General features: G+C 29.9%; 48 protein-coding genes, 1 tRNA gene and 1 other annotated feature (1 of these 50 only partly in view). Of the genes, 5 read left to right on the plus strand and 44 right to left on the minus strand.

Features of this window, described 5'->3' with window-relative positions:
* Nucleotides 1–92: 92 nt before the first annotated feature.
* The 10 genes from IC214_RS02160 to IC214_RS02205 all read right to left on the minus strand — a co-directional run bounded on the left by IC214_RS02160 (nt 93) and on the right by IC214_RS02205 (nt 12,250).
* Nucleotides 93–815 carry an amino acid ABC transporter ATP-binding protein gene (locus IC214_RS02160; RefSeq protein WP_227433420.1) on the minus strand — a complete coding sequence of 241 codons (723 nt, stop codon included), beginning with the start codon at nt 813–815 and terminating at the stop codon, nt 93–95.
* Nucleotides 816–873: 58 nt separating this feature from the next.
* On the minus strand, nt 874–1,551 hold the full coding sequence (locus tag IC214_RS02165; RefSeq protein WP_227433421.1) for an amino acid ABC transporter permease: 678 nt from the start codon (nt 1,549–1,551) through the stop codon (nt 874–876).
* A gap of 27 nt (nt 1,552–1,578) precedes the next feature.
* Nucleotides 1,579–2,394 (minus strand): transporter substrate-binding domain-containing protein, encoded by an 816-nt coding sequence (locus IC214_RS02170; protein ID WP_227831276.1) that lies wholly within the window; start codon nt 2,392–2,394, stop codon nt 1,579–1,581.
* A gap of 228 nt (nt 2,395–2,622) precedes the next feature.
* Nucleotides 2,623–2,837 (minus strand) — a binding site (T-box leader).
* A gap of 344 nt (nt 2,838–3,181) precedes the next feature.
* Nucleotides 3,182–5,248: an ATP-dependent helicase gene (locus IC214_RS02175; RefSeq protein WP_227824733.1), complete on the minus strand. Its 2,067-nt coding sequence runs from the start codon at nt 5,246–5,248 to the stop codon at nt 3,182–3,184.
* Nucleotides 5,249–5,326: 78 nt separating this feature from the next.
* On the minus strand, nt 5,327–8,356 hold the full coding sequence (locus IC214_RS02180) for an EAL domain-containing protein (RefSeq protein ID WP_227824732.1): 3,030 nt from the start codon (nt 8,354–8,356) through the stop codon (nt 5,327–5,329).
* Between the two features lie 50 nt (nt 8,357–8,406).
* Nucleotides 8,407–9,867 (minus strand): extracellular solute-binding protein, encoded by a 1,461-nt coding sequence (locus IC214_RS02185; RefSeq protein ID WP_227866170.1) that lies wholly within the window; start codon nt 9,865–9,867, stop codon nt 8,407–8,409.
* A 92-nt stretch (nt 9,868–9,959) separates the two neighbouring features.
* The gene (locus IC214_RS02190) at nt 9,960–10,334 is read right to left on the minus strand and encodes a hypothetical protein (protein ID WP_227433426.1); all 375 of its coding nucleotides are present in this window, start codon (nt 10,332–10,334) and stop codon (nt 9,960–9,962) included.
* Between the two features lie 180 nt (nt 10,335–10,514).
* Nucleotides 10,515–11,255, minus strand: a complete 741-nt coding sequence (locus tag IC214_RS02195; protein ID WP_227433427.1) for a flagellar motor protein MotB — start codon at nt 11,253–11,255, stop codon at nt 10,515–10,517.
* A gap of 20 nt (nt 11,256–11,275) precedes the next feature.
* Nucleotides 11,276–12,064, minus strand: a complete 789-nt coding sequence (locus tag IC214_RS02200) for a flagellar motor protein (RefSeq protein WP_227433428.1) — start codon at nt 12,062–12,064, stop codon at nt 11,276–11,278.
* Nucleotides 12,065–12,159: 95 nt separating this feature from the next.
* Nucleotides 12,160–12,250, minus strand: a tRNA-Ser gene (locus IC214_RS02205).
* Between the two features lie 259 nt (nt 12,251–12,509).
* Here IC214_RS02205 and IC214_RS02210 point away from each other — a divergent pair.
* Nucleotides 12,510–13,274 (plus strand): DeoR/GlpR family DNA-binding transcription regulator, encoded by a 765-nt coding sequence (locus tag IC214_RS02210; protein WP_227433429.1) that lies wholly within the window; start codon nt 12,510–12,512, stop codon nt 13,272–13,274.
* Nucleotides 13,275–13,474: 200 nt separating this feature from the next.
* On the opposite strand, the gene IC214_RS02215 is transcribed toward IC214_RS02210, so the two are convergent.
* Both IC214_RS02215 and glpK read right to left on the minus strand, forming a co-directional pair.
* The gene (locus tag IC214_RS02215; RefSeq protein ID WP_227433430.1) at nt 13,475–14,590 is read right to left on the minus strand and encodes an ethanolamine utilization protein EutH; all 1,116 of its coding nucleotides are present in this window, start codon (nt 14,588–14,590) and stop codon (nt 13,475–13,477) included.
* A gap of 39 nt (nt 14,591–14,629) precedes the next feature.
* Complete coding sequence (gene glpK, locus IC214_RS02220; RefSeq protein WP_227433431.1) at nt 14,630–16,156, minus strand: glycerol kinase GlpK; 1,527 nt, start codon at nt 16,154–16,156, stop codon at nt 14,630–14,632.
* Nucleotides 16,157–16,448: 292 nt separating this feature from the next.
* Here glpK and IC214_RS02225 point away from each other — a divergent pair, with 292 nt between their 5' ends.
* Entirely contained in the window at nt 16,449–17,546 is a 1,098-nt protein-coding gene (locus IC214_RS02225; RefSeq protein WP_227433432.1) for a pyridoxal-phosphate-dependent aminotransferase family protein, read from the plus strand.
* A 358-nt stretch (nt 17,547–17,904) separates the two neighbouring features.
* Here the strand turns inward: IC214_RS02225 and IC214_RS02230 are convergent, their stop codons facing one another.
* Nucleotides 17,905–18,417 carry a hypothetical protein gene (locus tag IC214_RS02230; RefSeq protein WP_227433433.1) on the minus strand — a complete coding sequence of 171 codons (513 nt, stop codon included), beginning with the start codon at nt 18,415–18,417 and terminating at the stop codon, nt 17,905–17,907.
* Between the two features lie 551 nt (nt 18,418–18,968).
* On the opposite strand from IC214_RS02230, the gene IC214_RS02235 reads away from it, so the two are divergent.
* A complete protein-coding gene (locus tag IC214_RS02235) occupies nt 18,969–19,847 on the plus strand; it encodes a DUF4300 family protein (protein ID WP_227433434.1) in 879 nt (292 codons plus the stop codon).
* Between the two features lie 233 nt (nt 19,848–20,080).
* Here the strand turns inward: IC214_RS02235 and hisJ are convergent, their stop codons facing one another.
* The 25 genes from hisJ to IC214_RS02360 all read right to left on the minus strand — a co-directional run bounded on the left by hisJ (nt 20,081) and on the right by IC214_RS02360 (nt 48,106).
* The gene (hisJ, locus tag IC214_RS02240; RefSeq protein ID WP_227831283.1) at nt 20,081–20,860 is read right to left on the minus strand and encodes a histidinol-phosphatase HisJ; all 780 of its coding nucleotides are present in this window, start codon (nt 20,858–20,860) and stop codon (nt 20,081–20,083) included.
* A gap of 212 nt (nt 20,861–21,072) precedes the next feature.
* Entirely contained in the window at nt 21,073–21,426 is a 354-nt protein-coding gene (locus IC214_RS02245) for a zinc transporter (RefSeq protein WP_227433436.1), read from the minus strand.
* Nucleotides 21,427–21,441: 15 nt separating this feature from the next.
* Nucleotides 21,442–21,858, minus strand: a complete 417-nt coding sequence (locus tag IC214_RS02250) for a DUF3842 family protein (RefSeq protein WP_227433437.1) — start codon at nt 21,856–21,858, stop codon at nt 21,442–21,444.
* Between the two features lie 18 nt (nt 21,859–21,876).
* Nucleotides 21,877–22,068, minus strand: coding sequence for a CooT family nickel-binding protein (locus IC214_RS02255; RefSeq protein ID WP_227433438.1), 192 nt, complete (start codon nt 22,066–22,068; stop codon nt 21,877–21,879).
* A 150-nt stretch (nt 22,069–22,218) separates the two neighbouring features.
* Nucleotides 22,219–23,034, minus strand: a complete 816-nt coding sequence (locus IC214_RS02260; RefSeq protein ID WP_227433439.1) for a biotin/lipoate A/B protein ligase family protein — start codon at nt 23,032–23,034, stop codon at nt 22,219–22,221.
* 46 nt (nt 23,035–23,080) lie between these two features.
* Complete coding sequence (locus IC214_RS02265; RefSeq protein WP_227433440.1) at nt 23,081–24,019, minus strand: radical SAM protein; 939 nt, start codon at nt 24,017–24,019, stop codon at nt 23,081–23,083.
* Entirely contained in the window at nt 24,016–24,888 is an 873-nt protein-coding gene (locus IC214_RS02270) for a radical SAM protein (RefSeq protein ID WP_227433441.1), read from the minus strand. The genes IC214_RS02265 and IC214_RS02270 overlap by 4 nt, the downstream gene beginning before the upstream one ends.
* Before the next feature lie 59 nt (nt 24,889–24,947).
* A complete protein-coding gene (gene acsV, locus IC214_RS02275; RefSeq protein WP_227433442.1) occupies nt 24,948–26,876 on the minus strand; it encodes a corrinoid activation/regeneration protein AcsV in 1,929 nt (642 codons plus the stop codon).
* Nucleotides 26,877–26,988: 112 nt separating this feature from the next.
* Nucleotides 26,989–27,366 carry a glycine cleavage system protein GcvH gene (gcvH, locus tag IC214_RS02280; RefSeq protein WP_003418363.1) on the minus strand — a complete coding sequence of 126 codons (378 nt, stop codon included), beginning with the start codon at nt 27,364–27,366 and terminating at the stop codon, nt 26,989–26,991.
* Nucleotides 27,367–27,452: 86 nt separating this feature from the next.
* Nucleotides 27,453–29,579, minus strand: coding sequence for an acetyl-CoA decarbonylase/synthase complex subunit alpha/beta (gene acsB / locus IC214_RS02285; RefSeq protein ID WP_227433443.1), 2,127 nt, complete (start codon nt 29,577–29,579; stop codon nt 27,453–27,455).
* Between the two features lie 56 nt (nt 29,580–29,635).
* Nucleotides 29,636–30,442, minus strand: coding sequence for a carbon monoxide dehydrogenase/acetyl-CoA synthase methytransferase subunit (acsE, locus tag IC214_RS02290; protein ID WP_227433444.1), 807 nt, complete (start codon nt 30,440–30,442; stop codon nt 29,636–29,638).
* A gap of 49 nt (nt 30,443–30,491) precedes the next feature.
* Nucleotides 30,492–31,859: an acetyl-CoA decarbonylase/synthase complex subunit gamma gene (acsC, locus tag IC214_RS02295; RefSeq protein WP_227433445.1), complete on the minus strand. Its 1,368-nt coding sequence runs from the start codon at nt 31,857–31,859 to the stop codon at nt 30,492–30,494.
* Between the two features lie 30 nt (nt 31,860–31,889).
* A complete protein-coding gene (acsD, locus tag IC214_RS02300) occupies nt 31,890–32,834 on the minus strand; it encodes an acetyl-CoA decarbonylase/synthase complex subunit delta (RefSeq protein WP_227433446.1) in 945 nt (314 codons plus the stop codon).
* Between the two features lie 19 nt (nt 32,835–32,853).
* Complete coding sequence (locus IC214_RS02305) at nt 32,854–33,624, minus strand: carbon monoxide dehydrogenase accessory protein CooC (RefSeq protein ID WP_021383511.1); 771 nt, start codon at nt 33,622–33,624, stop codon at nt 32,854–32,856.
* Nucleotides 33,625–33,679: 55 nt separating this feature from the next.
* Nucleotides 33,680–35,065, minus strand: a complete 1,386-nt coding sequence (gene lpdA / locus IC214_RS02310; protein WP_227433447.1) for a dihydrolipoyl dehydrogenase — start codon at nt 35,063–35,065, stop codon at nt 33,680–33,682.
* A 41-nt stretch (nt 35,066–35,106) separates the two neighbouring features.
* On the minus strand, nt 35,107–35,988 hold the full coding sequence (locus tag IC214_RS02315) for a methylenetetrahydrofolate reductase (protein ID WP_003432262.1): 882 nt from the start codon (nt 35,986–35,988) through the stop codon (nt 35,107–35,109).
* 35 nt (nt 35,989–36,023) lie between these two features.
* Nucleotides 36,024–36,698 (minus strand): methylenetetrahydrofolate reductase C-terminal domain-containing protein, encoded by a 675-nt coding sequence (locus IC214_RS02320; RefSeq protein ID WP_227433448.1) that lies wholly within the window; start codon nt 36,696–36,698, stop codon nt 36,024–36,026.
* Between the two features lie 35 nt (nt 36,699–36,733).
* Nucleotides 36,734–37,606 (minus strand): tetrahydrofolate dehydrogenase/cyclohydrolase catalytic domain-containing protein, encoded by an 873-nt coding sequence (locus IC214_RS02325; RefSeq protein ID WP_227831286.1) that lies wholly within the window; start codon nt 37,604–37,606, stop codon nt 36,734–36,736.
* 91 nt (nt 37,607–37,697) lie between these two features.
* The gene (locus tag IC214_RS02330) at nt 37,698–38,330 is read right to left on the minus strand and encodes a cyclodeaminase/cyclohydrolase family protein (protein WP_227433450.1); all 633 of its coding nucleotides are present in this window, start codon (nt 38,328–38,330) and stop codon (nt 37,698–37,700) included.
* Nucleotides 38,331–38,414: 84 nt separating this feature from the next.
* Entirely contained in the window at nt 38,415–40,091 is a 1,677-nt protein-coding gene (locus tag IC214_RS02335; protein WP_227433451.1) for a formate--tetrahydrofolate ligase, read from the minus strand.
* Nucleotides 40,092–40,332: 241 nt separating this feature from the next.
* Entirely contained in the window at nt 40,333–41,112 is a 780-nt protein-coding gene (locus tag IC214_RS02340; RefSeq protein ID WP_227433452.1) for an AAA family ATPase, read from the minus strand.
* A 300-nt stretch (nt 41,113–41,412) separates the two neighbouring features.
* Nucleotides 41,413–43,332 carry an anaerobic carbon-monoxide dehydrogenase catalytic subunit gene (gene cooS, locus IC214_RS02345; protein ID WP_227433453.1) on the minus strand — a complete coding sequence of 640 codons (1,920 nt, stop codon included), beginning with the start codon at nt 43,330–43,332 and terminating at the stop codon, nt 41,413–41,415.
* 611 nt (nt 43,333–43,943) lie between these two features.
* Nucleotides 43,944–44,855, minus strand: coding sequence for a bifunctional enoyl-CoA hydratase/phosphate acetyltransferase (locus tag IC214_RS02350; protein WP_227433454.1), 912 nt, complete (start codon nt 44,853–44,855; stop codon nt 43,944–43,946).
* A 336-nt stretch (nt 44,856–45,191) separates the two neighbouring features.
* The gene (locus tag IC214_RS02355; RefSeq protein ID WP_227483005.1) at nt 45,192–46,334 is read right to left on the minus strand and encodes a tetratricopeptide repeat protein; all 1,143 of its coding nucleotides are present in this window, start codon (nt 46,332–46,334) and stop codon (nt 45,192–45,194) included.
* 17 nt (nt 46,335–46,351) lie between these two features.
* Nucleotides 46,352–48,106 carry a B12-binding domain-containing radical SAM protein gene (locus tag IC214_RS02360; RefSeq protein ID WP_227866171.1) on the minus strand — a complete coding sequence of 585 codons (1,755 nt, stop codon included), beginning with the start codon at nt 48,104–48,106 and terminating at the stop codon, nt 46,352–46,354.
* Between the two features lie 134 nt (nt 48,107–48,240).
* Between IC214_RS02360 and IC214_RS02365 the strand changes: the two genes are divergently transcribed.
* The gene (locus IC214_RS02365; RefSeq protein WP_227433457.1) at nt 48,241–48,447 is read left to right on the plus strand and encodes a hypothetical protein; all 207 of its coding nucleotides are present in this window, start codon (nt 48,241–48,243) and stop codon (nt 48,445–48,447) included.
* Between the two features lie 4 nt (nt 48,448–48,451).
* On the opposite strand, the gene IC214_RS02370 is transcribed toward IC214_RS02365, so the two are convergent.
* The 5 genes from IC214_RS02370 to IC214_RS20770 form a co-directional block, all read right to left on the minus strand.
* On the minus strand, nt 48,452–49,375 hold the full coding sequence (locus IC214_RS02370) for a hypothetical protein (RefSeq protein WP_227860773.1): 924 nt from the start codon (nt 49,373–49,375) through the stop codon (nt 48,452–48,454).
* 252 nt (nt 49,376–49,627) lie between these two features.
* Nucleotides 49,628–51,328, minus strand: coding sequence for an arginine--tRNA ligase (gene argS, locus IC214_RS02375; RefSeq protein ID WP_227433459.1), 1,701 nt, complete (start codon nt 51,326–51,328; stop codon nt 49,628–49,630).
* Between the two features lie 177 nt (nt 51,329–51,505).
* On the minus strand, nt 51,506–51,922 hold the full coding sequence (locus tag IC214_RS02380) for a DUF523 domain-containing protein (protein ID WP_227433460.1): 417 nt from the start codon (nt 51,920–51,922) through the stop codon (nt 51,506–51,508).
* Between the two features lie 21 nt (nt 51,923–51,943).
* Complete coding sequence (locus tag IC214_RS02385; protein ID WP_227483008.1) at nt 51,944–54,322, minus strand: endonuclease MutS2; 2,379 nt, start codon at nt 54,320–54,322, stop codon at nt 51,944–51,946.
* 27 nt (nt 54,323–54,349) lie between these two features.
* Nucleotides 54,350–54,475: a hypothetical protein gene (locus tag IC214_RS20770; protein WP_255613105.1), complete on the minus strand. Its 126-nt coding sequence runs from the start codon at nt 54,473–54,475 to the stop codon at nt 54,350–54,352.
* A gap of 169 nt (nt 54,476–54,644) precedes the next feature.
* On the opposite strand from IC214_RS20770, the gene IC214_RS02390 reads away from it, so the two are divergent.
* Complete coding sequence (locus IC214_RS02390; RefSeq protein ID WP_227824723.1) at nt 54,645–56,096, plus strand: aminoacyl-histidine dipeptidase; 1,452 nt, start codon at nt 54,645–54,647, stop codon at nt 56,094–56,096.
* Between the two features lie 316 nt (nt 56,097–56,412).
* Here IC214_RS02390 and IC214_RS02395 read toward each other — a convergent pair whose 3' ends face one another.
* Nucleotides 56,413–57,671, minus strand: the 3' portion of a protein-coding gene (locus IC214_RS02395) for a diguanylate cyclase domain-containing protein (protein ID WP_227433463.1). It continues 1,210 nt past the right edge of the window; the window shows 1,259 of its 2,469 coding nt (coding positions 1,211–2,469); the start codon falls outside the window, past its right edge; its stop codon occupies nt 56,413–56,415.

Here is a 57,671-nt window from a genome sequence, read left to right on the forward strand (position 1 = left end):
GTCAGTATAATTTTAATTTTAAAAATCATATTAATTAGCACTAAAAAAGGATGTATTGAATTTCTAATATCAATACATCCTTTTTTTATATATTATAACACTTTTGCTAAGAATGATTTTGTTCTATCGTGTTTTGGATTTCCAAAGACTTCTTCTGGAGAATCCTCCTCAAGAATACTTCCTCCATCTATAAAGATAACTCTATCTGCAACTTCTTTAGCAAATCCCATTTCATGAGTTACAATTGCCATTGTCATTCCTTCTTTAGCAAGTTCTTTTATAACATCCAAAACTTCATTTACCATTTCTGGGTCAAGAGCAGATGTTGGCTCATCAAATAACATCATATCTGGTTCCATAGCAAGAGCTCGCGCTATTGCTATTCTTTGCTTTTGCCCTCCAGATAATTGTGATGGATATGAATCTTTTTTATCTAAAAGACCAACTCTACTTAATAAAACTTCTGCTTTTTTTTCTGCTTCTTCCTTAGTCATTTTTTTTAATTTAATTGGTGCCAATGTTATATTATCTAAAATAGTCTTATGTGGGAATAAATTAAAGTTCTGAAACACCATACCTATATTTTGTCTAACTTCATCAATATTAGTTTTTTTATCAACTAAATTTTTTCCTTCAAATATTATCTCTCCACCTGTAGGTATTTCTAATAAATTCATACATCTAAGAAGTGTACTTTTACCAGAGCCACTTGGACCTACTATAACCATTATTTCGCCTTTAGCGATTTCTAAGTCTATATTTTTTAATACATTTAAATCTCCAAAAGATTTACTTAAATTTTTTATTGTAATCATATTATCACTTTCCTTTTTACTATTCTATGTTTTCCCTAAATGCTAAACATGTTCTCATCTAGTTAGACACAGATAGTTTCTTTTCTAATAATCCAACTAATCTTGATAGAGTAAATGTTATAACAAAATAAATTGCTGCTGCTACTATTAATGGCTCTAATGCTCTGAATGCTGCATTTTTTACTATATCAGCAGTACGCATTATCTCAACAACACCTATTACAGATATTATTGAAGATTCTTTTACAAGTGTAATAAACTCATTTGCTAATGAAGGTAGTATATTTTTTATAGCTTGAGGTATTATTATATATCTCATAGTTGACCAGTAATTTAATCCTAATGATCTACTTGCTTCCATTTGTCCATTATCAACTGATTGTATACCTGATCTAAGTATCTCTGCCACATATGCACCAGAGTTTACTGACAATGCAAATGCACTAGCTATAAATTCACTTGGTATACCAAATAACATAGGGAATCTTATTCCTAATTGAGGTAATCCAAACCATACTATATATATCTGTACTAATAATGGTGTTCCTCTTAAAATCTCAATATAGATTGATGATATTACTCTTAATACTTTACTCTTTGATATTTTTGCCATGCAGATAATTATACCTATTACAAATCCAAAGCATAATGCCACAAGAGAAATTCCTACTGTCACACCTGTTCCTTCCAAAAAAGAAGTCCCAAATCTACTTAAAAAACTAAAATCTAAACTCATAATTTCATCTCCCACATAACTTTCTTACTAATTTGAAGCAGCTTCAGTAGATGCTTCATTTAAAAATTCTTCTATTTTTTTACCATCTTGTAATTCTTTTATTTTTTTATTTAATAATTCTATAAAGTCTTTGTTGTTATCAGCTTTTTTGATTGCTGCTGCCATACCTTCTGTTACATCTTTACCAACTTCAGTATTTGCCATTTTTATTCCATCATATTTTTTAACATTTATTAAAGAAACTGCCTCATTAGTAACAACTGCATCTATGTTTCCATTTTTTAATTCTGTAATTAAATCAGGTATTGCTTTTAAAGATTTTGTAGTTGTCATTTTTAGAGTGTTAACTACATATTCTTCTTGAATGCTTCCTGCCTGTACCCCTACTCTAAGTTTTTTCAAATCGTCTTCAGTTTTTACTTTGTCTATATCTGCATCTTTAACTATAACTGCATTTCTACTTAAATAATATAATTCTGAGAAATCAACACTCTTTTCTCTTTCTGGTGTTGGAGACATCCCTGCAAGAACCATATCAACTTGGTCTGCATTTAAAGCACCTATTAATCCATCAAATGACATATCTTTAATTTCAACCTTTACACCAAGTTCTTTTGCAAATTCTTCAGCCAACATTACATCGAATCCTTTTATTGAATCTTTACCATCTACTACTTTATGAAATTCAAATGGTGGGAATTCTGCACTAGTACCGACAACTAATTTTCCACTTTCCTTTATTTGCTCTAATTTTGTTTTTTCTTCTCCACCACTACATCCTACTAGCGATAATGTTAATCCTAATACTAATCCTAAACTTAATAATTTTTTAAATACTTTCATTTTAACTACCCCTCTCTTTTAATTATAATTTTCCCTCAAATTTTTAATACTTTAATGTTTCGAGTTACAAAAAAAGTCCCTCAGTCTTTAATGACTAAGAGACGACTTTACCGCGTTACCACTCTTATTGATAAATACTTATACAACCTTCAAAATTTGTGAATTTTAGCCTTTATAGCTACAGGGATATTTTAATTTTAAAATCAAAAAAGTCCCTTAGCTTTACAGCTAAGAGACGAATTATATCCGCGTTACCACTCTTTTTGATAAGTAAGTACTTATCCTCTCAATCCCTTAAGGCGGGCAAACCAATTATCATACTAACTAAAACTTCTGATAATTTCCTCCAGAGCTCTCTTCACATAGACTTCATTGCTAGGCTTACACCAACCCCTAACTCGCTGTAAATCCATATATGCTACTTTCTCTATCACTGGATTTGTTTCCTTAAATTGTTAATACAATTGTACTTCCTTCTAATATTTTTGTCAATAAGTTTTTTATTTTTTTAATAATTTTATTTTCTAAAATTTAGATATTGTATTACATGCTTGTTGATATTATCCATATATTTATAAATAATGTATTTCTTATTTATTTCTGTTCTTTAGGTAATTACAAATAATATACTTCTTATTTGTTTCTATTTCTTAAATGTTTATAAATAATATTTTTCTTTTTATTTCCATTATTTAAATACTTATAAATAATATTTTTCTTTTTCATTTTCATTGCTTAAATACTTATAAATAATATATCTTATATTTATTAAATTTTATATACTAAGTTAAATAATATGGATTATATTCTTCAATAAACAAGTTTTCAAATCTAAAGTTCGCTCTCTATCTTTAAACTTTATCGTAAACATGTTTCCATCTTTTTTGATTATTTCGCCTTCGTGAAATTTTTTATGGTATACCTTATCACCAACACCAATACTATCAATTTCTTTTTTAGTTGGAGATTTTATATCATTGATAAACAATGATTTATCAACTTTTTTACCATATTTATTTAAAGTAGAACTTATACATAGTTTTTCTTCAGCTCTTGTAATAGCTACATACATAAGTCTTCTTTCTTCTTCTAATTGTTCCTCTTTTTTTTCTTCCTTACAAATATCATATGATTTTTCATGAGGTATTGTTCCTTCATTTGCACCTATAATATAGACATTCCTAAATTCTAATCCTTTTGCACTATGCATAGTTGTAAATATAACACCATCAGTCTGTTTATTCTTGTTATTTTCCATTAACTCAATCTTTACTCTCTCAATATGGTCTAAAAACTCTGTCACTGTATTGAAATTTGTAGCAGAGCTCTCAAGTTCGTTTAATATCTCTACAAGCCCATTAGTCTTTATCTTTCTATTGCTACAGTAATCCAAGACATATCTATCATAGTCAAGACTAGTTCTAATATAAGATATTGCATTTTTAGGATTTAAAGTATTCAAATAGCTCAAGTCTATCTCCAAATCTGTTATTGTTTTAACTTGTTTGGGATGAAGGTTACATTTGTTTATTAGTGCTGTTACAAAATCTTTTTCATCTTTAACCATATTTACATTATCTTTAGATATATATCTAAATGGCTTATTTATAATTCTTAACCAATCTTTATTTGATTTTGGATTAATACCTATTCTTAAATATGCTAGTATATCCTGACTTGCCCAATGGTCATATATTGTAATTACTGAATCTTTTACTACAAATGGAATTCTCATATCCATAAATACATCTACTAAGGCTCTTGACTGTATATTAGTTCTATAAATTACTGCAAAATCTGAATACTCTACATAATCCTTTTTTATTTCGTCAATTATTTCCTTGGCAATATGTAAAGCTTCTTCCTCTGAATCATATGGAGAAATATAACTCACAATGCCTCCCTTACCTTGACTACATTTAATAACTTTTTCATATCTATTTCTATTTTTTTCTATAAGCCTGTTTGCAGTATTTACTATTTCACTTTTAGACCTATAATTTACATCCAGCACTATTTTTTTAGTATTATTAAAATATTTTTCAAATTCAAGCAAAAAATCTGGTCTAGCTCCTCTAAAACCATATATACTTTGGTCTTCGTCTCCAACCGCAAATATGTTGTTTAGTGGATTACAAATTAACTTTAAAACCTCAAATTGCACTTTATTTATATCTTGGAATTCATCTATCAATATATATTTATATACATTCCTAACCATTTCTAAGGCGGATTTATTATTCAAAAGCAAATAATAAGTCTTTATAAGCATATCATCAAAATCAATCTTATTAACTTTTGATTTTTGCTCTTCATATAAATTATATACTTTTAAAAACTCATCTTTTGTCAACACTTCTGAGCTAAATTCATTCTTATCCATAAGTTCATTTTTTACATAAGATATTTCATTTATAACTTGACCTATATTTTCATCATCATCTGCATTTTCTATATTTAGACTTTTTAATATTGCCTTTATTGTTATCCTCTTTGACTTTTCATCAAATATGCTATCTAAATTGTACCTTTCAAAATACCTCAAAATCTTAAAAAACACAGAATGAAAAGTGCCATATGTTACCTTATTGAGTCTTATATCATCACTTAAACTCAATGCTCTATTTTTCATTTCTACTGAGGATGCTTTGGTAAAACTTATCGCCAATATTCTTGCTGGTGCTATATTTTTGTTTACTACCATATTAGCTATTCTATATGTAATTACCCTAGTCTTACCTGAACCAGGCCCTGCAAGTATCATGCAAGGCCCATCTATATGTTCAACTGCTTCTAGTTGATTTTCATTTAACTGTCTTATATCTATATTTGTTGTGATTATTACATCCACCACCTTAATTTATAATCATCCTATTTTCTTTTTTAATTATAAACTAAAAGTATCCTAAAAATACATTTAATTTTTCTTCTATTAAACTATATCATCTCTATTTTCATAACATATCTTGAGTTCCTGTTTAATTTTATCACTTATATCTTGAGGAACAAATTCTGGTTTACCAATGTAATATCCTTGAATATAATCTATTCCAATAGCTACTAATGCTTCCATTTCACTTTTGGTTTCTACACCTTCTGCTATAACTTTAATATTTCTTTCTTTAGAATATGAAATAAGGTTTTTTAGTATTTTTCTTCTATCTTCATCTTTGTCAATACCTCTTACAATAGACATATCAATCTTCACATAATTTGGCATTATGTACAGTAGTACAGCATCGCCATTGTAACCTGTTCCAAAATCATCTAAAGCAATTTCTATATTCCACTGATTTATATACACTTTCTTTTTGTCAATAAAATCTTCACTAATCTTATCATTCTCTGTTATTTCTAGCACTACCCTATTTAGATAATTACCATATAAATCTTCTATTTCTTCAAAATCAACTTTTGATAAATTATTATTTGGTATAGAGTTTAAGAACAATTTACACACTCCAAACTGTTCCCTATATCTCTTAAAAGATTTAAGTGCTTTGAACCATGTGATACGTTCGATTTGATATAACTTAGACTGTGAACGAGCCAATCTAATAACATCCATTGGAGAACTAAAAGTTTCCATTTTGGGTCTCATAAGTGCTTCATATGCAAATACTTCACCTTTACAATCCACAATAGGCTGAAATGCATATTCAACCAATTGACCATCAATTAATTTATTTAACTCTTCTCTATTATGCAACAAGAATGAATCTTTATTATATATATTGACATCAAATTCACTTACTTCACCTTTAATTGTATTTTTAATTTGATACATAGCAAAATCTGCATATTTCATTAGTTCATCATAGTTAGTTGAATCGCTAGGATACCAAGAAATCCCTGCTGATGCTCTTATTTTAAATTCTGTCCCATCATGAAGCTTTAATAAAGTATTATTCATCTGTGTCTTAACTGAGTTAATAATAGTTCTTATGCTATCTTTACTTTCATACCCATATATGAATACATAAAACTCATCCCCTGAAAGTCTAGAAACTATACCATTCCATGATATAAACTTTTTAAGTATATCTGCTGCACATCTAATATATTCATCACCAGCATCATGACCATAGGTATCATTAATATATTTTAAATTATCTAAATCCCACATTATAAATGCAGCTATTTTAATCTCTTCTTTATTTTCAAATTTTTCTCGTACTTGTGAATAAAAAGCTCTCCTATTTAGAAGATTTGTTAAAATATCAAAATCTCTTTCATACTCAATTTTCATTTTCTCAATAAACTCTTTTGTAACATCAACAACAACACCTAATATCTTTAAGTCATCTTCAACAATATTTAATCTTATCCACTTAGAAGTTTTATCTTTAGATTCAAATTTATATATGTATATATTTTCTGTCTTATAATTTTTCTGTAAATATGTATCCATTTCATTCATTTTTTTCATAAATTTACTTTTTGATATATATCCATATTCTTGAAATTCATCATCCGTAGTAAATATACTAAAAAATCCTTTTGTACAAAAAACATTATCTCCATTTTTATATAATTCAAAAGCTCCAATTGGCATATCTGCAATTTCAATAATTTGTGATAATTTTGATGAGGAATCTGCAACATTTGCACTAAGTAGCTCTATAGCTGAAGATAATTCATCTATTTCAGATATGTTTATTTTATCAAGATTTACTGGTTTTGATGGATTACTATTTCTAACTTTATTAACCAAAAGAACAATTGGTTTTGTAAACAATCTCGAAGCAATATAAATACCTATAAGCCCTATCACTAAGGAAACTGCAACAGACACTATTACCAAGGTTTCCACTCTTTTTGAAAAACACAATAAACTTTTTTCTTCAATAATTCCCAAAAGAGCCCAACGCTCATTTTCAAATGGAGTATTGGAATTGTATAAATCTAAATATTGTACACTAGCATAAGTACTTTCTTTAATTTTACCATCATCTTCATTTTTAACTTTATATACATTTTTATAAGATTCTTTTTGCTCAAGGTTCGAATGTAAACCATCCCAAAATTTGTCTTTAAATGTATAACCATTCGAAACAACATTTTCAAATGCCAAATCATCATTTCTATCTACGCCTAAAATATAATTACCTTTTTTATTCTCATTTATCTCCCCATATGGAAGCAACTCTCTTAAATAATTTATACCTAAATCTATTCCAAGTACTCCATATACAGTTCCATCTTCATAAATAAGAGGAACTGAATATGTTATAACTCTATCGCCTTCATTTGTTAATAAGAACTGACTTCCCCAGTATCCTAAATTAGAACTTGATGTATTTGGATTATCAATTGCAGCTCTAAATGGTTTATAAAAGAAATTATCTCCTTTTTCCTCATTTTCACTTTTAAAGGAAAACTTTGGAGCCCAATAACTATCCATAGATATTCCAAAACTTCTTGCTATCTCTGAGGAGCCTCTTTCAATTAGCAAATCAGAATTATCATTTGGGTTAAATTTAGGGTCTAGGTCTCTTATATACAATCCTGTCCTACTTATTTCATCTTTACTATTTATTGAATCATCTTCAATATCTTTGTTATTTAAAATTATGAAAGAACCTGTAACAGAATTTTTTCTCAAAAGATAGATTAAATCTTTTGATATATTTTTTATAATTTCTTTATTAATTTCTTCGTTTATACCCACATCTTTAATTGAGACATTATTTTCATCTAAAACCTTTTTTACAGATGAGTTAATAGCTAGTTCTGTCTCGCTTGTCTTTGACCATCTTTGTAACATCTCATTTTGTATATAATTTTTACGATTAATTACTCTTTCATTTAAAATATCAAATGAATTATCATTTAGTCTTTTAATAGTTCCTCCCCATAAAATTGTGGCACAAAATAAACTTGTTTGAATTAGCATAACAATAATTAGAGGAAATATCATCTTTTTCATTATTGAGTTATTCTTTTTTAGATTATTTTCCATATTTATTCCACCCATACCTTTGTGCATTTTGGTACACGTTGCCAATTCACCTACTCTTTTACAGCATTTTCAAGCTCAGTCTTAAAATTTAAAAACCATGCTGAAAAATTTTCATTATTATTAAATTGTGCTACTGCATTCTCTTTAGAGGTTCCATTTTTTATTAATTCATTTATTTTATTTAAATCTTCTTTAGCTTTATCAATCATTGAATACTCAAGGATTTGTCTGGCTTTTGTCCCACCATCAAATGCTTTATTAGTGTACAACTTACAACTATTAATCTGTTCAATAGATGAAACAATTGAACTTTCCACTTTACTTGATACCTTTAAATCGTCTTTATTCATAACATCCTTTATAACATCCAAATTATTTGTTTTTTTCTTTACTGGTAGGTATCCAGAAGCAATAGAGAATTTTACATTAGACTCTTTATCTGTAAACCATTTTAAAAATTCTACTGATGCATACTCTTCTTCTTTAGTAGATTTTGTTACAGCCATTCCTGCCCCTTGTTGTACAGCATATTTTTCTTTATCTTTAAAACGTGGAGCTTGAAAGACAGATGTCTCAATTTTATAACTCTCATTATCATTTAACATTACTTCATCTGGAAAATATGATGCTCCTGAGCTAGAGCCAACAAGAGCTAGTATATCTCCTGTTTTTGCATCATCAGAACGGAATTTACCATAAGATGCAAAATATCCATTTATATATGGGACATAAAAATTATCCCATAATTTTTTCATAACCTTTTCATCAAGATTCAGTGTAACTTTTCCATCTTTAACTGAAAAAATTTCTACTCCTAACTGCTTACTTCCTATAATAATATAATTTGCTAGAGCATCTCTTCCAAAAAATGCTTTACCATCATTAGGCTCTTTTGTTAAACTATCTGTCCATTCATAGTATTTCTTTGATGTCTCTACTAATCCTTCAATTGTTTGTATATCATTTATATTTGAATTTGTTGCTTTGGCAAACTTATCCCAATCTGTCTTATTTAACATCAAAATCTCAGTAGACTTTGCAATCGGAAAAAGCTTAAGTTCGTTATCAGAATTTAGTCTACCTTCATCTACATATTCTTCTATATACTCATTTAATTCATCCTTACTTATGTACTTATCAATATCTACTAGTAGTTCTAATTTATCCATTTCATATGCAGTATCTGAGTACGCTGCAAAAATATTTGGAACATCTTCAGAACCAACCTTTTTATTAGCAGAATCCAGCACCTTTTCAGATAAATCAACTACATTTCCCTGACTAAACGCTTCAACAATAATTCCTTTTTCAGCACCTACAGTGTCATTAAATTCCTTAACTAGCTTATCAAACGCCATTTTTTGCTGTCCATTATAATAATGCCAAATTTCTATTGATGTCGGATTTTCTGGATCTAGTTTATAACTCTCTTCCTTTTTCAAATCACACCCTGTAAGTAATAAAATAATCATTGATGTGATAATTAATTTTACAAATCCACTCCTATTCATAAAATCGACTCCTTCAAATGTATAAAATTTATTATAGCATTAAAACCGTAACTTAATTACTTATATTAATTATAAAATATTTACTGATATATTTAAATAGGACTAACAGTATATTTAAAAGCAACTAGAAAACAAATGATTACAAATATTGAAAATATACCTTTAGCATAATTCTTCTCTCTAAATGCACCAAATGATACCAAACCTTGTTGAATAGCCACTGTAATTACTAAAAGTGTCATTATTATATTAAGCTGAACTAACTTAAACAGATAAAGTAAAGAAAATATTACTAAAAGAACACATAATACAATACTAGATTTATTAATAATAGTAGTAATCTTATCTTCTTTTTTATGTTGTTTATTAGATTCTTTTAACTTCTCTTTATTTAAAGTTTCAACCTTTTTATTATACCTTGCCCTTGTTTTATCTTTATATTTTGTGTTTTTATTCTTATTACCCATTTATTTACTCACCTTTGATATCAATTTTAAAATTGAGTCCTTTCATAATTTAAATATTATATATTTAAGATACCATATATTTATCACAAAAAGGTAACTTACTAATCATCTATTTTTAATTTTCGCATAAAAAAGCTATCCCTTATTAGAAATAACTCTGTATTGAGATAGCTTATTTAACTATTTATTTTCTCCAACATTTTCTACATCATCGAACTTACTATCAACCAAGACTATATCAACTCTTCTGTTTTTTGATTTGCCATCTGGAGATGAATTGTCAGCTATTGGTCTAAATTCACCATATCCTACAGCAGACAACTTATTTGGTGCAATACCTGCACTATCAATAAGAAGTTGGACAACATTGGTTGCTCTCATAACTGATAAATCCCAATTAGATTTAAATTCAGAATTTTTTATAGATAGGTTATCTGTATGACCTTCTACTCTTATATAACTATTCATTTCATTTAACATCTTACCTATTTGAATAATCTTATCTCTAGAATCATTTATTATAACAGCTTTTCCAGTATCAAATAATATAGTATCTTTAAGGCTTATTACTAGCCCTCTATCTTGAGCTTTTAATGATACCGAATTTGCCAATCCACTTTCATTTAAATACTTTTGAATATTTTCACCAACTTCTTTAAACTCAGGATTTTGTAAACTATCTAGATTATTATTGTTTTGGTCAACTACTGGTTCTATTTTATTTTGTCCACCTTCAATAACTCCAGATGAACCACCAAATGCAGAACTTAGAGATTGAGATAATTGTTTATATTTCTCTGCATCAACATTACTCATAGAATACATTATGACAAAGAAAATCATAAGTAATGTTATGAGGTCTGAATAAGTTAAAAGCCATCGCTCATTATTTTCTTCTTTTTCGTCTTCATCATGTAACATAAATATTCCATCCTTTTATATTATTCAATTCTACCATCAGCTTCTCCAAGTTCAATTAATTCTTTTGAATTTAAAAATATCTTTAATTTTTCTGTCATTAAATTAGAATTATCTCCCTCAAGTATAGATAGTATCGCTTCTATCACTAAAAGTCTTTCATTAGTTTCTTGCTGATTTATAGCTTTAAGCTTTGATGCTATTGGTAACCAAATTAAATTGGCGGAACCAACACCGTATAAAGTAGCCAAAAACGCTACAGATATCTGAGGTCCAAGTGCATCTGGATTACTCGAAAGATTTCCTAAAATATGTACTAATCCCATAACTGTACCTATGATTCCCAGTGTAGGTGCATACCCTCCTGCTGAATCGAATATTGCTATTCCTTCTTTATGTCTTTTTGATGTTATTTGTATTTGAGATTCTAATATATTTCTTATTGTAGCTGCATCAACGCCGTCTACCATAAGTTCAAGACCTTTTCTAATAAATGGGTCCAATTCATCATTTTCGCTTATTTCTTTATCAATACTAAGAAGACCTTCTTTTCTGGCCTTGATTGCAATTTCTTTGAAATAAACTATGTTTTCTATATTGTTAGGCTTTTTATTTTTAAAAGCTAACAACATTATCTTTATGGACTTTTTGAATACAGGAAATGGTGTTGAAGCACCAACAGCCCCTATAGTTCCACCAAAAACAACAAGTGCTGATGAAAATACAAATAAGGCTCCAATGTGTCCCCCATCAATAACGAAAGCAACCACTAAAGATGCTATTCCCACTATAAAGAAAATTAAAGTTGTCATATATTACCTCCTTTCTTTAATTATGTCTGCTAGGTTGTTTTTATTAATAGACATTACAAAAAAGACTACCTTCAACAAGGATAGCCTTTGATAATTGGCGGAGAAGGAGGGATTCGAACCCTCGCACCGGTTACCCAGCCTAATCCCTTAGCAGGGGATCCTCTTGAGCCACTTGAGTACTTCTCCTTATTTCTATGCAATTAAATTATATAATAAAATTATATTTTAGTCAATTAATTTATGAAATTTAAGGTATTTTAAGTCATTAAATATCTATTTTCACTTTTTTACTTAAATGTAAGTTTGAAATATGGTAAAATTATCTTGCATAACGCTTATAATATTATTTACTAAATATACACACATTAACATATAGACATAAATCCTTAATTCATCATAAGTTATGCTTAAAACTAAAATAATATTAATCCAAGGAGGATTTTCCATGTTACCACAGGAAAGATATGAGAAGATTTTAAGTATTCTCGAATCAGATAATATAATTAAAATAAATGACATAGTCCAAATGTTTGATATATCAATAGAAACAGCACGAAGAGACCTAGCACATATGGAAAGTATTGGACTTTTAAAAAGAGTTTATGGTGGTGCTATACCAGTTATAGCAAGTAGCGTAGAACTTAACTATATTAAAAGAAAAAAAATAAATTCAAATGATAAAAAACAAATTGCTCTTAAATGTAGTGAATTTATAAATACAAATGACACTATTTTTATGGATACTGGAACTACTGTTCTTGAAGTTGCAAAAAGTTTAAAAGACAAAAAAAACTTAACTGTAATAACTAACTCAATTTTGGTTGCAAATGAACTTATGAATACTAATATAAAAGTATATGTACTTGGTGGATATCTTAGAGAAACTGAAGGTTCTTTTTCTGGACCACTTACATTAGCAGCCATTGAACAATTTAATGTTGATAAGGCAATTTTAGGTGCTGGAGGTATTACACTTGAAAATGGTATTTCTGACTATCACTTAGAAGAATCACTTGTTCGAAAAAAAATGATTGAAAGGTCTAGAAAGTCAATAGTAGTTGTTGAGCCACCTAAGTTTGGAATAAATTCATTTGCTTCTGTTGCTCCTATAGAGCATATAGATACTATTATTACATCTGCTAGTATAGACCACGACATAATTATAGAATTTTCTCAAAAAGGAATACCTTTAGTCATAGCTGATAATTAGCTTATATGATTGCTTTTTAGTTCCTTATAAAATATCATTGATTAAAGTTAAGGAGCCAAATAATTATTTATTTAGCTCCATTTATACCTAAACTATACAGTGTTTTTACTATGTCACTATGTCTTTTTTTATTTACCTTATTTTTTTAACTTAACTCTATTTTTTAATTTAGCTTAACGCTTACTTTAACATTAATTCTTTTATACAACCTCTTTTTTCATTTTACTACTTTGCTCTTCTTCTGCTGTTAAATCTTTTGTCATTACCATAGCAAGTGCAATCGCCAATACTCCACCAACTAACTTTCCAATTACAACAGGTGTAATCATCTCTGGCACTACTCCTGCTGTAAATCCTAGGTGATCACCTAGTGCTGCTGTTGCACAAACTAACCATGCTGTATTTACTACTTTTCCCTTTGGGCTCATGTCTTTCATCATTTTATACACTGGAATACTATTAGCTAAAGTGAAAACTAATCCAGCTGCACTTGTTGCATCCATACCTAATTTTCCACCTATTGCTGTAAGTGGTTTATTTAAAACTTTAACTAATAAATGTAGTATAGGAAAAGTACCCAATAATACTATTGCAATACTTCCAATTACTTGAATACCCTCTCTTATAGGTGTCATTCCTTTTATAAGTACTACCCCTGTTATTTCTTGAAATGCTGCTGCACCTAATCCTATTGTTATCAATATAGATATAATTTTTCCAAAAACTAAAGACCCATTTATCATAAGTGTTGAATTTACTTTCAGACCTATTGCTAATATTACTGCTAATATTATTACTGGCACCATATTTATAATCACCATTGATAAATTAAATCCTGCTATCATTCCTCCTACAATCCCTCCAAAAGGTATTGTTATTAATCCTATTAATAACCCTTTTGCAAAAAATGGTCTGTCTTCATACTCTATAAGGCCTAATCCTACTGGGATTGAAAATACAAGTGTACACCCAAGCATTGATGATACAACTAATCCTGCAAGCATCCCTGCTTCTTTATTGTGTGCAAGTTCCATCGCTAATGGATATCCTCCCATATCATTTGCTAATATGGTTGCAAACATAGATGGGTCTGCTCCACATAAATTGAATATTGGTATTATTACTGGTCCTAATACATTTGAGATAACTGGAGCTAAACAAACTATACCAACCATCCCTAAAGCTAGTGGACCCATTGAATTAAAACCTTCTTCGAATTGTTCACCAAGACCAAATTTATTTCCAATTATCCTATCTAATGCTCCTAAAAGCACCCCTACAGCCATTATATATAATATAACTTTATCAAAGGGCATATTTAATTCCTCCTATACATGTAAATACTATGTTGTACTTTAATTAGCACACATCTTTTTGGTATCGTTTTCCCAGTTCATAGCTCTTTTTACTGCTTGATTCCATCCAAGCAAAATTTCTTCTCTTTTTTGTTTTGTCATATTTGGAGTGTATTCTTTACTTATTGTAAACTCATTTCTAATTTCATCAATACTATTCCAAACACCACAGGAAAGACCTGCCATATATCCTACTCCAAGCACTGTTGTCTCAGGATTTTCTGCAATTTCAATTGGTATATCTAATATATCGGATTGAAACTGCATTGTAAAATTATTTTTTGTAATTCCACCATCCACTCTTAGCATTTTTATATCCTTTCCTGAAGCTAAATTCATAGAGTCAACAACATCTTTGACCTGAAGTGCAACAGATTCAAGAGTAGCTCTCACTATATGCTCTTTCTTAGTACTGCCTGTTATACCAACCATTGTACCTCTTGCATATTGGTCCCAATAAGGTGCTGCAATCCCTGCAAACGCTGGAACAAAATATACACCACCAGTACTTGGTATTGAGTTAGCCATATCATCAGTTTCTGAGTAATTTTTTATAACTCCAATTCCATCTCTAAGCCACTGTATTGCAGCACCTGCTATATATACTCCGCCATCATAAGCATATGTAATTTTGTCTCCTATTTTCCAAGCAACAGTTGTTAATATACCATTACCCGCTATTTTCAACTCTTCACCTATATTCATATATAAGAAACATCCTGTTCCATAAGTATTTTTAACCATACCTGGCTCAAAGCATCCATTTCCAAATAGAGCTGCTGGCTGGTCAACCATCGAAGCAGTAATTTTTATTGATACACCACAAAATGCCCCTTTGTCTGTAGTCCCAAAATCACCACTTGTAGGCATTATATCCGCTAAAATACTTCTAGGAACTCCTATAATATCAAGTAATTCTCTATCCCAATTCATATCTCTTATATTAAAAAGCATGGTTCTTGCTGCTGTAGAAACATCAGTTAAAAAAGACTTTCCTCCTGTCATTTTCCAAATTAACCAGCTATCTAATGTTCCAGCAAGTACTTCTCCATTTTTGATTTTTTCTTTTACACCTTTTACATTATCTATTATCCATTTAATTTTTGTCCCTGAAAAATAAGGGTCTATGATTAGTCCTGTTTTATCTATTATCTTATTTTCTAATCCTGGTATATTCTTTAAATTTTCAACATAATCATAGGTTCTTCTGCACTGCCATACAATTGCATTGTATAATGGCATACCTGTATTTTTATCCCATAGCATTACTGTTTCACCTTGATTATCTATACCTATTCCCTTTATATCACTTTCATCTATTCCACTTTTAAAAGCTTGTTGTAGTACATTATTACTTACAGTTTTTGTGTTATTCCAAATTTCTATAGGGTCATGTTCGACGTATCCAGATTGTGGATAGATTTGAGTATGCTCCATATAATCACTAAAAACAAACTCTGATTTTTCATTTATTAATACTGCTCTTGTTCCTGTTGTTCCTTGATCAATTGCTAATACATATTTCACTTTAAGCGTCCCCCTTTATTTTCAGAATTAATAGATTTTTTATTATTTTTTGAATATAAAATCTATTCAACTTATTTATATTCTATATCATCTTGGGGATTTATACAATATTTATTACAATATTTTTTGTATATTTTTACTTTTTTTGATTTTTAAAGTATTTTAATTAAAATATTATTGCAATATTATTAGTTTTATTCTATAATTCTAGTTAAATTAACACATAAACTTTTAATATATACACATAAACAGTCATCATAAAATTTAAATTAAACTTTAAGGAGGATTTGCAATGAAAAAAACATATCTATTTAGTCCTGGACCAGTAATGGTTACAGATAGGGTTAGAAATTCACTTCTTCACTATGATATATGTCATAGAGGAAATGAATTCATGAATTTATTTAAAGATACACAACAAAAAATCGGTAAATTATATAATGCAACTTCTGATTATTATTCTCTAGTTGTATCTGGTTCTGGAACATCTGTAAATGAATGTGTATTATCTTCTATATTTGATAAAGAAGATGCTGCTTTATTAGTTAGTAATGGTGTATTTGGAGAAAGGCTAGAAGAAATATTATCTGCTTATAGTGTTAAGACCTACAAACCAGACTTTAAATGGGCTGAATATCCAGACTTAGATATTTTAGAAAAATACTTACTTGAAAATCCTGACATAAAAGTAATTGCTATGGTATTTCATGAGACTAGTTCAGGAATGATAAATCCTGTACCTGAATTAGGAAAACTTGCAAAAAAATATAACAAAATATTTTTTGTTGATGCAATAAGTGCATCTGCTGGTGAATACATTGATGTTGATGAGTTTAATATAGATATAATAACAGGTGTTGGTGGTAAAGCCCTTGGGGCATTTCCAGGCTCTGCATATCTTTGTGCTAAAGAAAGCGTTTTACAAAATATTAAAGAAGATCAATGTAAAAATGTGTATCTTAGCCTTTACAAACATTATAAGCTTGCAAAATCATCTTCTCAAACACCAAATACACCTAATGTCACTTTAATATTTGCTCTTAATGAAGCTTTAACTGAATTTTTAGAAGATGACAGTAAGATAGAAAGATATAAAGAATGTTCTGCTATTTTAAGAAATGGTATGGAGGAACTAGGTCTAACATTTTTACTTCCAGATAAATATATGTCTAATACTGTTACGTCTGTATTTCTTCCTAAAGAAATTGATATAAATAGATTTATATTAGAACTAGAAGAAGAAAATGGTTATGTGGTATATCCAGGAAAAGGCAAATTTCTAGATGATAATATGTTCCAAGTTGCAAATATGGGAGAAATTTATCCAGACGATTGTTATAAATTCCTTGATATTTTAAAATCAAAGCTAGAAGTTAAAAAAGCCATATAAATATCTCAAGACCATAAATAAAAAAACTATATAAATATCTCAAGTTAAACTAGATTATGGTCTGTAAATAACAGCTATCTATAAATAATCACTCTATATGAACATATTCAAAAATATACTTGAACATTAAATATAGCCAGATGTTGTTTTATATTTTTTTATAAGGGTGAACTCTAATATGTAAAGTTCACCCCTATATGAAAAATTTATTTTTATACAATTCTTTTTATATTTAATTCTTTTATATTTTTGATACAATTCGGCTATTTAACTGTATAGATTGTTATAAATTTAAAATCTATACATGATACTATATACTTTTAAATCTGATTCTTTTTTTAATTAAAGGCTTTAAATATTACTTTTCAAGCTCATCAAAGTAATTATATACAATAACTTCACCTGTTTCTTTATCTGTTGTCTTTATAATCCCTTTAGCTCCATTTACCTCTTCTTTTGTGAATTCATCGTCTAGTACAACTTTAAATTTATCTTCATTTCCATATCCTTGCTGAAACTCAGCTCTTAAAATTACATTTTTTTCAGCTTTTGGTTTTAATTCAAATTCAATTCCTGATTTCATTTCATCAAAATAATTTAAAACTACAACCTCATTATTCATTTTATTAGTTGTCTTTATAATCCCTTTAGCTCCATTTACTTCTTCTTTTGTAAATTCATCATCTAGCACGACTTTGAATTTATCTTCCTTTCCATACTCTTCTTGAAATTCTTTTTTCATTTCACTGTACTTAGTCTCAAATTCTTCACTCCTGTTTAATTCCATAGCTGATACATTTATCAGTGACGTCCCAATAGTTATTATTGTTAATGCCATGACCATACCAGTTTTTAATTTTTTTAACTTCATATTTTACCTCCTAAATTAAATGTTCTTAGTGAAATTATATAAATAAAAATCTAATTTTTACAGTTTCATTCTTGTAACTAAAATTACTATTATGTAACCAAACTTTTTAATTTAACTATTCCTTAAAACCTAATTTTTTGGGGAATAGTTGAATTAAAAAAATAAAATTTTTAAACTTTTAATGAGTCTAATAGTATATTTATTGAACTTAATAAATTTTATTTTTAATAAAGTAAAATTTATCATATATCTCAAACCTACTTATTTACCAAAATACTACATCCAAAAAACTAGTCTCACTATATATTTCATTGATAGCTTACTCATTTTTTACTTATAAAATTCTATAATCAATCTCCAAATAAATTAGTTAAAAATTCAAAGAATATATACCCCTATTTAGTATATATTTTTATATATTAAAAAAAAGTTTTAAATAAAGTTATATTTTTTGCAACAGTTTTGTAATTAAAAACATATTGAAGCTAAAATTAAATGTACTATATACTATAAATATGTCGACAAAATAAATTTATAAAGGAGAAAAACAGGTGAGAAAAAATTTACTAATAGCAATATTGTCTGCTATTTTAGTGTTATCAAGCATACTTACAATCTTTGCATATTCAACTATTAAAGATAATAGCAGATTAGTATACTCTAACATAATAGATAGAAAGACACAAAATCAAGTGAAAAATGTATTAGAAAAAAATAAAATAAATAAGAAAGATATTGATATTTTTATTAAATCAGTTAGGAGCTACAACAAACTTCAAATTAAAATACTTCAAAACAATGTAAATATATCTAAGTCTGGATATAGTTCAATTAACACAAAACAGGTTCCATACAATTTAGATAAATTACAAAGTAACTGGATGGAAAAGTTTCCTAACTATATGGATGTAAATTGTAGAATAACAGCATTTAGACTTTTTAAAGATTTCATCAACTCAAAAGAGAAGTTTACTGGAGATTCTATCGATTTAAGTATTGATTTAGATACTATAATGAATAATAGAGATGCAAAATTTAACTCAAAGGATGTAGAAAAATTTATTAACTTTTTCTCTGCAATACCAACTCAAGACACAGATGATATAAATAAAAATGCAGAACAAATAAAAAAAGAGTGGAAAAAAAGAAAAATATCTTTTAAAGATAATAAAAATATGTCTATTATAAGTGGCTTTCTTCGTTATCCAGAAACTAAAAATGTATTTATAGGTCATACAGGTATATGTATCAAAACTGATAAAGATATCTTATTTATAGAAAAATATGGTTCTACATCACCTTACCAAGTTACTAAGTTCAAAAGTAAAAAAGATGTGAAAAATTATATGTTCAATAGATTAAAGATGTCAGAAGGAAATGTAGAATTACTAGACCCAATAATAATGGAAAATGATAAACTTATGCAGTAATATCTCTAAACACTAAAAGCACTTTATGATTGTTAAGATAAGTAAAAATAGGCTATATCCATGAAAAAATATTAATTATAAAACTTTCATACTGAACAAATCTATAAATATTTTTCTAATTTAACAAAAAGACTGTAAGTAGATTTATTTTACATAAATCTACTTACAGTCTTTTAAATAAATACTTTAAAAATATAAATTATCATAACTTTAGGATTATAATATATACATCTTTATCCTATATCATAATTATTTATTTCCTCTGCACAGTGAGAATCTGAGCCAAGAACTAATGGAATATCATATTTTTTTGCTAATTCTAATAAGTATCCATCTACATAAGGCTCTTTACAATATTCTTTTCTGTTTCCAGAAACATTGTAATCAAGTTCATATCCTTTTTCTTTAACTAACTTTATTAATTCTTCAAGAACTTTATTTCTTTCATAATTATATGGAAATACTTGATTAAACTTTCTAACTAAATTTAAATGACCTATTCTCTTTGGTTTATATGTACCTAAATCAGCATTTACAGCTTTTATTAATGTTTCATAATACTTATTATAAACAGCTTCAATGCTTCCAAGCTTATCAATCAGATTTTGAAACTCTTCTACACTATAGTCCACACAACAATAGGCACCATCAATTTTAATTATATGTACTGATAATAGAGAATCCTCTAATTCATCACCATATTTATCTAAATTGTTTTTTATGCCTTCTTCATAACCTTCAAGAAAATCTACTTCCGCTCCTACATTTATCTTAATTTCGCTCTCATATTTATGCTTGAAATTTTTAACATCATTAAGGTAATTTGATAAATTTTCAGGATTCATGCAACTATCATTTTCAGGTGCAGGGTCTTGAAATCCATTTGGATATGGAAAATGCTCTGTAAATGTCATTTCTGTTAGACCAACATCAATTGCCCTTTGTATATATTTTTCAAAATCATCCTTACTTCCATGAGGACAATAAGGTGAATGTATATGACCATCTTTCATAACTAATTCTCTCCTTTTATTAAATTGAACTACTCCTCCTTAACTATCTCCAGTAATATTTGAAGCCGAAGATATATTAAATAACTCAGTTTTATAATAAATTTCCTCATTAAAGTATAGTACATACTCATTAGAAATTTCAATAATTAAATATAAATAAGGCATAAAAAATCGCCTATATCAAAATATATAAGCGATTTTAACAATCATATTTACATATGTTTTTTAGCCTCTAATAACATTTTATTTGCTTCTTCCATACATTCTATAGCTTTTTCAATACTCTTTGCAGTTTCTTCTTTTCCAATAGCTCTAGCCTTTTCTACCCATTCTCTAAATCCTTCTTCATGAGTCTCATTGTGATTTATCCAATGTACTAAAAGTATTTTTAAAGTTTTCTCATCTTTAGACTCTGATGATTCTTCATGATTATGTTCGTGGTCATGGTCATGAGCATGGTCGTGTGGATGTTCATGGCACATATCTCCATGAGTATGTTCATGGCAATGGTCGTCATGGTCATGGTGCCCATGGTGGTATCTTATAATCTCTCTATCAAACATCATTAGTTATTCCCCCTGTTATTTTATATTAAATTCTTTTTTTATAACATTAACAGAATCTTTTACAAGTAGTGCTAATGGTTTACCTTCTAATCCAACTAACTCTATATTTTCTGGCATAATAGGTAAAAGTATCTTAAGTGCCTCACTATCTGCAATAGCTTCACTTATATTACAAGTGACTTCCCCCATCATAGAATTAGGTATTATTACAGAAATAGGTGCAACTATTATATTGGCTTTTCTAGCTGATACTACTATAGCATTTTCCCCTGTAGCTCCTTTATTAGCATGAGCCTTCATCATAGAACTAGTTGCTATAGAATTAGTTCCTAGTGCATAAATTTCTACATATGTAGGTAATTCTTCTCTCAGAGAAGAAACTATCTGGGCTCCTATACCTCCACCCATTCCATCTATCACTGCTATTATCATATGAAATTCCCCTATTAATTAATTTTCTTGTATTATTATCTTATGGTCCATCAATCTTATTTCTTTAATTATTCCATCTATTATTTTTTGTTCTCCTAATAAATCAGTTAAATAAATCTTTCCATCACAAGGGTCTATATTAACCACATTCTCCATAACCTTTTCTAATTCATTGTTATTCTTACAAATGAAAGCTGATGATTCACACATATAAATCTCCTCCTAATATGATTTTTATTAAAAATCAAAAAAAGACTTCCTCAGGTATTTCAATACACCAAAGAAACCTTCATGATTTCAATTTTCGTATATTATTATACCTTAAGTATATCACTTTAATTTACTTAAAGTCAATTAAAGTTAACGCTTTTTATTATACTCTTCATCCTTGTATTTTTTATATAATTCTTCAGCTAATTGCTTTTCATAATCAGTCAAGTCTTCTTCTACAAACTCAACATTAAATTGACTAGCCAGTCCTTTTATTAGATTAGCTTGTAGAATATCTATGTCTATTTTTTTACCAATTTCATTCTCTATTCCACTGGCCTTTTTAGCTGTGAATTTCATTGCTCTTTCTTTTAGTTCTGGTGTTTTAGCCTTTATTAATTTAAACAATTTTTCTACATCAAAATCCATTATTATTGAACCATGCTGTAACAAAACACCGTCTTTTCTACTTTGAGCACTTCCAATTACCTTTTTATTATTAATAGTAACTTCATATGATGCATGTGCATTAAAGCATGCAGCTGATAAATTTTCTCTACCTATTCTCTCTCCACTATTTAAGTTATCTGTTTCTATACCACTTAAATTCAATCCTCTAACTAAACCTTCACTTATATATCTATAAGATAGATTTATACTTTTATCAATTAAAGGATTATCTTCTCCTATAATTATACTATAAGTTAGCTCATTATCATGTAATACAGCTCTTCCTCCTGTGATTCTTCTGACATAGTCTATATTCATGCACTTACACTTATCTAAATCTACCTCATCTTCAAGTTTTTGAAAATATCCTACACTCAAGCAAGCTGGCTTCCAAGTGTAAAATCTAAGTGTTGGCTTCACACATCCTTTTTTATATGCAGTAAATATAGCTTCATCAATTGCCATATTCATTGCACCATCATATGATTTATTATGTATAACTCTCCACTGATTCATGATTATTACGCCCCAATCTTTAGTATAAACATATTCAAGAAATCATTTACAGATTTAGTTCTCTTATAGCCAAATCTATCTCATCTTGATTTAAAGGTCTTGAATAATTATATATAGTACTTCCTGGTCTTTCATTATAATATGGTCTATTACAATCCTTACAGCCTCTTATCTCAAAAGGGTAACCCCTGTTTATATCTGATACAGTCTCATCATCTAGTTTTATATTTTCCAAGTATCCATTTTTGAATTCAAAGTATTCTTGTGAATAACCTTTATTTATCATATAGGACATTAGCTGTACTCTTCTGTAACTTTCTATATTTGGTTGACTTATTTTTTCCATTTTAGTTCCTCTAACTGGAGTAAACGCAAATAAACTAATAGTTATATTGTTCTTCTTTAAATAAGTATATAGGTTGTATATGTCTTCATGACTTTCTCCCATACCAACAATTATATGTGTGCTGATTTTATTAGGATATAACTTTGACATTTTTGTTATAAAATTCAATTTTTCATCATAATTATATCCTTTTATTTTTTCATATAAGTCTTTACTTGCTGCATCTATCGCTATTCCTATTTTATCTACTCCAGCAGAAAAAAACTTGTTTATTTCTTCATCACTTTCTAATTTTGCAGACAATGAAATAGGCATATCTATTTTACCATTTATGTAATTTATAAAATCTAAAACAGATTTATGTGCCTCTTCACTTGCCATTGATTGTATACATATTCTCTTTATATTTTTCCCGTTATATGCTCTCAAAGCATTCAATATTTCCTCTTTAGAATACTCTGGCCAAACTACTCTTGATAATTTATCTTTTCTAGTACTGCTTTCTATTGATTGAGAACAAAAACTACATTTGTTTATGCATTTTTCCCCAATCATTATATATGCTGTAGTAGGAGGTATATCGCTTTTTTTATTTAATATTCCAAGTTCTATTGCTGTCCCTGATGATAATCTAATCATAAAACGCAACACTCCTTACATTCAGTTATTGTCATATTCATATCTATAGCCTTATTCTTAGCAGATTTTGATGGAAGAACTATTCTATTAACTCCACACATTATAGCTAATTGGTCTAGTTCTTTTCTATACACACCTCTAGGTCTCATACAACCTAGGTTAATCTCGGTATTTGGTAAACTAATTCTAGCTTCACATAAAACATCTGTTACTTCTTTCAAATTAGGAGGTTCTACATCTTCATATTCAGTACCTTTTGTAGGAATAAGAACTATAAATGTCAGTTTATTAGGAGGATTTTTTTGTAAGTATTCTATAATCTCATACTCACCTTTTACTTTTCCTCCTTTTAAACCAATACATATATGTGGTGCTACTTCTGTATTTTCTCTTATTGTATTGTAAGCTTTAATATAATCTTCTTTGCTTTTATCCATTTTATAAACTTCTTTTATAGTTTCTTTATCGAATACCAAGTCGAAAGAAACTATATCTAAATACTTACATAATTCTATAATACTCTCTTTATCCATAAGCCCTAAATGAGCATTTAATCTGTATCCTTGTTCCTTTAACTTTTTAATGGTCTGTATATGGGTATTTATTGGGACATCACCTTCATAACTACAACCACCACTTAATAAAAAACTAGTTATATTTCTTGATTTAACTTTTTCTTTATAGTCCTCAATTGGTATCATATTTTCTAAATAATGACCATTACAATGAGCACATTTAAGACTACACTTATTACTAGTAGTACTAAGAGCTAGAGTCTGATTCGGATAAGCAAACTCTATCTCATTTCCGAAATTTCTTAATTTAATGTCAAACGCAGTTCTCATTTTCTCAGACAAATCCTTATACATAATTTAATCCTCTACATTTATGTTTTAATGCTCTACCTATGCATCTATATTTTGATATTTTACTCTTCTAGTAGTTGCTTTGCAGTTGGGAACTGCTCTATATTTGTATGTGGTAAGAAGCATGCAGAAATAAATTCGTCCATGTAACTTGGATAAACACTAAGTTCAACATAAGTTATTTGTTTACCTATTTCTTCAAGTTTATTTTTGGCATCTTTACTTATAAGAGCCAAGTAAGAACCTACAAGTGAACTATTTCCTATATAAGTAAATTTCTCTCTATCGATATCAGGAAGTAATCCTATAATTATTGAATTTTCTATATCTAGGTTATTTCCTATACCACCTGCTATATAAACTCTATCTAATATACTAAAATCCATACCCAAGCTATCTACAAGAGTATATGCTCCTGAATATATAGCTCCTTTAGCTCTAATAAAATTATCTATGTCCACTTCATTTACTACTATATCATTTTCCAAATCAAATTCTTCTTTAAATGCTAATACATACTCTCCTATTTCATGTTCATTAAATCTGACTCTCTTATTATTTAAATCTCTATATATCTTACCTCTTCTATCTATTACACCCTTAGTAATCATTTGGCAAATTAAATCAATTATACCAGAACCACATATACCAACTGGTGCACATTCATCTATTATTTTTAATGTAGGCTCTAAAGTTCCTTTATCAATAGCCACCTTCTCTATTGCTCCTGCTGATGCTCTCATTCCACAGCTTATGCCTCCACCTTCAAATGCAGGACCTGCTGAACATGCACAGCTCATCATATAGTCTTGATTTCCAAATACTATCTCTCCATTGGTACCTAAGTCTATAAATAAAACATTTTCTTCACTTGACCATATACCAGCTGATAATACCCCTGCTGTTATATCTCCTCCTACATAACTTGCTACAGATGGAGCTAAGTACACATATGCACTATCATTTACAAAAAGACCTACATTTTCACCCATAAGTTTTGGAGATTTTAAAAATGGTGGTATATAAGGTTCTTGTCTTAAAAAGTCTGTATACACCCCTAAGAATAAACTTGTCATAGTTGTATTTCCAGCAGCTACTAAAGTGACTACATCCTCCTTATTTATGCCATTTCTTTCATATAATGTTTTTAATAGAGGATTTATAGTTTCATCGACTATAGCTTTGTGTAAAGTTTCTAATCCATTTTTCTTAGTCGAATATATAATCCTATTTATAACATCTGCTCCATATTTTATCTGAGCATTTCCAGATGATGCTTTATCTACTACTTCTTTTGAATATAAGTCTACTAAACATACAACTACCGAAGTTGTACCAATATCTATTGCAACTCCATACAGAGAATTTTCCTTATTTCCTTCTTCTATATTTATGATTGTAAGTTTCTTTTGTTTTTGAACATATGTTATTGTAACTTTGAAATCGCTCTTTCTAAATATCGTTGGCATCTTTCTAAGTATATCTAATCTAAAATCTATTTCATTGTATCCCAGATGATTTCTAACATGTCTTTCTAATCTATCTACATCACTTATATTGTCATCTAAGTTTGGCTCTTCCATTTCTATGTATTTCTTTTTTATATTTGTCTTAAATTGTAAGTTATGCTTTTCTATTATTTTTTTAGCTCTCTCAAAAATTTCTCTATCTTTTTGTTTATTGCTACCTTCAATCTTCATACCATGCATAGAAGATGATACTTTAGAAGGAACTTCAATTTCTATATCTGAGATTACTTTTGTACAACAAGCTAATATATAACCTTGCTCCCATTCGTCATCTGTTATATGTCTCGTTTTTTCTGTATCAACCTTACCTTTTAACAACTTTACCTTACATTTACCACAAGACATATTTCCATTACAAGGAGCATCTATAAATATATCAGCATTTCTTGCAACTTCTAGTAATATATCCCCCTCATTACAATAAACTTCTTTATTGTTTGGCATAAAATTTACCTTTATCATGATATCCCTCCCAATTTGTTCTATATATTATAAAAGGAAAGTATAGCTAAATTTGCGTGCACTCAAATTTTACTATACTTTCCCCAATTATAATAACATCCCTAGTCTTTAATTATTCTAATCCAGCCTCGTATTCTTTATCACTTAATAATGTATCAAGCTCAGCAACATCAGCTAGTTTTACTTTTAATATCCAGTTTTCGTATGGGTCTTCATTTATACATTCTGGTTCATCTTCTAATTTTTCATTAACTTCTAATACTTCACCATTAACAGGAGATATTAAATCAGAAGCTACTTTAGAAGATTCAACTACTCCAAAATCTACTCCCTTAGTTACAGTATCTTCTACTTCTGGTGTTTCAACAAATAATATTTCTCCTAATTGATCTTGAGCATAATCTGTTATACCTATATATACAACATCTCCATCAATTACTTTTACCCATTCATGATCTTTAGAGTATTTTAATTCTGGTAATAATTTCATTTCGATAGACCCCCAATATTATATTATTGATTAATTTATTTAAATCATATTAATATTATATCACATTATTTTAAATTTTCCATCAATTACATTACACTTTCCATAGCTAATGCTGGATGACCTTTTTCTTCTAAGAAAGCTAATACTCCTTCAGAATCGTCAGCTATAGTTTCATCACAAATCATATCACAGAAGTTCTCTATTCCAGTCATTTCTTTAACTGTAGCATTTAATTTATCAGCTACATAATCTTTTAATTCTTTTGGCATCCAAACTATTCTTTCTGGTCCACCTTCTGCATAAGCGAATTTTTTAGAAGATATGAAATGTCTTCCGTGTCCCATGAATCCTGGAGTTTGAACTCCTCCACCTGTCATAGAAGCAAGTTCTCCGAAAGTCATACCAACTGGAGTAACGCTTGGGAATTCTCTGTTAACTACAACAAATCCATTTGCTTCTGGCATTATACCACAGATACACTCGAAGCATCCACAAGAAGTCATAGGGTCTTCTAATATAGAGTATAATGTAACAGCTTCAACTGCACCTTGAGATATTTGGTTTACAGTTTCATTTACAGAGTTCCATACACCTGTTCTATCGTCTAAACATTCACCTTTTTCTATTGGTTGACAAGGACCTGTAGGGTCTAATTCTTTAGTAGCTTTAGCATCTAACCAGCTAACTGCTCCACAAAGACCAAGTCTTTCAGGAGTAACAACACAAACGTGAGCTGGTGCAAATGATTGACATAAGTTACAAGAATAGAAAGTCTCTACACTTTCATCAACCAATGAAGCTAATCTCTCATCTCTAGCATTGTATTTAGCTATTGCTTCACCTTTTAATTCAGAAACTTTTTCTGCATCTGTAATTATAGTTATTTCACACTTATCAACAACTGATTCAAATTCATCTAACATCTTAGCATATAAAACTTCTCCTATATGCTCAAGTCTAAATCCTTTATCAAATGCATCTTTAGAGATTCTTACCCAGGCCATATCTCTTTGTCCAACGTGCATTACACCTTCTATATAGTTTAAGAAGTAGTGGAAACGTCTTTCAAGAACTGGTTCGAAATCTTCTTGCATGTTTTTACCAGCTATTTTAACTATTACAGCAAGTGGTAATCTTAATACACCATCTGCTTCAACTTCATCTATGTTTGGTCCTATTATTTCTATCTTATGGTCTTCAACTTCAGCAGCTTCTTTCTTAACAACAAGCTCCCAAGCTTCAGTTTTATTTCCACCAAATTCAGCAAACATGTCGCTCTTTCTAATTCTTTCACCTTCAAATGCTGCTGCAAATGAAACTGGTATAGGTATTTCAGTAACTTTTATTTTTATTCCTCTAGCTTCTAATGAAGTAGCTACTATCTTATCATAATCTTTTTGAGTTAATAAATTCATTGGAACTTCAAGAACAGTTTGGTCAGTTACAACTGGGAATCCTAAAGCTATTGCTCCAGCACCTGCAGATACAACTAATTCACTTAATGGTCCAAAAGCATTAACAAATGCAGGAACTCTATTAGCTGTGTATTCTAATAATCCGTTTAAATCACCAGGAGTTAATCCACCGAATATTAATGCTGCTCTTACTGCAACAGATACAACGTGGATAACAGAAGTTACATCATATCCTAGAGGTATAACTCTTAGTTCAAGACCCATTTTTACTCCAGCTTCTATAGCTTGGTCTATAACCTTACCAACTAAGAAAGTTAATAAACCTTTAGATTGGTAGTCTTTTATAACTTTTGCTGCTGATTCAGCATCAGGGCATTCTCCAAGAACAACTGCAACACCAGGTATATCTCCTGTAACTAGTGGTACACCAAGTGATCTGATTATAGGGTCAGTTATATGACCTGCACATGGCTCACTATATGGAGCATCCATAGTTGAGTATTTTAATGCTTCAATTACTTCTGCAGCTAAAGCAGTAGCTAAACCAGCATTAAAAGCATGTTCTAATAAATGAGTTCTATTGATTAAAGATTTTACTACTTCTAAAGCACCTTCTAAGTCCCCTAAAGTGTTCATTTTTTGTCCTGTTGCAGCATATATACAAGGTAATGAATATGCTGTATCAGGGAAAGCTACTTTATGTTCTTTTCCGTTTTTTTCTATAGCTTCATTTAACATAGCTTGAGCTGCACCCAAAGCTTGTTCTGACCCTGTAAAGATTATATTATATAGATTCATTCTATTTCCCCCTTTAATATTTACACCTATTTTTTATTAACTATACCCTAAAAACCCTAGAAAGCAAATCCACCTTCATTTAACTCTAAGAAAGAGTCTGCATATAAAGATGCCCCGTTGATTATGTCACAAGATTTTACAGTTTTCATTAATTCTGGGTCACATGGATTCATTATAGCTGAACTAAATCCATTAGCCATTGCCATTGCTAAGAATGCACTATCTAAAACAGGTCTAACATGTTTAGGACATCCATTAGATACATTAGATAATCCTCCTGTAGTTAAAAGTCCCATTTCAGTCATCATCTTTATAGCTTCTAAAACTTCTACTTGTTTTTCTTGCATACCTTTTATAACTAAGCATAATGGGTCAAATAATATATCAGTTGGCTCCATTCCTAGCATTAAGCCTTTTTCTAATATCTCTTGGCAGTAAGCCATACGTTCATCATTATCTCTTGGGATACCTTCTTTTGCACATAAACCTATAACCATTGATTCATATTCAGCTGCTATATCTATTAAATCAAATCTTGAACCAGCATCAGCAGAGTTTATTATTGGTTTTGCATTAGTTCTATCATAAACTTTAAGTCCAGCTTCGATAGCTTTTTTATTAGCTGTATCTAATGCTATAGGAACATTGTTAAATTCAGATTGAAGTAGCTTAACTCCCCATGTCATTATCTCTTCGCCATCTCTTTCAGCAGGTCCTATATTGAAATCTATATAGTGTGCTCCTGCTTCTAATTGTTCTTTTGCTCTTTTTAATATTGGAGCTGGATCTCTTTCTGCTAATGCCTTTCTTATTGAAGGTGAGATACAGTGTATTCTTTCACCTATAATCATAAATTTTTCCATTTATAATGTCCCCCTTTAAATTTAATATTAATAGTTAGTTAATATTTTATTAGTTTGTTTGGCATGCTTTTTCTTGGTATCCTTTTAAGAACTTAGGTAATTCCATAGATTCTTCTGGTCCTATAACTACATTCCATCCTGGTAAGTTATCTTCTATATCACCTTTAAGTACTGCAACTTTTCCTGGAATGATAATGTCTTTACAATTAGTTACTTCTTCTACTTTACTTTCTTTGATGAAAGCAGAGATTGAATTTCCACCAAATTTACCAGCAGCCCAAGATGTAAGAACTGAATATCCACCTGCATCTGGTATTACTAACCATACTGGAACTTTTGATCTTTCTATATCTCCAGCAACTATGAAATAAGTTAATGCAAAGTCAACAGTAACTAATACTGGAGAATTTTCATCTGGGTTATTAATTGGGTAAATCTTTGGTTCAACTCTCATTGGTCTTTGTGGGTCAGTGTATATATTTTGTCTTAATGCAAATAATGGTAATGCTTTAGCATAACTAATATCATCTATTACTATTATAGAACCATATTTTATAGTAAATATTGATGATAAAGCAATTTCCATCATAGGATTTGAGTTAGATAATCTATTTGCAAATACTATTGAAGGATATCCAAATGTTCTATCTTGTTCTTTTAAAGCTATTCTTCTAACTTGCACAGCATTAGTGTAAGTATCTTTTATATTTTCTCCAGTTACATCTAATACTAATTCTTTATATCCAGCAGATTGAACTAATTCAACTGTTTCATATAATTCTTCTAAGCTAGCTGCTTTTACTCCTAATGGTAGGTTTGCTCCTTTAACTACTTCTATCATATCTTTGTAGTTATCTTTAGTTGCTCCATATACCATTGGTCTAGCATCTTTTAATACTTCAACAGCTTCTTTAACTGCTTGTGCATCATCACAAGCTAAAATATAAGCTACTTCTAATCCGCTACCCTTTATTTTGTCTATTAGTTTTAAATATGCATCTTTGTCTCCACAGTATTCTAAAACAACCATTTCAACTTTCATTTGTTCACCAATTCTTATATAGTCAACTTTTTTCATGTTAGCTATTTTAGCGTCTACTGCTTCATCACTCATACAAGTACAGAATGAAACTGCATATCTATTTCTACTTACTAATGTTTTTTCATGTCTAAATAATACTGTTTCCCCGCCTAGTTCATATTCAGATGCTCCAGTACCAACTTTTAATGCTTTCATTAAAGGTGCTGTAGCTTCTGATAGTTTTGCTATAGCGTCATCAGACATATGTGGGCATTTGCCTACTTCTACAGCTCCTGAAGCAACCTTCATAGAGAAAGCCATACAAGTTGGGAATCCACAATCCTTACAGTTTTTCTTTGGTGTTAATTTAAATATATCTAAAGCTTTTAATGCCATTATTTTCTCCCCCTAACCTTAACAATTTAATTAAGCTAATGCGTTAACCAATTCTTTTATAGTTTCTATTGATTTTGGATGACGAAGTATAACTGCGTTTGAACCACCTACTAAAACACTTGCTGCAGTTGAAACTTCCATTGCTATAGTTCTTTCTTCTGGACAACCCCAATCTGGCTCATCTTCTACTGGAGCTATAGCTTCTTTAACATGACCTACTTCGAAAGCTACTGGTGTTATGATAGGCATTTGTAATGTCTTATCATTTTGACCAAATGCTGCAAGTCTAATTCTATCCATAGTAGATGCAACATATTCATATCCATAACCAACTGCTGAACATCCAACATTCATAACTATATTTTCACCTTTAACGCCTAATTGAGTTAACAGTACGTTTAATTGTTTTGCTAGGTTTATATCAACAGAAGATTCTGCTCCAACTTTGTGTGAATAAGCCATTCCAGCTGATGCTCCTACTCCTTTGTAGTTATCTTCTACTGCTGACATAAATAGACAGTTATGCCCATCCAACGCTTGAGCTAATTTTTCAAACAGTTTACCATCTTTTTCATGATTTCCTGAACCAGCTACTACTAAAGGCAATGTTATTGCTTCAACTACTGCTTTAGCAACTTCAGCACAGTCATCAACTGATTTATCTAATCCATTTGGGTCAGAACCATCAAATTTTAAACAAATAAAATCTGCTTGTGTATTAGCTTCAACATATTTAGCCCATTCTACTGGACAATTAGCTACATCTTTGTATAACTCTTTATATGAATCAGTCCAGCTTTCAGGATAAACGTCTGATATTTCTATACCTATTTTTGGAGTATTACCTACTTCTCCATCAAAACTATAAAAAGGTAATACATTTTCCCCACCTAATTTAATTGCTTTTTCCCCTATTCCTACTTCAACTTCTGATATTTTTCCAGAATATTTTTGAGTAGACATTTTAAATGCCATATTTTTTTCCCCCTTAAGCCTATTTTAATTCTAATTTAGCAAAAATCTCTTTCATAGCCACTTTAGATTTTGAATCTTCAGGTAAATTAACTAAAGGAATACCTGTAGAATCATATTCATATATCAATTCATCCATAGGTACAACACCAATTAGCTCTAGGTTATGTTTTTCTATTTCCTCTTTAACACCATCATTCATAACCCCATTTGGAACCTTATTTACAATTAGAAGTATTCTTCCAACATTTAATTTTAGTTCCTCAGCTAAATCTCTTATTCTAGCAACAGCTTGTATGCTACGTCTTGAGCAATCACTAACCAATAAAAGTGTATCAACATGTCTAGTAACTTTTCTGCTTAGATGTTCCATACCAGCTTCGTTGTCCATGACTAAGTATTTGTAGTGACCAGATATTTTGTTTACTTGTTCTCTAAGTATCCCATTTACAAAACAGTAACATCCTTCCCCTTCTGATCTCCCCATTACTAATAAGTCATATCCTTCTCCTTCTTCAATTATAGAATTTAATCTAAATTGTAGATATTGTGCTTTTGTCATACCACCTGGGAATGCATTGCCTAACTTTTCTCTTTGATTTACTTCTTCTCTTATTTCTCCTATTGTTGCTTCAACTTCAATACCTAATACTTCATTTATGTTAGCATTAGCATCAGCATCTACAACTAATACTGGTCCCTTATTGTCCTTAACCAAATAATCAATCAAAAGCCCTGTGAGACTTGTTTTACCAGTTCCACCTTTTCCTGCAACAGCTATATTGTATCCCATTTTAAGACTTCCCCCTTAAATCTAGCCACAGAGCCTTATGTACTCTGTTTACTTATTATAATTTAGGTACAGAATGAACACATTCTCCATGTACATCATGAAGTGCTTCCATTAGCCCTTCAGATAAACTTGGATGTGGATGTATTGCATCCCCTACTTGTTCTACAGTTAATCCTAGATGAACAGCAAGTGATAACTCTGTTAATAAATCTGTAGCATGAGGACCTACTACTGCTGCACCTATTATTTTATCTGTTTCTTTATCAGCTATTATTTTTACAAATCCTTGGAAATGTCCTATAGCCTGTGCTTTTCCAAGTCCTCTAAAATCAAATTGACCTACATTGTATTCTACACCTTCAGCTTCAAGTTGTTTTTCAGTTTTACCAACACCAGCAACTTCAGGTTCAGTATAAACACATCTTGGAATTGCTCTATAATCTACTACTTTAGTTTTTCCTAAAGCATTTTCAACTGCAACAATACCTTCTTTAGAAGCAACATGTGCTAAGAAAGGAGTATCTATTATATCACCTATTGCATATATACCTTCTACATTAGTTTCAAGATGCTCATTAACTACTACTTTTCCTCTTTCCATTTCAATTCCTATATCTTCTACTCCAGAATTATCAAGGTTAGGTCTTCTACCAACACATACTAATGCATATTGTGCTTCTATAACCTTTCCATTAGAAAGAGTTGCAACAGCTTTACCATCAACTACTTCACAAGTTTGTACTCCAATACCTGTAATAACTTTAATCTTATCTTTCTTAAATTGTCTAAGTAGTTGTTTTGCTACATCTTTATCTTCATTTAATAGTATCTGGTCAACCATTTCAACTATAGTTACTTCTGTTCCTAAGGCTCTAAAGAATTGCCCTATTTCACATCCTATAACTCCACCACCTACTATTAACATAGATTCAGGTATATCTTCAAGTCCAAGAACTTCATCACTAGTTATTACAATCTTTCCATCATATGGGAACATTCTTGGTACAACTGGAACAGAACCATTAGCTAGTATTATCTTATCAGCTTTTATAGATTCTACTGTTCCATCATCTTTTGTTACTTCTATAGTATTTTTATCAATTAATTTTCCAAAACCATTAACTAGTTTTACTCCTCTTTTCTCAAATAGGAATTCTATACCACTTATTAATTGATTTACAACTTTATTTTTTCTTTCCATTATGGCAGTGAAATTTGGTGTAACTGTACCATCTATCTCTATACCAAAATCCTTTGCTTCCTTCACAGTATTTAATACCCCTGAAGAAGCAAGAAGTGCTTTAGTTGGTATACATCCTGCATTTAAGCAAGTTCCTCCAACTCTTCTTTTTTCAACAACTGTCACCTCTGCACCAAGCATAGAAGCTTTTATAGCTGCTACATATCCTCCTGGTCCACCACCTACTACTACTATTTTCATCCTTAATTCCCCCAAACCTTATAATCTACAATCTTGTAATACTATAAACCTGCGGCATCTAGTATAGCAGGTATATTTTCTTCTGCCCCAATTGCCATTATATGAACACCATCACATAAATCTTCTTCTTTTAATTGTTTGATAAGTTCTCCTGCCATTTTTATTCCTTCACTTACCCAGTTTTCTTTTCCAGCTGCTCTTAATCTTTCGATTTGTTCATCTGGCACAAATATTCCTGGTACATTTGCAGTCATAAATTTAGCCATTCCTGGAGATTTTAAAGGTACTATCCCTGCCAATACCTTGCAATCCATATCTCTTGTTAGTTCTCTAAACTTTCTCATTGTATTTATGTCATAAAGTGCTTGAGTTTGGAAAAATTTAGCTCCAGCTTTTATTTTCTTTTGCATTTTTAATAATTGAACTTCTATTGGAGAATATTCTGGAGTTACTGATGCTCCTAGATAAAAATCTGGAGAACCTTTTAATTTATTACCAGCCATATCCGTACCTGCCATTAGAGTTTCAGCAGTTTGAAGTATCCCTACAGAGTCTAAATCAAATACACCTTTAGCTTGTGGATGGTCTCCTACGCTAGTATGGTCTCCTGTTAATGCCAACAAGTTGTTTATCCCAAATACACCTGCTGACAACATTTCTCCTTGTATAGCTATCCTATTTCTATCTCTCCCTGTTATTTGAATCACTGGCTCTAATCCAGCATCTTTTAGTAATTTACATGTAGCAAGAGAAGTTGCTCTCATAACTGCTGATTGAAAGTCTGTCACATTTGCTGCATGAACTCTTCCAACTAACGGCTTTGCACATTCAATTAAATGTGAAAGGTCAGTCCCTTTTGGAGGAGCCATCTCAGTAGTAACTGCAAATTTTCCACTCTCTAATGTTTCTCTTAATAAGCTCATCTCTAATCCCCCTTTTAACCTTCTAAAAAAAACTTTTATGAATTGGCTGTTGCTTCTTTCTTTTTCTTTGCACTTAAGCTTCTTGGATTATTTTGCTTAGAATAGTCTTTTGGCGGTCTTATTTCTGCTAAATTATCTAATTGCCCTATAGATTCCAATCTTTCATATATTTTTATCCAAGCACAATCATTTTCTGGATTTACTTCACATTTACCATTTTTAGCTCCACCACAAGCCCCATTCATAAGACCTTTAGCACACATAGTTACTGGACATATTCCACCTGTCCAACCAAGTTCACAGTCTCCACAAGCCTTACAGGCTTCCTCATATTCTCCAACCCTTTGTACTTCCCCTATAAACAAAGTGTTGTTAGCTGGATAAACTGGTTTATTTTTTAGGTTTTTAACTATTGTTTGTGTCCCATCTCCACATGCTAAAGATAAAACTGCATCAGCTTCTTTAGTTTCTTCTTTTAGAGCCTTTAAGTCCTTTTTAGACTTTAAAAGGTTACAAGCAGGATCAAGCATTACATATCCTAAGATTTTTTTGCCCTCACCTTCAAGAGTTTCCTTCATTTTTAGAACTTCTTCTTCTCCACCACTCTTACAAGTCGCTGCACATTGATTACAACCAACTAAAACTAGCTTGTCAAAATTCTTTAAGTACCCTAGCACTTCTTCCAATGGTTTATTTTCAGAAATTATCATATCTACTTCCCCCCTAAACCTTCCACAATATCTATCTATTTATTGTTTTGCAACTTACAAGCTTTAACTACATGTTTTGCAAGTATAGATGTTGTAACTGAACCAACCCCCGCTGGAACTGGAGTTATCATCGATACTTTATTTAAAACTGCATTTGTATCAACATCTCCACATAAATTTCCTTCTTCATCAACATTTATACCAACGTCTATAACTACTGCTCCATCTTTCACAAAACTTTCATCTACCATCTTAGCTCTACCAATAGCTGCTATCAATATGTCCGCTTCTGCAGCTACATCTGATAAGTTTTTAGTCTTTGAATGGCATATTGTAACAGTTGCATGTTCACTTAATAAAAGCATTGATACTGGCTTCCCAACTACCATTGATCTTCCAAGAACTGTTACCTTACTTCCTTTTAAATCAACATTATAATGTTTTAATATTTCTACTACTGCTGTAGGAGTACATGGTGGGAATCCACTCTTATCTCCTTCCATGACTTTAGCAGAGTTTATTGGGCTAAAACAATCTACATCTTTTTCTGGTGCAATGACATATTTTATAACTTCTTCATTTAAGTGTTTTGGAAGTGGTCTAAAACATAATATACCATTAACATCCTTGTCATCATTAACTTTCTTTAAAACATCAATATATTCTTCTTGAGTTATATCTTCAGCTAATTCCAACACCTCAGTTGTTATACCAATGTTTTGACATCTTTTTAGTGCTCCTCTTTCATATGATAAATCATCACTTCTTGCTCCAACTCTAACTATTGTTAGCTTAGGATTTATACCTTCTTTAACTAGTAACTCGACTTCTTTTATTAAGTCTTCACTAATCTTATCAGCTACAGGTTTTCCTTTTATAATCTGTCCTTTAGTTGACATTACTTCCATATATTCACAACTCCCCTACAAGCAAACTTAAATTAATTTATTCTATATACCACATATTAATAACATAGTATCTACTTTCGTCATTTAAAAATTATTTTCCAAGCGCTTTTTCAACTTTAGCATAAACTTCATCACAAGTTTTAACGCCATCTTCAACTAATTTATCTACTTCTGTTTTTACTTTACTAACATATTCTTGATCTTGTATAGAATTTATATTTATAACTACATTTAATTGTCCACCAAGTATAGCAGCTCTTAAACATTGAACCCCTACACCAACGTCGCTTATAGCAAGTCTTGAACCTTTATCAACTAAATCTTCATGTAACTTAATAGCTTCATAACAAACTCTTACTATATTTAATGGTACTTCACAAGCAACTTTTAGCGCTTTTTCCATTGTTTCTGCTTTTATTCTTTTTTCCTCTTCTGTTTCTTTAGGAAGCCCATAAGCTTTTGATAATGGTAAGAAACATTCTGCATCATCATCTATCATTTTTAATAAATCTTTTTCTAATTTTCCTGCTTTATTTAATATATCTTTTACACTTTCTTCATACTCAGCATACTTTTTCTTTCCTATTGTAAGATTGCATACCATACTCCCTAAAGCCATACCAATTGCACCAACTAGTGCGGCAGCTCCCCCGCCACCTGGTACTGCTTCTTTAGAAGATAGTACTTCTACAAAATCAACACAAGTTTTATCTGCTATTTTCATGATAATCCTCCTTAAAAGGATGTAGGAAAATATCCTAAATTATCTTAGAGATATTTCCTACTCTTTATTTATAAATTAATACACTTAGAATAATCCAGCTATTACTCCATTTTCATCAACATCTATTTTTTCTGCTGCTGGAACTTTTGGTAATCCTGGCATTTTCATTATTTCTCCAGTAAGTGCAACTATAAATCCAGCTCCTGCTGAAATTGATGCTTGTCTTACAGTTATTCTAAATCCTGTTGGTCTACCTAATTTAGTTTGGTCATCAGTTAAAGAATATTGAGTTTTAGCCATACATACTGGAACTTTAGTAAATCCAAGTTTTTCTAAGTTAGCTATTTCTTTATCAGCTTCTGGAGTATAATCTACACCATCTGCTCCATAAATCTTAGTAGCTATAGCATTTATCTTATCTTTTATAGATAAATCATCTTCATAGCAGAATCTAAAATTATTTTCTTCTTCATCTAATAATCTTAAAACTTCTTTAGCTACTGCAATTCCACCTTCTCCACCTTTTGCCCATACTTCAGAAAGAGCAACATTAACGCCTAATTCTTTACACTTGTCTTCAACAAGTTTAAGTTCAGCTTCAGTATCAAGTGGGAATCTGTTTATTGCAACAACTGCTGGTAATCCATATACTTGAGTTATGTTTTCAACATGTTTTAATAAGTTTGGAAGTCCTTTTTCAAGAGCTTCTAGATTTTCTTCGTTTAAGTCTGCTTTAGCAACTCCACCATTGTATTTTAATGCTCTTACAGTAGCAACTATTATAACAGCATCTGGTTTTAAATTTGCCATTCTACATTTTATATCTAAGAATTTTTCTGCTCCAAGGTCAGCACCGAAACCAGCCTCAGTTATTACATAATCTGCAAAGTGCATAGCCATTCTTGTAGCTATAACAGAGTTACATCCATGAGCTATATTTGCAAATGGTCCACCATGTACAAATGATGGTGTTCCTTCAAGAGTTTGAACTAGGTTTGGTTTTAAAGCATCTTTTAATAATGCAGCCATAGCACCATTAGCTTTTAATTGTCTAGCTGTTACAGGTGCACCTTCGTAGCTATATCCAACTATTATGTTTCCTAATCTTTCTTTTAAGTCAGCTATATCACTTGCCAAACAGAACGCTGCCATTATTTCAGAAGCAACAGTTATATCAAATCCATCTTGTCTAACTGCTCCATCGCCTTTTTTACCCATACCATCAACGATATTTCTAAGTTGTCTATCGTTCATGTCTACACATCTTCTCCAAGTTATTTTCTTAGGGTCTATTCTAAGTTCATTTCCTTGATGAATATGATTGTCAAGCATAGCAGCTAAAAGGTTATTAGCAGCTCCTATAGCATGAAAGTCTCCTGTGAAGTGTAAGTTTATATCTTCCATAGGAACAACTTGTGCATATCCTCCACCAGCTGCCCCACCTTTAACACCAAATACTGGTCCTAGAGATGGTTCTCTTAAAGCAACTAATACATTTTTATCTAATTTTGCAAATGCATCAGCAACACCGATAGTAGTAGTAGTTTTTCCTTCACCTGCTGGAGTTGGGTTTATAGCTGTAGTTAATATTAACTTGGCTTTTTTCCCAGTTTCTCTTTTTAGTAGATTGTAGTCAACTTTGGCTTTGTATTTACCATATAGTTCTACATCTTCTTCACCTAGTCCTAATTTTTTTGCAACCTCTCTAATATCTTGAGGTTTAGCTTCTTGAGCTATTTCAATGTCAGATTTAAATCCCATAACTGAATCTCCTCCCACAACCTAAATAGATTTAAAATATAATTTTTGTATAAATTGTATTAATATGTAAAAATTATATTTTATAAGATAATTATACATGTAAAATTGCTTAAAAACTAGCTACTAAGCTATTAAAATATCTTTAACTTAATAGCTAGTCATTTATCTAATTAATCATTTATTACCTATCTAATACCTATTTATTGCCTTTAACCAACAACCCAATTATAAATCAAAATTTCTATTTATCTTTAAGTGACATTAATTTCTCTTTTATTTCTTTAATTTGTGCCTTTGTTGTTTCACTAGAATCATATGGAGATTGATTAGCTCTATCAGAATCTATAACATCTTGATTGTAATAGATAAATCCTAAAGATTCCCCATCTTCTAAGTTTTGTATTATAAATTCTTCATCTTCTTTATTTCTGATTTTGTTACCTACAACAAATACCTTATTTACGCCTATATCATGACCAAGTTTTTTAACTTTTCTATATGTTTGGAGACTTCTTTCTCCTGGCTCTACAACTACTATAAAAGCATCTACACCTTGAGCTGTTCCTCTTCCTAAGTGTTCAATTCCAGCTTCCATATCCATAACAACTACATCTTTATTTTGTAGTATTAAGTGTGAACAGAGTCTTTTTAAAAGAACGTGCTCTGGACATACACATCCAGTGCCACCAGAATCCACTGTTCCTAATGTAAGTAATCTCACTCCGTTGTATTCTTTACAGAAATTTTCAGGTATATCGTCTACTTTAGGATTCATCTTAAACATTTTTCCAAATGAACCTACAGAAGCAGCTGTTCTATCTGAAACTAACTTTTTCATTTCTGATATAGGTACTATTGATTCATATACTTCTTTTGGAAAACCTAGTGCTAAAGCTAAATTAGCATCAGGATCGGCATCAACAGCAACAACTCTGTATCCGTCTTCAGCAAACATCCTAGAGAGCATTGAAGAAAAAGTCGTTTTACCTACTCCACCTTTACCTGTTATTGCTATCTTCATAATCCCTACCACCTTTATTACTATTTGCTTTTTATTTTATTTATGTTTTAGTGTAGTTATCTATTTTTTAAACACTAAAAATAAACTACAGCTAGTCCTTACAGGAACCAATTACATTTACCCTACTAGCTTTTCAAAGCAGCATGTATAGTTTTAGTATTCTTCATTATATTGTTTATATTTTATTTATTCAGTATATTCATTGTATTTTGATGTTCTTTTCTTTAATATTTGACTTCATTCAACTATAAAACCTTTATTTAGATATAAAATCGTTTTTTCTAAGGCTTTAGCCATTTTCTAAGCTTCTGCTTCAACACCCATTTTTTCTTCAACTAATGCTTCGAAGTGAACACGTTTCTTTTCTATATCTTCTATTATTGTAGCTGCTAACTCTTTTGGATTTGTATTTACAGTAAATGTTGCACCAACTTTATCTTTTAATTCGCTAGTTAATATATCTACTGCTCTTGAAGAACCAGCTATTGGAGGCATTATTCCTAAGTAAGTGTCTATACCAGAAGCTACAACATAGCATCCTATAGCAACTGCTTTTTCTGACATCCACTCTGGAGCTATACCTACAACTGGAAGGTCACACATATCCATATCTAAGTAATTAGCTGCTGCTCCAACTAAATCTAATATACGGCTTATATCAACGCAAGAACCCATATGTAGTACTGGTGGGATTCCTACTAATTTACAGACAGTTGCAAGACCTTTACCTGCATATTTTTCAGCTGCATCAGTTTCCATTAAACCAAATTTAGCTGCTGCTGAAGCACCACATCCTGTAGTAACTACTATTATGTCGTTTTTAATTAATTCTTTCATTATTGTTACGTGAGCCTCATTTGAAACTCCTTTAGCATTGTTACATCCAACTACACCAGCTGCTCCTCTTAATACTCCAGATTTTAAACAGTCTGTTAATGGCTTAACTGTTCCTGCTGGATCTATATGAGAGTTTACAACTCTGTCTAATTGATTTACTACTGCTTCTACACTATACCCAACTGTTGCCCCTGATTTTAATTCAGGTATAAGTACTTTTGATTTATCTCTATTTTTAAAGTTTAAGATAGCTTCTTTAACTATTGATTTAGCATCATCAAGAGCTTGTTCTTCTCTAAATTCAATATAAGTTGAACCTGTTATTTTAGCTTTTGGAGAAGTTGTTACAAATTTAGTGTGGTAACAATCTGCTACTCTAGCTAGTGCAGGGAATATACATTGAACGTCAACTATTACAGCCTCAACTGCTCCAGTTACTATTGCAAGTTCTTGTTGATGGAAGTCTCCTGCTATTCTTACACCATGTCTCATTGTAATTTCATTACCTGTACAACACATACCAGCTAAGTTTATTCCATCTGCTCCAACTTCTTTAGCTAAAGCTATTAAGTCTGGTTCTTCTGCAGCTAAAACTATCATTTCTGATAATGCTGGCTCATGTCCATGTAATATTATATTAACTTTATTTTCTTCTAATACTGCTAAGTTAGCTTCTGTTCTTCTTGGTACTGGAGTTCCAAATAAGATATCGCTTAAACGAGTACCTATCATAGAACCACCCCAACCATCAGCCATAGAAGTTCTTAGACTCATGTGTATTAAACTATCTATATCACCAGTACAACCTATATGAGTAGAGTGCATTATTGTTGCAATTTCTCTATCTATAGCTCTTGGTTCTATAGCATATTCTTTCCATATTTTTTGTCTTGGTTCTGGCGCATTTTTTATAAATCTTAATGTCCCAAAAGGTTTACCAAATTCCATTAATGCAATTTCTGCCACTTCATGTGCTACATCATAGATATCTCTACCTTCTGTTTCTACATCCCATTCTTTAGCTAAAGTAATTAATTTAGCTTCGTCTCTTATTTTATAGTTTCCATTTGGATCAGCTAATGCTAATGTATGTGCTATATCTCTAGCATGGTCTGAATGGGCAGCTGTCCCACCAGCAACCATTCTTGCAAAGTTTCTACCTACTATAGTGTGTTCGTCTGCTCCACATAACCCTCTTGGAGTTTTAGGACTTATTCTACATGGTCCCATTCCACATATTCTACAGCAAACCCCTTGAAGACCAAAACCACATTGTGCTTTAAAGCCTTCTTTTCTATCATACATTGTTTCTACGCCTTCTTCTCTAGCTTTTGCTATCATCTTCTGGCTGTTTAAATCAATTGTTAACATTTTTTCATCCATATTCCTATCCCCTTTTTTTGATTTTTAAAATCCCCCAGGTGACTGACTTCATGTCATAAAATAATAAAATAAATGCTTTCTAAGTTGATTATATACTAATTTTCAGCACTTTGCTTTAGATTTAAATATTTTTTTAACAAAATTAGATAATACATAAAAATTTTATTTTTAATACCTAATTTAAGTTAATTTAACTACTCATTTTTGGCTATTTTTTAATACTTGAGCCTACTTTTTTGATACTTTAGTTTAATTAAATTATGTTTTGATTTTTTTAAATCAATTTTGAATTATTTCTAGTCAATTTTTTGATATTATATCTTATTTGTGTGTTTATTATTTCTCACTACTTTTTTGGACTTGTTACAGATTTTTACTCCCTATACCATAATTAGTAAAAACTTCTTAGAATAGCATTTTTTGGACTAATTTTTTGAAATTTTTTTATTTTTCTTACTTTAATATTAATTATAGCTTCAAATTGAACATTTGTATATATTCATTTGAAGCTATAATTATTTTTTATATAAAATTTTTTTAATATTGCATTAATTTAGATATTATGACTACATTTTATCTTTTAACGCATTTATTTTACACACTTAATGTTTTTATTTCATACTTTTAGCTACAATAGCTCCATACGCAATAGAGTACAATTTAGATTCATGTGAATCAGCTCTTGATACTAAAACTATAGGAGCTTTTGCGCCCATAATTATACCTGCTGATTTAGAATCTGCCATGTATGTAAAGGCTTTTCCTATGCCATTACCAACTTCTATTGTTGGAACCAACATAATATCTACATCTCCAGATACTTCACTTTTAAATCCTTTTATCTCACTAGCTTCTTTTGAAACTGCTAAGTCAAAAGCTAAAGGACCTTCTACAATTACATTATCTCCAAATTCTCCTGCTTGACAAGCTTTTGCTAGCATATCTGCATCTACAGTAGCTTGCATTTTAGGATTTACTTTTTCCTTAGCTGCTAAGCATGCAACTTTTACAGTTTCCATACCTAAAGCTTTTGCTGCTTTTATAGAATTTTTTAATATCTTTGCCTTTTGTTCATAGTCAGGAGCTATATTCATTCCTCCATCTGTAGTTATCAATAGCTTATGGTATCTTTCTAACTCATATACCATAACATGACTTAATAAACTATCAGTTCTAAGACCATAATCTTTATTTAACACTTCTTTCAAGATAACAGATGTATCTAATAAACCTTTCATTACAAAATCAGCTTCTTTACTTGATACTAATTTAACTGCTATTTCAGCACAGTCTTTAATATCATCCTTGTCAATAATTTTAATTCCACCCAAATCAAATTCTATTTCTTTTGATATTTCTCTTATCTTTCCTTCATTTCCAACCAATATAGGAGTAATTATATTTCTTTCTACAGCATCCTTTATAGCCATTAAAACTTCTTTATCGTGAGCTGCTGCTACAGAAAGTACTATTTTTTCTCCTCCTTTAAGCTGCTCTAAAATATCATCTAATTTCTTTATCAAAAGTAACCCCTCCCTTATATATATTTAACTAAATAATACCATATTTGATATGTCTTTTATCAATTTATTTTTTATGTTACAAAAAATTTGTACAACTAAAATCTGCTTTAATATTTAATTATTATAAATTCAAGATACTTATGAAATATAATATTACAAATAGTAAATAAGAGTAAAAATACTTAGACAAAGTAAATAAAAAAAGTGGTACAACATAATAAATGTTCTACCACTCTTAATTAATAAAATTTAATAGCATCAGATAAAACTCGCTAGCATCAAGTCCAACCTAATAAAGTAAAACCTAATAGAATCTAATACAATCTAATAACATTCTTACTTATTTATACCAAGCTCTTTTAAACAAGCAATCGTAATCTCATCCTGTGGATTTAATTCATAAGCTCTTTCTATATAGTAAGTTGCATCATCAATTTCACCATTGTTTAAGTAAGCCATACCTAAATTACAAAGAATTTCTGGGTCCTCTTTTATCTTAGCAGCTTGCTCAAAATACTCTATTGCTTTATCTAAATTATATTTAGAAGCTTCACAAAGCCCTAATTCAACTATAGCATCTACTTGCTTAGGTTTTATTACTAATATCTTCTCAAAATACATCTTAGCCTGCTCTATTTCGCCCATACCCTTATATCCTAGCCCTATCATAAACAGCAAATTCCACCAATCCATATGTTCTTCTTCCAGTGGCAGTAATTTTTCTAATCCCTCTTTAAACTTACCATGGAATATAAGTGTATATCCTTCTTCATACTGTACTTTAAAATCCATCTTTCCTAAATTTTCTTGTATCTCAGCCACTAAGTCAGCATCTAAACCTAATCTTAATGCATCTTCCCATGTCAATTTAGTCTTCAAATATTGACCTTGATTATAATAATGATAACCTAAATGATAATAACCTAATGCAAAATCATTATCAATATCTATTATCTTTTCAAGTTTGGCCATTGCCTCAAGTAAAAATGCATTCATAGCCTTATCATCTAGGTCTTTTTGATATTGTTTTGCTATCTCTTGGCACACAATTGCATAATTATACATTGCATCTAAATCATCTGGATACATAGTTATAAATGCTTTTATATATATTAAAGAATCTGTATGCTCTCCAATCTCAAAGTATTTTCTAGACATGTATCCCATATATGCTTTTAAATCTAAGTTAATATCCTTAGACAAAGCATCTAAAAACTTTTCATATTCTCCATTATTTTTAAATTTACTATCTATACCAATTATATATATCATTGCATCTGCTATAGACATTGAGTTTAACTTATCTTGAGCAGTTTTTTCTTTTATACCTTTTACTAGTACCTCATTTTTTATAGGTACATCTAGCCCACCTTTTGGCACATCATAACTCTTTAATTTAAATTCTCCACCATGCTTTATAGTTATAAAAGCTAGTTCTTCTGCCTTCTTCAGTAAATACTTTTCTATTTTAAAATCCATTGTTTCCTCCTAAATACTTAAATTTCTACTTTATGAGTTTTAGATTTCTCAAATATTTTTTTATCATCATATTCAAATAAGACTATATTTTCTTCTTCTCTTATTTCTGTATTTATATTATTTTTTAAATCCACAATATTAAATTTAAATGGTTCAAAATGAACATATTTTATTATATGTTTTGCTGGTTTATCAACAAAATTAGGTAGATATGTTGATAAGTTATCATTATCTTGTAAAAATACATGACATCTATTCTTAAAGTCATCCACATCTAACTTATTAAAAAACTGTGGTATATTTGATGTCTTACCTAGTGAAATGTAGTCATACTTTAATATATCATTAAATACATCATTGTCTATATTTATTTTTTCATTATAGAAATCCAGTAATATTTTGTATAATTGATTTTTCCCCTGTGCCAAGTCAAAATACCCATTTTCATCAAAGTACTTAGCAAAAGTTTCAAAAAATTTAAAAGGACTTTGTTTATAAAATTTGCCTATAATATATCTCATGGACAACACAAAGTTTTTAGAATTGTAGTATCTTTCAAGTACATCTTCTATATCCTTTAATTTCAATGTTTCTTCATAGCTTATATAATTATTGTATAAAAACTCATATGGAGCATAATCCTTATATTTAAATCCATGCTCATCTGCTACCTTTCTCATACCTGTACCCTTAATCATCTTTAAGAAACCTAATTGTAAGTGTTCTATCCCTAGATTAAATACATCATTAAATGAGTTCTCAAAGCTTTCATAATCCTCATAGGGAAGTCCTGCAATTAAGTCTAAATGTTGATGTATATTTCTATAAGATGCTACTGTCTGAACAACATGAGATAACTTTTTGAAATCATCTCTTCTTCCTACTGCATCAAGTGTTTTTTCATTTGTCGACTGTACTCCTATTTCAAACTGGAAAAGCCCTTCTTTACAGTCAGCCAAAAACTCTAGCATCTTGTCATCTATCAAATATGCTGTAACTTCAAAATGATAGGTTGTATATCCATTATCATTTTTCATAAGAAAATCCATAATTTCCATAGCTACTTTTTTATTTGCATTAAAAGTTCTATCAATAAATTTAATTTGTGAGACTCTTGCATCTATTAAAGCTTTTAAATCTCTTTTTATTCTATCTAAGCTGAAATATCTAAGACCAGGAATGGTAGAAGATAAGCAGTATTGACAGTTAAATGGACAACCTCTTGACGACTCATAATATACTATTCTATTTTCATATTCCTTTGGATTTAAATTTTCATAAGGACTAGGAATCTCGTCCAAATTTTGAAGAAGTTCCATAGGTTTATTTACTATTATCTCGCATCCTTGTCTATATACCAATCCGTCTACACTTTTTATTTCTTTTTTTCCTTTAAGATGAAGCACTAAATCTCTAAAGATTAATTCTCCTTCTCCATAAAGTATATAATCTACAAAATCGTATTTCTTCATTGCCTCATAGCTATCATAACTCACTTCTGGCCCGCCCAAAGCTATTTTAGTATTTGGTCTAATTTTTTTTAGATTATCACAAAGTTTAACTATATCTCCTATATTCCAGATATATGTTGAGAATAAAATTATATCATATTCATTTTTGTATATATCTTTTAAAATATAATCTAAGTCATTGTTTATCGTATATTCTTTCATGTCAACTTCTAGCAAATTCCTTACAAATTCTTTTAGGTATCTTATAGCTAAATTTGTATGAATAAACTTAGAATTCAACGTTGTTAATAAAATTTTCAAATATTTCTCACCTCTTTTTAATATTATACTGCTTTTTGTACCCCTTATAGGTTAAAATAGTATATGTAAAGTCTATATAACATTTATATAATTAGATTATTAATTTCAAGTAATGTGAGGAAAGGAAGTTTTTTATGGAATTAATTGAAAAAGTATCTATCAACTCTTTATCAAAAAGAGATTTACTGCTTATTATAAAGTCTCTTGAATACACTAATGAAAATACCCAAATTAGTGATTTTATCGACCTTAGAAATAATATAGTAAAAGAATTATGTTTCTTAACTGACACTAAAGAAAAAGATTTTTTGGATTACTTAGAAAAAAACAGTAATCTCTAGTAACCTAAACCTTTTTAAACTTTAATATATAAATACCTGATTTAGAATGTATCTTTATGCTTAATATATTATCACTAAAGGTTTTCGACATAACTGTTATTTGATTAAATATGGGGTCTATTGTAGTATCGCCTTCTTCAAGGCTTATAAGACTTCTTGGTTCTATTTTTTTATTATACATTTTAACCCCAATTTTATATTTTCTCAACTTAACAACATATTCTGACATAGAAAGAATAAAATCTATATTATCTTCGTTTAATTCAGTCTCTTCACCTAAAATAGATAATATAGATTTTTTCATGCTTTTAATTCCTTCATTTTCTACATTTCTGTCTTCTATATAAATATCATATAAAATATTTAAAACACTTGATAGAATACTTTCTTCATCATAATCTTCATATTTTAAATCAATATATTTATCAATTAATTGTATTGTACCTATCCTTGCCATCTGAAACTTTACAATATCAGACTTGTCTAATTCTATAGAAAAATCTATTATCTTGTCTTTAATATTTTGTAGTAATTCGACATATTCAATTTTACTGTTATTTATAAGATTGTGCATAACAGAATTATATGCTACAGAACTTAATAAATAATCAAATAAGAATTCCTCTTTTCTAAAGTAACTCACATATTTTTTTATTAATTTAACAACCTCATCTTCACTTTTTTGAATATTAGTATTTGATAAAATTAATGGTAATAAAATATTTAAAAAATTGACATTACCTATTTTTTCTCCATAAAATCTAAAGTAAATAAGTTCATCTTTCAATCTCTTTTCGTCTATATATACACATCTTTGAGTTTTATCATCTATTAAGGATTTTGTATTTATTATAATTAAATCTTTAAGAGTCTTACTTCCATTATTAAAAGAAGATGTGTAGACTTTTTTTATTAATACGTCATTCATAAATATATCCTTTCTCAAAAACTTAATTTAAATATCCTGCTATTAAAAAAAAAGAGACAGCCCGTTAAGAAGCTGTCATATATAGGGGGATAGTAGTGTACAAAAATCATTGTAATCTACTATCTATATATTATTATACGATACTACTTTTTTATATGTAAAGCATCAGTTTTCGACATCCCTATATTCTACAGTTATACAAATTGCGTACTAAGTTCAATTTTATTCTTTTTATTTCAACATTTTGTTGTATTACATTCTTTCTGGAGCGTGCATTCCCAACAGCTTCAGAGAATTTTCTAAAGTTTGTTTTGTGGCTTGTACCAAAGCAAGTCTCGATTTTCTAATCTCTAAATTTTCCACTAAAATTGGATTGTCATGATAAAATTTATTAAACGCTTGAGCTAAATCTAGCATAAATCTTGTAACTATATGCGGTTCATTCTTCTTTAGAGCAAGTAAAATATTTTTATTAAATGACTCTATAACTCTAAGAACTTCTGCACTATCTTCATCAGCCAATAGACTATAATCTATATCAGAAGTGATTTCTTCTTTTGCTTTTCTTAAAACTGCACAACATCTAGCATGTGTATATTGAACATATGGCCCAGTCTCTCCATCAAAGCTTAATGTTCTTTCCCATGAGAAAGTATAGTCTTTTATTCTACTATTAGATAGTTCTTGGAATACTACAGCTCCAACACCTACTTGTTTAGATATTTCATCTACATTTTTAGCATCTGGGTTTTTAGTTAGTATAATATCCTTAGTTTTATCTATAGCTTGATTTAATGCATCTTCTAAAAATACAACTCTTCCTTTTCTAGTTGACATAGTCCCTTCTTCAAGAGCTACCATACCAAATCCAACATGCACTAAGTCTTTTGCCCATTCATATCCCATAAGTTCAATTACTTTAAACCATTGTTGGAAATGTAGGTTTTGTTGAGAACCAACTACATATATACACTTATCAAAATCATAAGTTTCTTTTCTATATATTGCTGCAGCTAAATCTCTTGTCATATATAATGTTGAGCCATCATTCTTAGTAATAAGAGCTGGTGGCATCTTATATTCTTCTAAATCAACGATTCTTGCACCTTTAGACTCTTGTAAAAGATTTTTCTCTTCTAACAACTCTATTACTCTGTCCATCTTATCAGAATAGAAACTTTCACCTGCTAAAGAATCAAATTCTATATCTAAAAGTTTATATACTCTACTAAATTCTTTTAGACTTTCATCTCTAAACCATTGCCATAATTCTTTTGCTTCTTCGTCACCATTTTCTAATTTAGTAAACCATGCTCTTGCTTCATCTTCCATTTCTGGATGTTGTTCTGCTTCCTCATGGAATCTTACATATAATTTTAATAATTCTGGGATTGGATTAGATTCTACTACTTCCTTTTCTCCCCACTTTTTAAAGGCCACTATTAACTTACCAAATTGAGTTCCATAGTCACCTAAATGATTTATTCTTATAGTTTTGTATCCTTGTGATTCATATATCTTATATAGAGCATTACCTATTACTGTAGTTCTTATATGCCCTATATGGAAAGGCTTTGCTATATTTGGAGAAGAGTATTCAACTATTACAGTTTTATCTTTTCCAAAATCACTACGACCATAATTTTCTTTTTCATCTAATACTTTTTTGATTACAGTTTCTGCTAATTGAGATTTGTTTACAAAGAAATTCACATATCCGCCTAATTGTATTACTTTTGTTATCTCTCCACTAGCTTCTATACTTTCTGCTAATTCACTTGCTATCATGTTTGGAGCTTTTCTAAATACTTTAGCTAATTTAAAGCATGGAAAAGCATAGTCACCCATGTCCTTGTTTGGTGGAACTTCTATAAGTGCCTCTATCTCTTCTATCGACAGTTCTTCTATTTTCTCTTTAAGGCAATTTGATATTGCTACCTTGAAATCTTGCATCTTGTTGCTCCTCTCTACATTGTTCCTGGTTTATATTGTGCTTATCTCTTTATGTTAAATCAAATTTAGTGTTTTTTCAAGTATTTCATTACAGGGCAAAACACTTTAATAATTATGTTTTCTGTATATATTAAAAATACTATAATTACAGTTTTTATCTATACGATTATTGCTTTTCTATAAGTCTTTTTCACTCTTGACTTTTATTCCTTCTTCTTCCAGTAACTTTGCTGTGATACCTTTCCCTGGTATTTTTTTGCCTGAAAAACTACCATCATACACTAGATTACATCCACAAGAGGGGCTACCCTCTTTTAGTATTGCTTCGCTACATACATATAATCTTGCTATTTTTAGAGTTTCTTCAGCCCCTCTTACAAAGTTTTCTGTTACATCTTTATTATCTTCTTTTGTGATTACTTTTCCATCAACTATCTCAGCAGGAGGTCTTGGTGTAGATAAACCACCTAACTGTTCTGGACATACAAGAGTAAAATCTTTACCTTTTAGGTATTCTTTTACTTCTTCATTTTCATTATTATCGCCACTATATTTACAATTTATTCCTATTAAACATGCAGATACTAATATCATAAAAATGTGCTCCTATACAAATTATTTTAGTTTAACAATTGTTACTCCTGCTCCACCTTCTCCATACTGGCCACCTCTTTGTGATTTTACATGTCTATTTTTTCTTAAAATGTCTTGTAGTCCTGATTTTAGCACTCCTGTACCAATTCCATGTATTACTGTTACAGATTCTAGACCTGCTACATATGCATCATCTAGATATTTTTCGACTTCCATTATAGCTTCTTCTAAATTTAAACCTCTAAGGTCAACTTCACTTTTTATATTTCCAGATTTTGCCCTTATGATATTTCTTGTTGATTTAGTAACGTGTTTTGAAACATCCTTGTGAGATTTTTGTAAAGATTTAAAAGGTAGAGTCATCTTCATTATACCAATTTGCACTACTGCTTCTTTTCTCTTTTTGTCTACAGAAACCACACTACCATTTTGATTTAAAGTTATTACTCTAACTTCTTCCCCTGGTTTTAGGTCTTTTATTTCTTTACTTGAAACTTTTGGAACTATCATACTTTTTACTGTCGGTTGAAGACTTCCCATAGAACTAGTCAATTCTTTTCTAAGTTCTTCTATTTTACGATTTTTTTCTTTAGAAGCTCTTTCTTGTTCTAAACTTCTAAGTTCCTTTATTATAAGGTCTACTTCTTCCTTAGCTTGTCTTGTTATTGAAAATGCTTCTGATTTAGCCTTTTCAATCATCTTATCTCTTTGAGTAACTAATTTTTCAAGTTTTTCGTCGTATTCTACTTTTAGTCTTTCTATCTCTTCCTTCAATCTCTCAGCTTCTTCTCTATCTTCAATAGCTTTGATTCTGTTCTTTTCAACATTTTGTAATACATCTTCTAAAGCTATGTTATCTGTGTTTATATATTCTTTGGCACGTGAAATTACATAGTCACTAAGTCCAAGTTTTCTGGAAATCTCAAACGCATTTGATTTTCCAGGAACACCTATAAGTAACTTATATGTTGGACTTAAAGTTTCTATATCAAATTCAACTGCTGCATTTTCTACACCAGATTTAGTAAGAGCATAATTTTTAAGTTCACTATAGTGAGTAGTTGCTATACATTTCGCTCCTACAGAGTTTATATCTTCTAATACTGCTATTGCAAGTGCAGCTCCCTCAACAGGGTCTGTTCCTGCTCCTAATTCGTCAAATATAACTAAAGAGTCTGCTGTTACGGTTTTTAGTATTGATACTATATTTGTCATGTGAGATGAAAATGTAGATAAACTTTGCTCAATACTTTGTTCATCTCCTATATCTGCAAATACATTATCATATACACACATACTACTTCCATAATCAGCAGGTATGTGAAGTCCACTTTGTGTCATAAGTGCAAATAAACCTACAGTTTTTATTGTAACTGTTTTACCACCTGTATTTGGACCTGTTATTACCAATGTGTGGAAGTCTCTTCCTAAATAAATAGTATTTGCCACTACTTTTTTCTTATCTAATAGTGGATGTCTTCCATTTTTTATATTTAAATATTTATCCTCATTTAATGTAGGCTCTATACCTCTCATTTGTATAGAAAGTTTTCCTTTTGAAAATGCAAAGTCTAATCTTCCAAGTATCTCTTGATTGGATATCAAATCTTCACTTACTTCTCCAACCATTGCAGAAAGTTCTGATAAAATTCTCTCTATCTCTTCTTGCTCTCCTAATTTTAGCTGTCTTAACTCATTGTTCATCTCTACTATAGTCATTGGCTCTATAAAAAGTGTCGCACCAGAAGATGACTGGTCATGTACTATACCAGCTACTTGCGACCTATATTCAGATTTTACAGGTACTACAAATCTATCACCTCTTAGAGAAATTATGGCATCTTGTAAGTATTTTTGATAAGTAGTTGAACTTATTATTGAATTTAATTTAGACCTAATGGATTGATTTTTTTGAGCTATTCTTCTTCTGATATCTCTAAGTGTACTTGAAGCATTGTCAGATATTTCTACTTCACTTATTATCGCATTGTATATCTGTTCTTCTATATCTTTATATACATATAGAGAATTTGATAGAGATTGTATTATTGGATAATTAAAATCTTCTTCATCACTGCTAGATAGACTATTTTTTAATCTTCTAGCTACTCTTAAAGTATCCGCTATCATAATTAAACTTCCTGGGTCAAGAGATGCACCTATATAGGCTCTTTTAACCTTATCTTCTATATCATGAATACCATCCAAACCTACTGAACCTCTCTTTATAATAATTGATTGAGCTTCACTAGTTTCTTCTAGCATGGACTTTACTTCTACAAAATCAGTATTTGGAACTAAACTTTCTATATATTTTAGACCTAAAGAAGATGAGGCTTTCTTCTTTAATAAATCTATTATTTTATTGTATTCTAGAACTCTTAACGATTTCTCATTCATTTTTCTATATTCACCATCCTCAATATTTTAACTTTTTTCTTTAATATTTAAAATGTATGCTTTCCAAGCATTTTCAATAAAAACTGCAAGTTTTATTTCTTTTTTATTTCTAAATTTATTATATTTTTTCTCTTTTAGATATATTTTAAACATATTTTGTATTATACTATGTATGTAGCTATCTATATATTATACATAAACATGCTTTATTTGTAATATAATCTGTTAAAAAATCTTCTTTAATATTTTTTAAAGGAGTTTATTTTAGCTTATTTTATAAAAATAGCTACTTATATAGATAAATTAAGGAGGAACACAAGTCATGGGAAACGTATTAGAAGGATTAAAGCCAGAAAATGTTTTTAAAAACTTTGAGAAAATATCTCAAATTCCTAGAGGTTCTGGAAACGAGAAAGGCATAAGTGATTATTTACTTAGCTTTGGTAAAAATTTAGGGCTTGAAACTATCCAGGATGAAAGTTTAAACATAATAATAAGAAAGCCTGCTACAAAAGGATATGAAAATTGTCCAGGAGTAGTTCTTCAAGGACATATGGATATGGTTTGTGAAAAAGAAAAGAATGTTGAACATGATTTTCTTAAAGACCCTATAAAATTAAGAATTAATGGTGATATGATATACGCTACTGGAACTACTCTTGGAGCTGACAATGGTATCGCTGTTGCTATGGGTATGGCTATATTAGAAGATAATACTTTAGAGCATCCAGCATTAGAAGTTTTAGTTACTGTTAATGAAGAAGATGGTATGAATGGTGCTGATGCATTAGACCCAAGCTTAATCAAAGGTCAATATATCCTAAACATGGACTCCGAGGAAGAAGGATATCTATTAGTTAGTTGTGCTGGTGGTAAAACTTGTGTTGTTAGTCTACCTGTTGAGTACAAAGAAGTTGGAGCTGACAAGCAAGCTTTATTAGTTGAAGTTACTGGATTATTAGGTGGACATTCTGGTATGGAAATTGTTTTACAAAGAGCAAATGCTAACAAAGCAATAGCTAGAGTATTAAGCGTACTAGATGTTGATTACGAATTAGTTTCAGTTGATGGTGGTACTAAGCATAATGCTATACCTCGTGAAGCTAAATGTATAATAGCTGTTGATAAAGCTGATGTTGAATCTGCTAAAAAACAAATAAATGATATTTTAACTGCATTTAAACATGAGTTTACTACTTCTGACCCTGATATGGCTTATTCAGTAGTTGAAACTTCTGCAACTAAAGCTCTTACTAAAGACTGCAAAGAAAAAGTTATTCAAATGTCAAGCTTAACTCCTCATGGTGTTCAATCTGTAAGTCTTGATATAGAAGGATTAGTTGAAAGTTCTACTAACTTTGCTATAATTGAAACTAAAGAATCAACTATTGAATTCTTAACTTCTGTTAGAAGTTCTGTTATGTCTATTAGAGATGAGATAGCTGATAGAATAAGACTTTTAGCTCAAGCTTTAGGTGCTGACTATGGTCTTACATCTCAATATCCAGCTTGGGAATTTAAAAAAGGTTCTAAATTAGAAAAAATATGTAGTGAAACTTATGAGAAATTAACTGGTAAAGTTCCTACTGTTATGGCTCTACATGCTGGTCTTGAGTGTGGATTATTACTTGATAAACTTCCTCATGCTGAAGCTATCTCTATAGGACCAGATATGTTTGATGTTCATACTCCAAAAGAACACGTTAGTATACCTTCTATTGCTAATGTTTGGGATTATGTTATTGAAATATTAAAATCTATGAACCAATATTAAGACTAAGTTTTAAGAAGCAGATTTTAATTCTAAGTAAATCCATATAAAATTAACCTGTAAATTAATACTAATGTTAGCATCAAGTTTAATTTTAGTATTAATTCATAGAAATAAAGCCTAATGATGATAATAACATACGTCATTGGGCTTTATTATTTTTACTTTAAAAAGATTTATTAGATACTTTTTATTTAAAAATTTATTATATTTTTATACTGAATCTTATATAAATTAATACATCTCTTTTATGTACAATTATACAAAACTCGTTCAATTGTATCTTATTTACAATTTTTATAGTAAATCTTACTAAAAATTATACTCCTACTATTTTAAATTTATTTCTTCCTTGCTTCTTAGAATCATAAAGAGCATCATCTGCCATTTGATATAATTCGTCATATTTCTGTCCATATTTTGTTATTACTACACCCATACTTATAGATATGCTTTTTCCACTTGGCAGTTTTATGAGGTGAATTTGTTTATATACTTCATTACATTTATTGACAAGTTCTTCCTTATTTATTATATCTTTAATATAGATACTAAACTCGTCTCCACCCAATCGACCAACAATATCATTTTTTTCAAAACTTCTAGCAAGTACTTTTGCAACATCAATTAATATTTTATCTCCAATTAAATGCCCATAAGTATCATTAATAGACTTAAAATAATCAATATCTAAAATTAACAAAGCTCCATTTTTGTTAGGAGATAAATTAGATAAACTTTCTGTAGTTAACTTTCTAATATATGCTGAATTAAGAATATTTGTTAAGCCATCTTTTTGAACCTTATCCAGTAACTTATCTTTTTCCTCTTTTTCAGAATCAATATTAGATATTTTTCCAATTACATACACTGGTACACTTTTTTCATTATAAATTATTTTTGAAGTAATTCTAATCCAGTGACAACTACCATCAGCGCATATAGAATACATTTCAGTCGTCCCATTCTCCTGTGACTTGATTACATCAAAAAACTTTTTATTATGTTCTATTTCAATCTCACTCATAGCACTCTTACTTATACCATAATAAGTACTAATTCCTTTCCCTTTCATAGAAACTATCAATTTATCTCGTTTATAATCATATTCAAAAAAGTATTCACTTGCCATTTCATAAACTTCAGCATGCTTTTTAAGTTCCAAAGATATTTTCTGATTCATACTTTTACGTGTATGCAGGCTCCATGCCATACCTCCAATAATGCAAAGTAATAAACTAGCAACTATTAAAATAGTTTCAATTGGATTTTGTTGCATAATATAAAGTAGTGAAAAGTCTTGTCTATATGTAGTGTTTTGATAGATAATTGATTGCATCTTTTCTGATGGAATGCTTATAATAGCTTTATTAAATATACCCAATAATTCCTGCTTACTTGGTTTAACTATTCCAAAGCAAATACTCTGTGATTCATAAGTCTGTGGAACTAAACGTACGTTTTTGTACTTAGGTTGATTAATATAGTACTGTATAGAATATCCTTCTCCATAAGTATAATCTGCAAACCCTTTGTTAACAGCTTCTATACACTCTTCCAAAGTATCATACCATATGA

The organism is Clostridioides sp. ES-S-0190-01 (genome assembly GCF_020658275.1).
Lineage (GTDB): Bacteria > Bacillota > Clostridia > Peptostreptococcales > Peptostreptococcaceae > Clostridioides.

Bases quoted from the DNA above. Each gene is read 5' to 3' on its own strand.
- IC214_RS02320 (WP_227433448.1), bottom strand. From the start codon at position 36,698: ATGATAATTTCTGAAAATAAACCATTGGAAGAAGTGCTAGGGTACTTA.
- IC214_RS02185 (WP_227866170.1), bottom strand. From the start codon at position 9,867: ATGAATAGGAGTGGATTTGTAAAATTAATTATCACATCAATGATTATT.
- IC214_RS02250 (WP_227433437.1), bottom strand. From the start codon at position 21,858: ATGATAATAGCAGTGATAGATGGAATGGGTGGAGGTATAGGAGCCCAG.
- IC214_RS02230 (WP_227433433.1), bottom strand. From the start codon at position 18,417: ATGAAGTTAAAAAAATTAAAAACTGGTATGGTCATGGCATTAACAATA.
- IC214_RS02340 (WP_227433452.1), bottom strand. From the start codon at position 41,112: ATGAAGATAGCAATAACAGGTAAAGGTGGAGTAGGTAAAACGACTTTT.
- IC214_RS02225 (WP_227433432.1), top strand. From the start codon at position 16,449: ATGAAAAAAACATATCTATTTAGTCCTGGACCAGTAATGGTTACAGAT.
- IC214_RS02325 (WP_227831286.1), bottom strand. From the start codon at position 37,606: ATGGAAGTAATGTCAACTAAAGGACAGATTATAAAAGGAAAACCTGTA.
- IC214_RS02170 (WP_227831276.1), bottom strand. From the start codon at position 2,394: ATGAAAGTATTTAAAAAATTATTAAGTTTAGGATTAGTATTAGGATTA.
- IC214_RS02200 (WP_227433428.1), bottom strand. From the start codon at position 12,064: ATGACAACTTTAATTTTCTTTATAGTGGGAATAGCATCTTTAGTGGTT.
- IC214_RS02270 (WP_227433441.1), bottom strand. From the start codon at position 24,888: ATGTATAAGGATTTGTCTGAGAAAATGAGAACTGCGTTTGACATTAAA.
- cooS (WP_227433453.1), bottom strand. From the start codon at position 43,332: ATGGATGAAAAAATGTTAACAATTGATTTAAACAGCCAGAAGATGATA.
- IC214_RS20770 (WP_255613105.1), bottom strand. From the start codon at position 54,475: ATGTTTAAAATATATCTAAAAGAGAAAAAATATAATAAATTTAGAAAT.
- IC214_RS02390 (WP_227824723.1), top strand. From the start codon at position 54,645: ATGGGAAACGTATTAGAAGGATTAAAGCCAGAAAATGTTTTTAAAAAC.
- lpdA (WP_227433447.1), bottom strand. From the start codon at position 35,065: ATGAAAATAGTAGTAGTAGGTGGTGGACCAGGAGGATATGTAGCAGCT.
- argS (WP_227433459.1), bottom strand. From the start codon at position 51,328: ATGCAAGATTTCAAGGTAGCAATATCAAATTGCCTTAAAGAGAAAATA.
- IC214_RS02380 (WP_227433460.1), bottom strand. From the start codon at position 51,922: ATGATATTAGTATCTGCATGTTTAATAGGAATAAATTGTAAATATAGT.
- IC214_RS02180 (WP_227824732.1), bottom strand. From the start codon at position 8,356: ATGGAAAATAATCTAAAAAAGAATAACTCAATAATGAAAAAGATGATA.
- IC214_RS02195 (WP_227433427.1), bottom strand. From the start codon at position 11,255: ATGTTACATGATGAAGACGAAAAAGAAGAAAATAATGAGCGATGGCTT.
- hisJ (WP_227831283.1), bottom strand. From the start codon at position 20,860: ATGAAAGATGGTCATATACATTCACCTTATTGTCCTCATGGAAGTAAG.
- IC214_RS02260 (WP_227433439.1), bottom strand. From the start codon at position 23,034: ATGAATCAGTGGAGAGTTATACATAATAAATCATATGATGGTGCAATG.
- IC214_RS02160 (WP_227433420.1), bottom strand. From the start codon at position 815: ATGATTACAATAAAAAATTTAAGTAAATCTTTTGGAGATTTAAATGTA.
- acsE (WP_227433444.1), bottom strand. From the start codon at position 30,442: ATGGAAAAATTTATGATTATAGGTGAAAGAATACACTGTATCTCACCT.
- acsV (WP_227433442.1), bottom strand. From the start codon at position 26,876: ATGATAAAGGTAAATTTTATGCCAAACAATAAAGAAGTTTATTGTAAT.
- IC214_RS02265 (WP_227433440.1), bottom strand. From the start codon at position 24,019: ATGATTAGATTATCATCAGGGACAGCAATAGAACTTGGAATATTAAAT.
- acsC (WP_227433445.1), bottom strand. From the start codon at position 31,859: ATGGCATTAAAAGCTTTAGATATATTTAAATTAACACCAAAGAAAAAC.
- IC214_RS02385 (WP_227483008.1), bottom strand. From the start codon at position 54,322: ATGAATGAGAAATCGTTAAGAGTTCTAGAATACAATAAAATAATAGAT.
- IC214_RS02255 (WP_227433438.1), bottom strand. From the start codon at position 22,068: ATGTGTGAATCATCAGCTTTCATTTGTAAGAATAACAATGAATTAGAA.
- IC214_RS02245 (WP_227433436.1), bottom strand. From the start codon at position 21,426: ATGATGTTTGATAGAGAGATTATAAGATACCACCATGGGCACCATGAC.
- IC214_RS02355 (WP_227483005.1), bottom strand. From the start codon at position 46,334: ATGGATTTTAAAATAGAAAAGTATTTACTGAAGAAGGCAGAAGAACTA.
- IC214_RS02315 (WP_003432262.1), bottom strand. From the start codon at position 35,988: ATGAGCTTATTAAGAGAAACATTAGAGAGTGGAAAATTTGCAGTTACT.
- IC214_RS02305 (WP_021383511.1), bottom strand. From the start codon at position 33,624: ATGGGATACAATATAGCTGTTGCAGGAAAAGGTGGAACTGGTAAAACA.
- IC214_RS02330 (WP_227433450.1), bottom strand. From the start codon at position 38,330: ATGAAAATAGCAGATAAAACTTGTGTTGATTTTGTAGAAGTACTATCT.
- acsD (WP_227433446.1), bottom strand. From the start codon at position 32,834: ATGGCATTTAAAATGTCTACTCAAAAATATTCTGGAAAAATATCAGAA.
- IC214_RS02210 (WP_227433429.1), top strand. From the start codon at position 12,510: ATGTTACCACAGGAAAGATATGAGAAGATTTTAAGTATTCTCGAATCA.
- IC214_RS02215 (WP_227433430.1), bottom strand. From the start codon at position 14,590: ATGCCCTTTGATAAAGTTATATTATATATAATGGCTGTAGGGGTGCTT.
- IC214_RS02190 (WP_227433426.1), bottom strand. From the start codon at position 10,334: ATGGGTAATAAGAATAAAAACACAAAATATAAAGATAAAACAAGGGCA.
- IC214_RS02335 (WP_227433451.1), bottom strand. From the start codon at position 40,091: ATGGGATTTAAATCTGACATTGAAATAGCTCAAGAAGCTAAACCTCAA.
- acsB (WP_227433443.1), bottom strand. From the start codon at position 29,579: ATGAATCTATATAATATAATCTTTACAGGGTCAGAACAAGCTTTGGGT.
- IC214_RS02365 (WP_227433457.1), top strand. From the start codon at position 48,241: ATGGAATTAATTGAAAAAGTATCTATCAACTCTTTATCAAAAAGAGAT.
- IC214_RS02370 (WP_227860773.1), bottom strand. From the start codon at position 49,375: ATGAATGACGTATTAATAAAAAAAGTCTACACATCTTCTTTTAATAAT.
- gcvH (WP_003418363.1), bottom strand. From the start codon at position 27,366: ATGAAATTATTACCAGAATTAAAATACTCTAAAGATCATGAATGGGTA.
- IC214_RS02165 (WP_227433421.1), bottom strand. From the start codon at position 1,551: ATGAGTTTAGATTTTAGTTTTTTAAGTAGATTTGGGACTTCTTTTTTG.